Raw genomic sequence first — 56,586 nt, forward strand, 5'->3', positions numbered from 1 at the left:
CGCTGGCGACGAGTGGCGGCGGCTGGGATAGAACGCATGCAGGCCCGGCCAGGTGGGCGACCAATCCTTCATGATCCAGCGCAGGCGTCCGGCCTTGATATGTGCGCGGGCAAGATCTTCCTGCACGAACGCGATGCCGAAACCATCGACGGCCGCGTCCACCGCTTCATAGGTGCCGTTGAAGGTCAGCTGGCCCTGCACGCGCACGATGACTTCGCGGCCGTCCTTCTCCAGCTCCCAGGCATAGATGCCACCGGCGGTTTTCATCCGCAGGTTGATGCAGCGATGCGCAGTGAGGTCCTGCGGCGTCTTTGGCAGCGGCCGGCGCGCCAGGTACGACGGCGATGCAACAAGCGCCATGCGCATGTCGGGCGCGATGCGCGCGGCGATCATGTCCTTTTCGACCTGGTCGCCCAGGCGCACGCCCAAATCGTAGCGATCGGCAACGATGTCGGTCAGTCCATTGTCGATGACTATCTCGACGTTGATGTCGGGGTATTGCTGCAGCAGCTTGGACAGCTTGGGCCACAGGATCGCGCGCGCGGCATAGTCGGTGGCGGTGATGCGCACGTTGCCTGCAGGGGTATCGCGCATTTCGCTCAGCGCCGACAGCGCGTCTTCGATCTCCGTAAATCGCGGCGCCACCGTCTGAATCAGACGCTCGCCCGCCTCGGTGGGCGCCACGCTGCGGGTGGTGCGCGTCAGCAGGCGCAAGCCCAGCGTGGCTTCGAGCCCACGGATGGTATGGCTCAACGCCGACTGCGAGACGCCCAGCGTGGCTGCGGCCCGGGTGAAGCTGCCTTCGCGGACGATGGCGATCAGCGCCAACAAATCCTTGAAATTGTCGCGCGCCATTGGTGAATCTCTTTCATGGAATGCGCCGACTGTAGCAGCCGTTTGGATTCGAGGCGGCGCCGTTGTCGCCACTCTCCTGCGGGGCTCCAAGGCACGGCGTGCGTGCATTGGTGCGCCCGCGCCGCAAGCGTGGGCCGGGGCGCGGAGCGGGGGCTGGGGAGGGAGGGATTGGCGAAGCAGGCGTTGCCTCGCTTCTATAGGCGCGTGGCGAGGCGTTTGTCTTTGCAGGGACTGACAGCGCTCTGCGACGCCGCCTCATCCGCCCTTCGGGTCCCTTCTCCCGATAGGAGAGGGGACGCATGGCCACGGCGCCTGTCGCATTTTTTGCAACGCGTGACCCTAAAAAAACCGCTTTGGGGTGACGGGGGTGGTTCGTATAGTCGATCTCAAGGCGCTGCCCGCTCGGTTAAGCGCCTGTCGCCACGCCATCGTCCGGGCACTCCATCGCCCGGCGATGCCTCGCCCTTCCCCACCGCCTGCGGAGGCTCCATGCATCAGTCGCTATCGCATCGCGGTCCGCACAGCGCCGGTGGATCGGCTCACCCGCACGGCGCCCTATGCTGAGCACCCAGCGCCTCTCACCGGACAACGGCTCCGGCGCACGTGCGGTGGCGCGTTGCGACGCATTGGGCGTCGCGCCCTACAGCGACACACCCGAGGGACTGTTCCGCGCCTGGCTCAGCCCGGCGCACCGCGCTGCCATCGCGCAGGTGAGCACGTGGATGCGCCAGGCCGGCATGCAGGTGCGCCTGGACGCAGCGGCAAACCTGATCGGCCGCTACGAGGGCACGCAGGCCGACGCACCCGCGCTGCTGATCGGCAGCCACCTGGACAGCGTGCGCGATGCCGGCCGCTATGACGGCCCGCTCGGCATCCTGCTCGGCATCGAATGCGTCGCCGCACTGCACGCGCAAGCGCGCCGCCTACCATTCGCCATCGAAGTGATCGCGTTCGGCGACGAAGAAGGCTCGCGCTTTCCGGCTTCGATGTTCTGCAGCCGTGCGGTGGCCGGCACGCTCGACCCGACCACGTTGGCGGTGACCGACGCCGCCGGCATCGACGTCGCCAGCGCGTTGGCAGACTGGGATCTGGATATCGCGCACATCCACCACGCCGCACGCACGCCGGGCAGCGTGCTGGCGTATCTGGAAACCCATATCGAACAAGGCCCGGTGCTCGAAGCCGACGGCCTGCCGGTGGGCATCGTCACCGCGATCGCCGCGCAACGCCGCTTCGCGCTGCGCTTCGACGGCCGCGCCGGGCATGCCGGCACCACCACGATGGCGCTGCGTCGCGATGCCTTGAGCGCAGCGGCCGAGGCGCTGCTGGCAATCGAACGCATCGCGCGCGATGGCAGCAATGATCTGGTCGCCACCGTCGGCAAGCTGCAGCTCGCACCCGGCGCCGTCAACGTGGTGCCCGGCCGCGTGGAGTGCACGCTGGACGTACGCGCCGGCGACGACGCCACCCGCGACGCCGCGGTGCGCGCCATCGAACAGGCACTGGCGCGCATCGGTGCAGCGCGCGGTATCGCCATTGCCATCAACCCGCTGCAAACCCTCGCCGCCAGCCCATGCGCACCGACGCTGATGACCCGGCTCGACCACGCGGTCGCCGCGCAAGGTATCGCCCCGCGGCGGTTGGTCTCCGGTGCCGGCCACGATGCGATGACGATGGCCGCGCTCTGCCCAACCGCGATGCTGTTCGTGCGCTGCGCCGGCGGCATCAGCCATCATCCGGACGAACACGTCGACCCGGCCGATGCCGAGGTCGCCCTGGCGGTCATGCGCCATTTCATCGAACACCTGGGAGACCCCCTTGTCACCTGATCTGCGCCACCTGCATACCTTTGGCGAACTCGATCCGCCACAACGCCTGTTGATGGGCCCCGGCCCGGTCAATGCGCATCCGCGCGTGCTGCGCGCGATGGCGGCCGATCTGCTGGGCCAGTTCGACCCGGAAATGACCACCTATATGAACGAGGTGATGGCGCTGTATCGGCCATTGTTCGGCACCGAAAATCGCTGGACGTTTTTGGTCGACGGCACCGCGCGTGCCGGCATCGAAGCGGCGCTGATATCGCTGGTGCAACCGGGCGACCGCGTGCTGGTGATCAACTTCGGCCGCTTCGGCTTGTTGCTTACCGAAATCCTGCAGCGCCTGGGCGCCGACGTGCACAGCGTGGATGCACCATGGGGCGAGGTGGTGCCGCTGGCCGCCATTGCCGAGGCGATCGAACGGGTGGCGCCCAAACTGGTGGCCACCGTGCACGGCGACACCTCCACCACCATGGCGCAGCCGCTCGATGGCCTGGGCGCACTGTGCCGCGCGGCCGGCGCGCTGAGTTACGTGGATGCCACCGCCACCATCGGCGGCATGGAGATCGCCAGCGACCGCTGGGGCGTGGACGTGGTCACCGGCGGCCTGCAGAAATGCCTGGGCGGGCCGTCTGGCTCGGCACCGATCACCGTGTCCGAGCGCGCGGCCGAGGCGATCTTTGCGCGCCGGCATGTCGAACGCGGCATCGTGCGCACAGACATCGTCAACGGAACCGGGCCACGCATCGCGTCGAATTATTTCGACCTGGCGATGATCATGGATTACTGGTCGGACAAGCGCCTCAACCACCACACCGAAGCCACCACCATGTTGTATGGCGCACGCGAATGCGCACGCGTCGCGCTGCAGGAAGGCCTGCACGCACGGTTCGCGCGCCACACCGCCGCCGGCCGTGCGGTGAGCGCAGGCATCACCGCGATGGGTCTGGAGGTGTTCGGCGACGCGGCGCATCGCATGACCAACGTGACCGGTGTGGTGATCCCGGCGGGCATCGACAACGACGCGGTGCGGCGGCGCATGCGCGAGGATTTCGAGATCGAGATCGGCACCGCCTTCGGCCCGCTGCAAGGCAAGATCTGGCGCATCGGCGCGATGGGCTACAACGCGATGAAGCACAAGGTGCTGCTCACCCTGGCCGCGCTGGAAGCGGTGCTGCGTGCCGAAGGCTACACCTGCACGCCCGGCCTGGCAGTGGAAGCCGCCCTGGCGGCCTGGCATGCGGAGCCGGCTGCATGAGCGCGGCGCGCGACATGGTCGGCTACGGCGCCACCCCGCCGGCGGCGCAGTGGCCGGGTGGCGCGCGCATCGCAGTGCAGTTCGTCATCAATTACGAAGAAGGCGCAGAAAACTGCGTGCTCAACGGCGATGCGGCATCCGAAGCATTTCTGTCGGAAATGGTCGGCGCACACGCCCAGGCCGGCGCACGCGCCATGGCCATGGAAAGCCTGTACGAATACGGCAGCCGCGCCGGGTTCTGGCGGCTGCATCGGCTGTTCACTGCACGCGCGGTGCCGGTGACCGTGTTCGGCGTGGCGAACGCACTGGCCGCCAATCCTGACGCAGTGGCCGCGATGCAGGCCGCCGAGTGGGAAATCGCCAGCCACGGGCTGCGCTGGATCGACTACCAACATATCGACGAGGCCACCGAGCGCGCGCATATCGCACAGGCGATTGCGGTGCACACCCGCGTCACCGGCAGCCGCCCGCTGGGCTGGTACCAGGGCCGCACCAGCCCCAACACCGCACGCCTGGTTGCCGAAGAAGGCGGCTTTGTCTACGACGCCGACAGCTATGCCGACGATGTGCCGTATTACGACACCCGCCACGGGCGCGCGCAGTTGATCGTGCCGTACACGCTGGATGCCAACGACATGAAGTTCGTCGCCTACAACGGGTTTGCCGATGGCGAACCGTTCTTTCGCTATCTGCGCGACAGCTTCGAGCAGTTGCGCAGCGAAGGCGGGCGCATGCTCTCGATCGGCCTGCACGGGCGCCTCGTCGGCAAGCCCGCACGCGCGGCCGCACTGGCGCGCTTTGTCGATCACGTGCTGGCCAGCGGCGATGCCTGGGTGGCGCGACGCATCGATATCGCGCGCCACTGGCTGCAGGTGCATCCGGCATGAGCATTGTCACTGCCGACATCGATCTGCCCGAGGTGATCGCCCAGGTGACTGCCGCCTTCCACGCCTACGAAAGTGCATTGATGCGCGATGACATCGCCGCGATGGATGCACTGTTTCATGCAGCGCCCAGCACCGTGCGGTATGGCGTGGGTGAGGTGCTGTACGGCATCGACGCGATCCGCGCGTTTCGCATCGGCCGCGGCGGCTCGCCACAACGCCAGCTTGCGCATGTGGAAGTGCACAGCTATGGCCAGGACTGCGCAACCGCCCATGCGGAATTCGTCCGCGAAGGCAGCAGCGCGCGCGGCCGCCAAAGCCAGAGCTGGGTGCGCTTTGCCGATGGCTGGAAAGTGGTGGCCGCGCACGTGTCGCTGCAAGGGACTCACGCATGAGCGTGACCGACGACCGTGTGCTGGACGATGCCGCCTTCGTGGCGCGCTATCGCGAGGTGTTCGAACATTCGCCGTGGGTGGTGGAGCGCGCCGCGCGTCGCCGCCCGTTCGAGGATGTGTATCGCGGCTTGATGCAGGTGGTGTTCGATGCATCGCCGCAAGATCAGGTGGCGTTGATTCGCGCGCACCCGGAGCTGGCCGGCAAGGCAGCGATCGATCGCACGCTCACCGCCGCCTCGGCGGCCGAGCAGGCCTCGGCCGGTCTTGATCGGTTGGGCGAGGACGAATTCACCCGCTTCCATGCGCTCAATCAGGCCTATCGCCAGCGCTTCGGTTTCCCGTTCGTGATCTGCGTGCGGCTGCATGACAAGGCCGGCATTCTGGCCGCGCTGGAGCAGCGCATGGATGCCTCGCGCGACGCCGAGATCGCCACCGCCCTCGCCGAGATCGGCAAGATCGTCCACTTGCGCCTGGAGGCACTGCCATGAGCCTGGCCCAACTCGAACGCGAGCTCGCCCGCGACCTGCAACGCCTGGCCCATGGCGGCGATGCCTGGGTGCAACCGCGCGTACATCCGGCCGGGCATGTCTACGACGTGGTGATCGTCGGCGCCGGCCAGAGCGGACTGGGCGCGGCGTTCGCACTGCAACGCGAGCGCGTGCACAACGTGCTGGTCATCGACGAAAACCCGGCCGGCCAGGAAGGTCCCTGGGTCACCTACGCACGGATGCAGACACTGCGCACGCCCAAGCAGATCACCTCGATCGACCTGGGCGTGCCCTCGCTGACCTTTCGCGCCTGGTGGGAAGCGCAACACGGCAGCGCGGCCTGGGACACGCTGGACAAGATTCCACGCGCCCGCTGGATGGACTACCTACGCTGGTACCGCGCGGCGCTGCGGCTGCCGGTGCGCAACGCCACGCAGCTGGCACGCGTCGAACCCGAGGTCGCACCCGGCATCCACCGCTTGCATCTGACAATGGGCGCGCCGCTGCTGACGCGCAAGCTGATCCTGGCCACCGGCATCCAGGGCGGTGGCCAGTGGGTGGTGCCGGACTGGATCGGCCGTGCCCTGCCCAGCCACCGCTACGCACATACCTCCAGCCACATCGACTTCGCCGCGCTTGCCGGCAAGCGCGTGGGCATTCTCGGCGGCGGCGCATCGGCGTTCGACAACGCCTGTTTTGCGCTGGATCAGGGCGTCGCTACGGCCGAAGTGTTCGTGCGCCGCAGTGAATTGCCGCGCATCAACCCGTTCCGCCACATGGAGCAGGCCGGCATCATTCCGCGGTTTCTGGCCCTGCCCGATGCGGACAAGTACCGGATGATGGCCAGCTTCTTCGCACACAACCAACCGCCTACCAACGACACCTTCCAGCGCGCCTGCGCGCACCCAGGCTTTGCGCTGCACCTGGGCGCGCCATGGCTGGAGGTGGCCGAGCGCGATGGCGCGGTGGTGGTGCGCACCCCGCACGGCGAACACCGCTTCGATTTCCTGGCCGTGGCCACCGGCCTGGTCACCGACCCGCAGCTGCGCCCGGAGCTGGCCGCGCTATCCGGGCGCATCGCCTGTTGGGCAGACCGCTACCAACCACCGCCGGGCCAGGCCAACCCGGTGCTCGATGCACACCCGTATCTGGGGCCGGGCTTCGAACTGTTACCACGCACGCCGGACGACGCCGCACTGCTGCACGGGCTGTTCGCCTTCAACTATTCGGCGCTGATCAACCACGGCCCGTCGGCCGCCGCGCTATCCGGGCTCAAGGTTGCGTTGCCGCGGCTGGCCCGCGCGGTGGCCGACCAGCTGTTCCTGGACGAACGCCAGGCCATCGTCGACAGCTATCTGGCCTACGACCAACCCGAATTCGTCGGCCAATGGCCACAACCGACCCAGGCGGTCGCATGAGCACCCTGTCCACTCATGTGCTGGATACCGCCGCCGGCCGCCCTGCTGCCGGGGTGCCGCTGCGCCTGTTCGCCGGCGACACATTGCAGCTGGAGGCGGTCACCGACCAGGACGGGCGCTGCCCGGCGCTGGCTACCCTCACCCTGCAGCCCGGCCGCTACCGGCTGGAATTCGACGTGGCAGGCTACTGGCGCGCCACCGGCACCGCACTGGCCGACCCTCCGTTTCTGGAACAGGTGCCCATCGCCTTCGGCATTGCCGACGACGGCCATTACCATGTGCCGCTGCTGCTGTCGCCGTACGGGTATTCCACTTATCGCGGCAGCTGAGTGGCGCTCAGACCGACTGCGCTCGCCCGCAAGGCCGGCGCGGTCGATACCGTGGGCCGGCGCATACCACTCGACCTTCAACTCCCACGCACCGGCCGCATGCACCCGACAGCGGCTCACGACGGCTGCCCACAACGCCTTATCAGCCGCTTCCGGGCGGCTTCAGATCGGTAACGGATCGGCGCGACACACGCCGCATTCCACCCCGGCCCCGTAGAATGACGCCTTTCCGGCGACAGGCCGGGGCCCCGGAATTGTCATGATCCACAACGATGTACTGCGCAGCATCCGCTACATGCTCGACCTCAGCGACGACAAGGTGGTGGAAATCACTCACCTGGCCGACCCCGAGTTCGCGCTCGACAAGCCGCAGGTACAGGCCTGGCTGAAGAAGGAAGACGAGCCCGGTTTCGAGCCCTGCACCGATGCGATGCTGGCGCGCTTTCTCGATGGCCTGGTGCTGCGCTTCCGCGGCCGCGACGAAAGTCAGCCGGCCCGCCCGCTGGAAACCCGCGTCGGCAACAACCTGGTGCTGAAAAAACTGCGCGTGGCCTTCGAACTCAAGGACGTGGACATGCACGCCATCTTCGCTGGCGCCGGCTTCCCCCTGTCCAAGCCGGAACTGTCGGCCCTGTTCCGCCAGCCCGGCCACAAGAACTTCCGCCCTTGCGGCGACCAACTGCTGCGCGCCTTCCTCAAAGGCCTCACCGCCCGGGTGCGCGAAGCGGGGTGATGGTTTCAATGCCGATGCGTTCGACGCTCAGTCGATCAGCGTCGCAGCACTGCATCCCTACGCGATGACCGATCGCATACACACGCACACATCATGCGTGTGCGTGCAGACGGCGGACTGCCGCCTCTCGCATGAGAGCACTCCCACGCGAGAGGCGTTCATCCAGCTATCTTGCCCGTCTGCAGACTCACGCAGCCGCCACCAAGCGCGGCTTGCGTGCATCTAGTCGGAACACCGACACCGCTTCGCTCAGCTCCACTGCCTGTTCTTCCATCGCACGTGCGGCGGCCGAGGCTTCTTCCACCAACGCAGCATTGCGCTGGGTGGTTTCGTCCATGTCGTTGACGGTGCGCGCGACCTGTTCGATGCCCGACGATTGCTCGCGCGAGGCAGCGGAGATCTCGGCGATCAGCGTGGTGACCTGCTGCACCGATTGCACGATGTCCTGCATCGTGCGTCCGGCCTGATCCACGCGTGCGCTCCCGCGCGCCACGCTCTCCACCGATGCATCGATCAACTGCTTGACCTCCTTGGCGGCACCGGCCGAGCGCTGTGCCAGCGCGCGCACCTCGGAGGCCACCACCGCAAAGCCGCGGCCCTGTTCGCCGGCGCGCGCGGCTTCCACCGCCGCGTTCAACGCCAGGATATTGGTCTGGAACGCGATGCCGTCGATGACGCTGATGATCTCGGCGATCTTCTTCGACGACACTTCGATCTCGCCCATGGTATCGACCACGCTGGCGACCATCTCGCCGCCACGGCCGGCGATGTCGGCAGCGGCCTGCGCACCACGGCTTGCCTGCTGCGCGGTGTCGGAGTTCTGCCGCACGGTAGAGGTGAGTTCTTCCATCGAGGCTGCGGTTTCTTCAAGATTCGCGGCCTGTTGTTCGGTGCGTTGCGCCAGATCGCTGTTGCCGGCGGCAATTTCTGCCGAGGCGGTGCGGATGGTCTGCGCGGCCAGCGTGATATCGCCAACGATATCGGTGAGGCGCTGCACGGTGGCGTTGGCATCGTCGCGCATCCGCGCGAACACGCCCTGCTGATTACCGCGCATGCGCGCGGTCAGATCGCCATCGGCGATCGCCTTGAGCAGCTGCGACAACTCGCCCAGATTCTGGTCCACGTTCTGCATCAGGCCATTGAGGCCCTCGACCATGCCGCGGAATTCGAACTTGTAGGCATCGGCATTGCCGCGGGTGGCAAAGTCGCCGGCCGCAGCCGCTTCCACCAGGCCGCGAATTTCGCCATTGATGGCCGCCAGGTTGCGCTTGGTGGTGTCCATCGCATCGGTAATCTGCGCCTTTTCGCCCGGCAGGCGCGGCATGTCCACCGACATGTCGCCCACCGCGTAATGCTGCATCACCTGCAGCATGGTACCGATCAGGCCCACCTGCGCGCCGATCAATCCGTTGGTGTCATCGACCATCCGGCCGTAAGCGCCGGGAAACGCTTGCGCGTCCATGCGGTAGCTCATCTGCCCGGCTTCGTGGCGCTGCGCCATGTCCGCCTGCGCGCTGGAGACATCGGTAAGCGTGTTGACCACCTGCCCCATTGCCTGGCCAAGCAGGCCGATTTCATCGCGGTTGCTGACCGCAGCCCGCGCGGACAGATCGCCGGCCGCCACCAGGCGTGCCGCACGCGCGACGTTTTCGATGGGCCGCACGATCGAGCGTCGAATCCACCACCCCAACACCACCACCAGACATAACGCCGCAGCAATGGTGGCCAGCGCCGAATACACCAGCATGTGCTGCGCCGATTGCGAACTTGCCAGCACGGCCGCATCGGCCAACGCCTTGTTGCGCGCGACCAACGCCTCCAACGTCTGGCTGGGCGCGCGGTCCTTGCCCTTGACCAGCTGATCGCCCACCTGGGTGTCGTAGCCGGATTCGGCAAACTTGCCCAGCGCCGCTTCGTAGCTGACCTGCAGTGCCAGATGCGCCTTGGCAAAGTCCTGCGCCAACGTGCGCGCCTGCGGATCGGCCAGCGCGCCTGCCAGTGAGGTGACCGTGCCCTGCACGCTCTTGCCCTTGTCGCGGAAGGCAGTCAGATGTTTTTCGAGCTGTGCAGGGTCGCGGCCCCGGATCAGCACGTTCTTCCATTCCTGCACCTGCAGGCGGAAATCGCGGGTGAGTTCTTCGCTGGCCGAAGCCTGCGCCACTTCCACCGGCACCTTGCCGGACAGACTCAACCAGGCAGAGCCCAGACCGCCAAGTGCGCACAACAGGATGATCGACAGACCAAGCGCAAGGGCGCCCAGCAGCTTGCTTTGCAGACTGACAAAACGCGGGGACGGGGTGGACATGGTCAATCCAGTGACGGGTTCAACCGGGTTATCGACGCCAGCCATGCACTCTGAAGCATGCAAGCCTCCTGCATTTGCACTCGTCGGATCCGCCACGCAGCAACCGAGCGGACGCTGCCGGAGCGGCTGTGGGGCGCATATCTTTGTGCACGCAGGCTCTTGGCCCGCAGCACGTCGCCGGGCAGCAAGCGCTGGCGGCAAGCCCAAGCGGTTGCGTTGCCGACAGGCCATACGCCATTCCCTGACAGGCTCCACCTCGATCCCCGACCATCGCACCGGCGCGAGCAGGCCCGTATCCTTGCCGCGCATGACCGAACCTGCATTCCCCATCGCCCCACTGCTGCCGCAGATCCGCGACAGCCTTGCCGCCCACCCGCGTCTGGTGCTCGAAGCCCCGCCCGGTGCCGGCAAGACCACTCAGGTGCCGCTGGCGTTACTGGATGCGCCGTGGCTGGCCGGCCGCAGCATCGTGATGCTGGAACCGCGCCGGGTGGCCGCGCGTAGCGCTGCGCTGTTCATGGCGCGCCAGTTGGGCGAGCCGGTCGGCGAAACGGTGGGCTACCGCATCCGCTTCGAAAACAAGACCTCTGCGCGCACCCGGATCGAAGTGGTCACCGAAGGCATCCTGACCCGGATGATCCAGGACGACCCGATGCTGGAACGCGTGGGCGCGCTGCTGTTCGACGAATTCCACGAACGCCATCTGGCCGGCGACCTCGGCCTGGCATTGGCGCTGGACGTGCAGGCACAGGTGCGCGAGGACCTGCGCATCGTGGCGATGTCGGCCACGTTGGATGGCGAGCGGCTGGCTGGTTTTCTGGATGCGCCGCGCCTGAGCAGTGCCGGGCGCAGTTTCCCGGTGGAGATCGCACATTTCCCCGCGCGCCGCGACGAAGCGCTGGAACCACAGACGCGGCGCGCAGTGGAGCATGCCCTGCTCACCCATCCCGGCGATGTGCTGGTGTTTCTGCCAGGCCAACGCGAGATCGCGCGCGTGCAAGGCGCCTTGCAGGACGCGCTGGACACGGCCATCCAGGTATTGCCGCTGCACGGCGAGTTGTCGGTGGACGCGCAAAGCCAGGTGCTGCAGCCGGATGCGCAGGGCCGCCGCCGCGTGGTGCTGGCCACCAACGTGGCAGAGTCCTCGGTGACCTTGCCCGGCGTGCGCGCGGTGATCGACAGCGGCCAGGCGCGCGAGCCGCACTACGACCCCAACAGCGGCTTTTCGCGGCTGGATGTAGCCACCATTTCGCAGGCGTCGGCCGACCAGCGCGCCGGCCGTGCCGGACGCGTGGCCAGCGGCTGGGCGTACCGGCTGTGGCCGCAATCGCAGCGCCTGGAGCCGCAACGGCGTGCCGAAATCGCCCAGGTGGAACTGGCCGGCCTGGCACTGGAACTGGCGGCATGGGGCAGCGATGCGCTGCGCTTTGTCGATGCCCCGCCCACCGGCGCGCTGGCGGCCGCGCGCGAATTGCTGCAACGGCTGGGCGCGCTCAGCGACAGCGGCAGCATCACCGCGCTGGGCCGCCGCATGCTGGCGCTGGGCACGCATCCGCGTCTGGCCGCGATGCTGGCGCAGGCCGGCGCTGCATCGCGCCTGGCATTGGCCTGCGACCTGGCCGCGTTGCTGGAAGCGCGCGACCCGCTGCGGCAGGGCGGCGATGGATTGGCCGCACGCTGGCGCGCGTTGGCGGCATTTCGCCAGGGCCGCAGCGCGCCCGATGCCAACCGCGGCGGCCTGGCCGCGATCGACAGTGCCGCCAAACAATGGCGCCGCCGACTGCGCTGCGACACCGCCCCACCCAGCAGCGTGGAGGCGCACGCGCTGGGCGACCTGCTCGCGCATGCCTTCCCCGACCGCATCGCCGCACGCCACCCCACCGACCCGTTGCGCTATCTGCTCGCCAACGGCCGCAGCGCGCGTCTGTTCGACCACAGCGACCTGCGCGGCGAACCGTGGCTGGTCGCCAGCGAGCTGCGCTACGAAGCCAAGGACGCCCTGCTGCTGCGCGCAGCGCCCGTGGACGAGGCTTATCTGCGCCGCAGCCTGCCCGAGCGTTTCGTGCAGCAGGACGTGGTGCAGTGGGACGCCGACAAACGCGCCTTGGTCGCGCGCCGGCAATCCAGCTTCGACCGCATCGTGCTCGACAGCCGCCCCGCCGGCCGCGTCGATCCCGCGCAGGCCGCTGGCGCCCTGACCGAGGCGGTGCGCCAGCTCGGCCTGGACGCCCTGCCCTGGACCGAGACCCTGCAGCAATGGCGCGCGCGCGTGCTGTCGCTGCGGGTGTGGATGCCCGAGCTGGAGCTGCCCGATCTCTCCGATGCCGCATTGCTTGCCTCGTTGGACCGTTGGCTGCGCCCGGCCTTCGCCGGCAAGACCCGGCTCGACGCGCTGGATGAGTCCAGCCTGGGCGAGGCGCTCAAGGCCGCACTGCCGTGGGAACGCCGCCAGGCCATCGACCGCCACGCTCCCACCCGCATCAGCGTGCCGTCGGGCATGGAACGCCAGATCAGCTACGCACTCGACCACACCCAGCAACCGCTGCCGCCGGTGCTAGCGGTCAAGCTGCAGGAATTGTTCGGCCTGGCCGAAACCCCGCGCATTGCCGATGGACGCATCCCGCTGACCCTGCACCTGCTCTCGCCCGGCGGCCGCCCACTGCAGGTCACGCAGGATCTGAAAAGCTTCTGGGCCAACACCTATCCGGACGTCAAAAAAGAAATGAAGGGCCGGTATCCCAGACACCCATGGCCAGACGACCCCTGGACAGCTGCCGCAACCCATCGCGCAAAACCGCGCGGCACCTGACCCACCATGCTTTAGACCCTCTCCCGCCCGGAGAGCGGTTGGGGTGAGGGGACGGCCGCGCGTTGGTCATGCAATGCAAAGCGACATCTCACTTGCACGCAGGCAACAGCGCTTTTTAACCGTTAGCCAAACGGCGCCCACTTCCGCTAACGCCGCCTATACGCCATTGGCCACAGACTGCAGGCCACGTACTCGGAAAGGAAACGCCTTCAATGAGCAAGCTGACTGTGATCACCGAACGCGCCCTGGAGCGTGCCCTGGAACTGGCCGGCACCGCCGGCGACCAACTGCGTCATGCCGCATCCACTGCGGGCGACCAGGCACGTAGCGCCGGCAGCAGCCTGCGTCATTTCGGTCCGGGTGCCAGCGAATGGCTGAAGACCGGCGTGGCCCTGGGCGCAGTGCGCAGCGGCGGCAAGGCGGCCAGCAAGCTGGTCAAGCGCAACCCGGCCATCACCGTGGCAGCGGCCGTCGCCGGCCTTGGCCTGATCGGCTATGCGGTGTATCGCAAGCGCCAGCGCGATCAGCAGGTGCTGGGTGGCAACGTGCACCGTCTGGATCGCGAACACGCCAGCAATGCCAACGCACGTCGCGCCGCCTATCAGCGCCGCGCTGCAGTGACCCCGAGCGACGGCGTCGAATAAGACACCGAGTCCGCCGAACAGGCGGATTGCACGCCGCAACGCCACGGCCTCGCGCCGTGGCGTTGTCGTTTGTGGGCAGGCATTGCACAGCGCTGTGTGGCACGCAGCCGCACAGCACCCACTGCGTTGCCGGGTCCCTATGCCGCTTTAGAGCAGCTAAGGAACCTCTGAATAACTCATGGGCCAGCGAGAGAGAGTTGCAATCTAGCCTAATCACGACAATCGCCGGCGCTTAAAATCAAACACTTGCGCGTGATTTAGTCTGTCCAATGCATCGATCGGAAGCCTATGAAAGAGTTGTTCAGAGCTTCCCTAAGAAAACGACTTCGCTCACCGTCAGGCGGGCGCGGCCTGTGCTCGGTGCTCGGTGCTCGGTGCAGCATGGAATACCCGTACACGTACACGCCGGATCCGAGTGCGGCATCCACACCCAGGTAAGAGCTGCTCGCTACGTGTCGTCAGCCGCTCGTTGAAAGACGCATGCAATCGCCGCAGTTCGATCGCATCACTGGCGATTGCAGCCATCGCGCCATCGAGGTGATCGCAACACCCCAGCGCTATCTGCGCGACCCACGCCCCTGTCGCGGGCCAGGCGTGTCATCCACACGCCACTGGCCAGGCGCGAGCGCATCCAGTCTCCAGTCGCCGATCGCTACCCGCACCAGACGCAAGGTGGGCAGACCGACCGATGCGGTCATCCGACGCACCTGACGGTTACGGCCTTCGGTGATCTGCAGTTCCAGCCAGGCATCGGGCACGGTCTTGCGCACACGCACCGGCGGATTGCGCGGCCACAGCTCCGGCGCGGGGTCGAGCGTGCGCACCGCTGCCGGCCGGGTCGGGCCATCGTTGAGCAGCACGCCATCGCGCAAGGCCTGCAGCTGTGCGTCCTGCGGCTCGCCTTCTACCTGCACCCAGTACGTTTTGGGCTGTTTGTGCCGTGGGTCAGTGAGCCGATGCGCCAGTGCGCCATCGTCGGTGAGTAACAACAGCCCTTCGCTGTCGTGATCCAGGCGGCCCGCCGCGTACACGTCCGGCGGCAGGCCGAACTCGGCCAATGTGCGCTTGGGCGGCTGCGAGCGGTCGCTGAATTGCGACAGCACGCCATAGGGTTTGTTCAACAGCACCAACATGGACAGACCTGTTGCAGAAGAGCGCTGCGCGCAGCGATCGCCGCGCGTGGCTGTATGACGTAAGCAAGATGCGCGCCGCCAGCAGCGCGGTCGCTGGCATGCGGCATCCCGTGAGAACAACGGAAACTTCGGGTGCGCAGGTCACACCATGGTCAGACGCCGCTGTCCGCCACGCATCGCAGATCCCGTCTCTACGCACTCGCAACGCACATGCACTGCGTTCTTGCGCCGGCTGTCATACACACCCAACCGCACGCCACATGACAGCCGTTATGCGCAGCAACCACTGCATGCCGGCCGCATCTGCGCCGGCATGCAGACACGTGCTTACTGTTTGACGAACTTCAAGGTCATGCGGTCGCTCTCGCCGATGGCCTTGTACTTGGCATCGTCGGCCTTGTCGTGGCTGTTGCTCGGCGGCAACGTCCACACGCCACCCGGGTAATCCTTGGTATCGCGCGGATTGGCGTTGAGCTCGCTTTTGCCTGCCAGCTTGAAGCCCGCCGCTTCGGCCATCGCAATCACCTGCGCCTGACCGACATAGCCGCTCTTGTCGTCGGCCGGCACATCGGTCTTGGCGCGGTGCTCGACCACGCCCAGCACGCCGCCGGGCTTGAGCACTTTGTAGAAGCCGGCGAACATCGCCTCGGCACTGCCGGCCATGCGCCAGTTGTGCACGTTACGGAAGGTCAGCACCAGGTCGGCCGAGTTGTCCACGCCGAACGACGGCGACTTGGGCACATACGACACGAACGACGGCTTGCCATACACCTCGGGCTTGGCCTTGAACTTCTTTTCCAGCTCGTCGCGCGCACGCTGAGCGTAATCGCGGTTACGGCCTTCGGATGCCGACGCCGGGTCGACCACCGCTGCCACGTACTTGCCCTTCTCGCGCAAGTAAGGCGACAGGATTTCCGAATACCAGCCGCCGCCGGGCGTGATCTCGATAACGGTCTGGGTCGGCTTGATACCGAAGAACGCCAGCGTCTGGCCCGGGTGGCGGTACTGATCGCGCTGCACGTACACACGGTCGCGCCAGTTGCCATTGATGGCCGCCTGCAACGCGGCATCGGGCGCCGGCAGGCTCGCGCTGTCGGCCGGCTTCATGGCCATCGCCAGGGGCGCACTCATCGCCACCATGACACTCATCACACACGCACAAGCCAGCTTGTTGCGGATCATCGCAGCGCCCTCTTCCGGGTAAAAGTAGCGCGAGCCTAGCACGCGGCCTGGGGCCTGCCATGTGCCCGAATCGCAATGCTCAGCGGTGGTTCGCATCGCCGTGCATCCGCGAGATGTTCATATCCTGTGAGCCGATGCGCACGATCGGCGGAACGCTGAATCCACATCGATGTCACACGCATGATCGGTGCGCATGACTATCCTGTCGGCAGTTCGCATCAGGAGCTTCCACGATGACTCACCCCCGCGCACTGGGCCGCTCCGGCCTGCAGGTTCAACCGATCGTCTTCGGCGGCAATGTGTTCGGCTGGAGCGCCGATGAGGCGACCTCGTTCGCCTTGCTGGATGCATTCGTCGATGCCGGCTTCAATCTGATCGACACCGCCGATGCGTATTCGGGCTGGGTGCCGGGCAATCGCGGCGGCGAATCGGAAACCATCATCGGGCGTTGGCTTGCACGCAGCGGCAAGCGCGACAAGGTGCTGATCGCGACCAAGGTCGCCAAGTGGAGCGAGCATCCCGGCCTGTCGCCGGAGAACATCGCAGCGGCGGTGGAAGATTCGCTGACGCGTCTGCAGACCGATGTGATCGACCTGTACCAGGCGCATGAAGACGATGAGTCGATTCCGCTGGAAGCCACGCTGGCCGCGTTCGGCCGCTTGATCGAACAAGGCAAGGTGCGCGCGATCGGCGCGTCCAATTACAGCGCGTCGCGCCTGCGCGATGCACTGGATATTTCCGAGCAATACACGCTGCCGCGCTACGAAAGCCTGCAGCCCGAATACAACCTCTACGACCGCGCCGGCTATGAAGCCGAGCTGGAACCGCTGGTGCGCGAGCACGAGCTGGGCGTGATCAGTTACTACTCGCTGGCCAGCGGCTTTCTGACCGGTAAGTACCGCAGCAATGAGGATGCCGGCAAGAGCAGCGCGCGTGGCGCCTCGGTGGTCAAGCAATACGTCAACCCGCGTGGCCTGCGCATTCTGCAGGCGCTGGACGACCTGGCCGCAACCCACAACGCCACGCCGGCACAGATCGCGCTGGCCTGGTTGATCGCACGCCCCGGCCTCACCGCGCCGATCGTCAGCGCCACCAGCGTGACCCAGCTGCACGATGTGCTGGCTGCGGCGCAGCTGTCGCTGAGCGCCGAGCAGATTGCGCAACTGGATGGCGCAAGCGCGCCGGAACCGGCTGCAGCGTAACGCCGCAACAGCGCAGCATCGGCCTGTTCATTCACTCGCACGGCGACTTCTGTCGCTGTGTTCCCTCGGCCGCGCACGCGCGGCTCCCCTGCGAGGATCTTCCGCATGACATCGATCACCAACCGCCGCATCGTGCTGGCGTCGCGCCCGCACGGCGAACCCAACGCAGACAACTTCCGCATCGAAGAAGTCGCCCTGCCGCCCACCGGACACGACCAGATTCTGGTGCGCAACCGCTTCCTGTCGCTCGACCCGTACATGCGTGGCCGCATGGACGATGGCCCGTCGTATGCGGCGCCCGTGGCCATTGATGCGGTGATGGAAGGCGGCACAATCGGCGAAGTCGTCGAGTCGCATCATGCCGACTATCAGCCCGGCGATCTGCTGGTGCTGCACGGCGGTTGGCAGACCTATAGCCTGCTCACCCCGACAACACCGCTGCGCAAACTGCCCAAGGACGACAGCCTGCCGCTGAGCACCGCGCTAGGCGTCTACGGCATGCCCGGCTTTACCGCCTACGCCGGCCTGCACGAGATCGGCAAGCCGCAGCCCGGCGAAACGCTGGTGGTGGCCGCCGCCAGTGGGCCGGTCGGCGCCACCGTGGCGCAGTTGGCGCGCCTGCAAGGTTTGCGCGTGGTGGGCATTGCCGGCGGCGCAGAAAAAGTGCGCTACCTGCGTGAGTCGTTGCAGGTGGATGTGGCGCTGGACCATCGCGCCGACGACTTTGCTGCGCAGTTGCGCGCCGCCACGCCCGACGGCATCGATATCTATTTCGAAAATGTCGGCGGCAAGGTGTTCGATGCGGTGCTGCCGCAACTCAACGACTTTGCACGCATTCCGGTGTGCGGCGTGATCGCGACGTACAACAGCCGTGGGCAGGCACTGCCTGGACCCGATCGCCTGCCGGACTTCATGGGCCATGTACTGCGCAAGCGACTGACCCTCCGCGGTTTCATCCAGCACGATTTCATCCGCCTAATGCCGGCATTTTTGCGCGAAATGGGCCAGTGGCTGCGCGAAGAGCGCATCCAGTATCGCGAGCATGTGCTGCATGGCCTGGATGCCGCACCGCAGGGGCTGATCAGCCTGTTGCGCGGCGAAAACTTCGGCAAAGCGGTCGTCGCACTCGACTGATCAATGCGCAGCGCTCTACCGGCTCTTACGATTCCCCATTTCCCATTCCCAAAAGGAACACAATGACTGTCCCCGCATTCGGCCTCGGCACTTTCCGTCTCAAAGATCAGGTCGTCATCGACTCGGTACGCAACGCGTTGGCGTTGGGATATCGCGCCGTCGATACCGCACAGATCTACGACAACGAAGCGCAGGTTGGCCAGGCGATCACCGCTTCCGGCGTGCCGCGCGACCAACTGTATGTGACCACTAAAATCTGGGTCGACAAGTTCGGCCGCGATGCGCTGCTGCCGAGTCTGCAGGAGAGCCTGCGCAAACTCGGCACCGAGTATGTCGACCTCACCCTGATCCATTGGCCGTCGCCGAAGGATCAGGTACCGATGCGCGAGTATCTGGAAGCCTTGGCGGATGCCAAACAGCAGGGCCTGACGCGTGCGATTGGCGTGTCCAACTTCACCATTGCCCTGGTCAAGCAGGCGATCGAGATCCTGGGCGCCGAGGCGATTGCCACCAACCAGATCGAGGTGCATCCGTACCTGCAAAATCGCGCGTTGATTGCATTCCTGCGCGAACAGGGGATCCACGTGACGTCCTACATGACGCTGGCGGTGGGCGAGGTGCTCAAGGATCCGGTGATCCTGGCCATTGCCGCGCGCCACGAGGCCACCCCGGCGCAAGTCACGCTGGCCTGGGCACTGCAGCAGGGATATTCGGTGATTCCATCGTCGACCAAACGGGCGAATCTGGAAAGCAATCTCAAGGCACAGGACCTGCGCCTGAGCGAGCAGGACATGGGCGAAATCGCCGCACTCGACCGCGGGCAGCGGCTGGCCAACCCGCACGCCATCGCGCCCGACTGGGACTGATGGTGCACCGACGCATGCAGCGGGCTGAGAGCGGCTGACAAAACGACTGCGCTCACCGCCAGGCGGGCACAGTCGGCATGCGGTGCGGCATACACCACTCAGACACTCCGGTTCTGAGTGCGCCGCGCGCACCCATCTGACGACTGCTCGCTACGGTGTTAGCCGCGCTTGGCGCTGCATGCGACGACAGCGGTGGCGACCGCTCGTCGTCGCGGGCTGGTGAGCCGCCACCGGCGCTGCTACGGTGCGCGCACAGGGGGGTAGCCCGGTCACGGAGTCCTACCCATGCACAGCGCAGCCGTTCTGACCCGCAATACCGTCAATGTCGACGCAGAAATCGCCTACTGGCGGGATGTCCATGCCGAAGGGCATCTGGGCGGTTACGCGTTTGCCGATTACGCCCGCCTGCTGATGCTGGGCTACGACATCTACCTCGCGTATCCGCGCGCCACCGAAGCGCAGCTGTACCGGGTACTGCAGGATGCGTACTACCAGGACCAACCGCTGCTGTCGGTGCCGTGGGACCAGGCGCGCTGGATCGTGCGCCATGCCTGGCAGCATCTGCAGGATGCAAGCGTGCGGCACTGAAGGCGCCTGCGTTTGGGCACAACGCAAGAATTTTGCAGGATGGACGGCAGCGTAGTTCGATCAAGAAGCGCGTGCTGCGTGTTGTGCTGAGCGCCCTATGCTCGCGATGACTGCACACCGCCAGGTTGTTTGAGTTGGGAAGGGATATCTTTCGCGAACCGCATCAAATCAGGTCGGGCCGCAAGCGCGAATCAGCCGCCGTTTTTAAGCGCGCTGACGCTACAAACATCGAACACACGCTGGCGCGATAAGGCAGCTGGCAACACCAATCGCCTGCACCACACGATGACATAAACGGGCGGCATTGCGACCGCTCTACTCCGCGACGCATCACCCCGGTGACAGCTGGCCGCGCAGCAGTGCGCGGCATCGTGGACAGCAATCAGTTCAACTGACCCATCGCCATCGCCTGCCGATCGATACGGTGCTTTTCGGCCAGCGCCTGCATGCCTTGCAGCGTCGAGGCGATCAGGCTCGCGTAACGCAGCCGCCACAGGTTGGCGCGGTCGTCGTCGTCCTGTGTGCTGCCCAGCCCATCCAGCACCTGCGGCAGGCGGCGATCTGCCAGGGCGGACGCGGCCAGGTAAGGCTTCGGCGGTGCGATCACGTCGACCGGCGCGCGCCAGTCGTTGGCGACGTGACGGGCAATGCCGGCCAGGTGCGACAACTGATGCATGCCGATCAGGGTTTCGTGCAGCATTTCGCGGCACGCCCATTGCCACAGCGCCACCTTTTCCGATGGGTCCTGGGCGATTTCGGTCAGCGCCAGGTCAACCTTTTCGATACGTGTGTCGAGCATTGCTGAGCTCCGATGCTGCTATGCAACATAATTCACACCATACGCCGTGAGAATCAAGTGAGCCAGTCGTTTGGATACCGTCATCGCGTCGATGCTCGACCCGGTTCACGCTTTACGACGACCGCCGGTCGGAGCGGCACGGCCGGCACCCTGACTTCCTGCCCATGCAGCCCAAGCGCCGCTGCGTGATGCTGCAGTCCCCCGCCCGCGGTCACTCCCATGCGCCTTGCCGTCCTTGTGCCGCTGCTTGTGTTGGCAACCTGCACTGCGCAGGCAGAGACCGCCAAGCCGCAGCTGTCGTCGCGGCAATGCGAGGTCAGCACCTCCTACGACGTACTGGCCGATAGCGGCGGCATCTGGCTGCGTCGCAAGCAGGGCGCGCCACGCGAGATTTTCTTCCACGGTGGCGAGCTCAACGTGGACCGTCAGGCGCAACCGGTCAGCGCAGCCGATGCGCAACGGCTGCGCGAGCTCGAACAACGCACCCGCGCAATGATGCCGGCGGTGACCTCCATCGCCCACTCGGTCGTCGACATCACCTTCGATGCGCTCGGCGGTGTGGTGCATGTGCTGTCCGGAAGCGCACGTCAGCAACGCAAGGTCGAGCAACTGCGCACCGGCGCGCTGGCGCAGGTGGATGGCAGCCTGGGGCGTGGGCGCTGGGAGCAGCAACTGTTCGACGAGCGCTTCGAGGCCAGCGTCGAGGACGCGGCCGAGGATCTGGCCGGCAGCCTCACCCGCAGCGTGATGTGGACGGTGATGACCGGCCGTGCCGGGCAGCTGGAACGCCGTGGCGCGGAGCTGGATGCGCGGCTGGAACAAACCATGCAGCAGCGCAATCAGGTGCTGGAAACACAGGCGCAGGCGGTGTGCGTGCATGCGCAGGCGCTGTATGCCATCCAGCAGGCGCTGGAATACCGCTTCCAGGGCGAACAGTTGCAGATGCTGGAACTCAACACGCCCGTGCAGAAGGACGACGCGCCGGTGTCTGCCAGCGTGGTTGCCGCCGCGGCACATTGAGCGCGTCGCCCGCGTGCTGGCTTTGCTAATCCAGGACCATTGCCTGATGCGCCGCGTCTTCTTCGGAAGAGCCACGCGCTAGCGGAAAGTCGCGTCGTGATCGACCGCGTTTGACCCATTGCTGCCTGGCGCAGCAGCCAGTTGCGTCACGCATCCGACACCGCCTGCCGCTGTTCCAGCTCCAGCACGATGCACAAAACGACGCACACACATACGCCCGATGCGGCCGCACCGAGCGTATCTGCTGTGGCAATCCACACTCACACGATGGCACCGAGCAGCGGGCACACACCTCCATCCGGCGCACCGTGAAGTGACCGCGGCAGTTCTATTGAAGGGTGTGCACCACACTTACTTTCTGCTGCCGAACGCGCCGTCAACAGGGGCTGACGAACACCGACCGGTCAACGGCCGCGGTTACTTGGCCAGATGCTGCTGCAACTCATCGCCCGCCTGACGGATGGCGGTGCGGACTGCCGGCACGTCGCTGAGCGCGTTGAGCAGGCCGTAATCGTGAATCAAGCCGTTGTAGCGGGTCACGGTGACGTCTACACCGGCCTGGTCCAGCTTGCGGCCGTAGGCTTCGCCTTCGTCGCGCAACACATCCAGCTCGGCGGTCTGGATCAAGGTCGGCGGCAAGCCTTTGAGCTGCTCCACGCTGGCTTGCAACGGCGAGGCATAGATCTCGCGGCGCTGCTTCGGGTCGGTGGTGTAGCTGTCCCAGAACCAACGCATCATGTTGCGGCTGAGGAAATAGCCCTGCTGATACTGCTGGTAGGAGCCGTTGTCGAACGCGGCATCGGTCACTGGCCACAACAGCACTTGGTAGCGCAGTGCCGGCGTGCCGGCCGCCTTGGCCTGCAGGGCCACCGAGGTCGCCATGTTGCCACCCACGCTGTTGCCGACCACCGCCAGGCGCGTGCCGTCCACGCCAAGCTCGGCGCCGTGCTCGGCGACCCACTTGGTGGCCGCATAGGCTTGGTGGATGGCAACCGGATAACGCGCTTCCGGCGACGGGCTGTAGTCCACGTACACCGCTGCCGCGCCCGAGGCGCGCGCCAGATCGCGGATCAGCCGCTCATGGGTGGGGAAATCCCCCAATACCCAGCCGCCGCCGTGGAAGAACATGAATACCGGCAAGGTTTTGCCGGCGCTGCCCGGCGGCTTGACCACCACCAGGCCGAGCGGCTTGCCGTCAACGGTGATGGTCTTGCGGGTAACCTCGGCGGCCGGCAGTGTGGCGCCGGCCTGCGCGTCCACCAGTATCTTGCGGGCCTGCTGCGGGGTGAGCTGCTCCATCGGCTTGCCGCCGGAGGAGTTGAGCGCGTCCAGGAAGGCCTGGACCTTGGGTGAGGCGGCCGGTGCGCTGGAATCGGTCGGCGCGGCAAGCGCGCCGCCGATTGCCGACGCCAACGTGCCAACCAACAGCAACGATGCGTAGGGTTTCATGGGGATGTCCGGGTGGGATCAGGCCAACGTCAGGGTGACGTCGATGTTGCCGCGGGTGGCATTGGAGTACGGGCAGACCTGGTGGGCCTTGTCGACCAACGCCTGCAGTTCGGCCTTGTCCATGCCCGGCACGGCGACGCGCAGTTCGACCGCGATGCCGAAGCCGCCCGGAATCTGGCCGATGCCGACGCTGCTGTCGATGCTGACTTCGCCTGGCAGCTTGAGCTTGTCCTGCGCGGCCACGGCCTTCATCGCACCGATGAAGCAGGCCGCGTAACCGGCAGCGAACAGCTGCTCCGGGTTGGTGCCGTCGCCGCCAGCGCCGCCGAGTTCGCGCGGGGTGGACAGCTTGGCGTCCAGTGCATTGTCCGAAGACACGGCACGGCCTTCGCGGCCGCCGGTGGCAGTGGCGTGGGCGGTGTAGAGGATCTTTTCGGGTGAGGCCATGGTGGTTCTCCTGAGTGAGCGCAGTGCGCGTTGAATAAATTGTTAGCGATTAAATAGCGTGCTACTTAGTGGATAGAGCGATTGGATGCGATGACCGACTTATCCCGCACCCAGGCTGGAGCGTAGCTTTTCCAGTTCCTGCTTGAGTTGACGCAGTTCGTCCAACGAGCAGGCCGAGGCGCAAAACACCTGTTCCGGCACGCGACCGGCCTTGCTGCGCAGCGCGCGCCCGGCATCGGTCAGCGCAATGATGACCTGGCGCTCGTCGCTGACGGCGCGCGTACGGCTGACCAGGCCCGCGCTCTGCAGCCGCTTGAGCAGCGGCGTCAGCGTGGCCGAATCCAGATACAGCCGCTCGCCGATCTCCGACACGCTGCGGCTATCGGTCTCCCACAGCACCAGCATCACCAGGTACTGCGGATAGGTCAGGTCCAGATCCTTCAACAGACCGCGGTAGAGCTTGTGCATCGCCAGGTTGGCCGAATACAGCGCAAAGCACAGCTGGTTATCCAGTTGCAGCAAGGCGTTGGTGCGGTCGTTGGTGGCGGTGACAGTGTCCATGGGCTGCAATTTACATAGCGCGCTATTTAATTGCAAGCGATTTTTTGAACATGTTTGTCATGGACTGCCGCGGCCATGTCGCCGGGAGTCCATCGGCCCCTACCGGAGCTATCGGTATCGGTATCGGTATCGCAGGCTAAGTCTTGGCATCGTTCGACACGATGTTGTCGGGTTGGTTTTGCGGAGGGAGGCGACCTTGCACAACGCAGCCCGGCGGTCGCCGTCGCCTCGCCGTTCGATCGCTGCAAACACCGTCGCTGCCATGCCATCGGCCAGCCAGGGGCTGGGCAGGCACAGGTCGGTCAGCATGACGCTCGGCAGCATCGGCTGACGGGTCGACGGGGCGCTAGGCAACCACGGCATCTCGTTCAACCACGCGCCGCCGCCAAACTGGCTTTACCCGCACTCTTCTTCGATGGCGCCGATCTTGTAGCGCACCAGCGCAGGACGCGCGTGCGCGCTCACGCCCGATGCGCAGTCGCCAGATACTCCGCGCTCTGCATTTCGATCAAACGCGAGGCAGTACGTTCGAAGGCGCCGGCCAGGCGCTGGCCGCTGTACAACGCTGGCGGTGCGTCCTGCGCGGTGCAGACCAGATTGACGTGACGGTCGTACAGTTCGTCGATCAGGTTGACGAAGCGCCGCGCGGCGTCCTCGTTCATGCGATCGAAATGCGGAATGCCACCGAGCAGCACGGTGGTGAATTCACGTGCGATCTCGATGTAATCGGCCGGACCGCGCGGGCCTTCGCACAGCGCAGCAAAATCGAACCAGGCAATGCTCTTGCCGCGCGCGCGCACCGCGATCTTGCGCGCTTCGATTTCGATATTGCCGCCGCGTGCCTCGGCATTGCCGCTCAGTTCGCTCCAGCGCTGCAGCAGCCAGTCATCGGCCTGCGCATCCAGCGGCGCGCGATACACCGGCGAGCGCGTCAACGCACGCATGCGGTAATCCTCGGTGCCTTCGGCATAGAGCTCGACGCAGAATTTCTGCAGCAGCCCGATCGCCGGCATGAAGCTGTCGCGCTGCAAGCCGTTGGCGTAGAGGTTGGCCGGCGCGGTGTTGGAGGTGGTCACCAGGGTCACGCCTTCGGCGAACAGGCGCTCCAGCAGGCGCGCCAGCAACATCGCATCGCCGATGTCGGTGACGAAAAATTCGTCCAGCACCAGCACGCGCAGATTTTCACGCCACTGCTGGGCGATCTTGGCCAACGGATCGCTTTGCCCGGCGTGTTCGCGCAACTGCTCGTGCACGCCGCGCATGAAACGATGGAAGTGCGTGCGGTACTTCTGTTTGATCGGCAAGCCGTCGTAGAACAGATCGACCAGAAAGGTCTTGCCACGCCCCACGCCACCCCAGAAATACAGGCCGCGCACCGGCTCGGGCTTTTTCCAGAACGCCGACAGCCGATCCAGCCAGCCGTCCTGCGCGCTGTCCACCAAGGCCTCGTGGATACGGTCCAGTTCCGCCAGCGCCGCCTGCTGCGCAGGATCGGCGCGCCAGTCGCCGCGTTGTACGCCGGCGGCGTAGCGCTGCGACGGGGTCATCTCACTCATTCTGTTCTCCGCGGGCCGGCTGCTGCCCTGCCCGCTCAACGGCGCATCGCCAGGCGATACGCGTGGTCCATGCCGCGGTCAGACAGCGGCCGGCAACCAGCGCCGGACACCATGCTGGATCGCACCGCGCAGGTCGATCAATTTGCGGTGGAAGAAGTGGCTGGTGTCGGGCATGCGCACCAACTCGGGCTGCTGCTCCAGCGTGTCCAGCCAGGCGTACACCGCCTGCGGGTCGACGATTTCGTCGGCATCGCCCTGGATCACCAGCCACTGCTCCGGCGGCTGCATGTCGCTGAAATCCCAGCGCCCGGCCGGTGGCGCGATCGAGATCAGCACCTGCGGCGCGAGCGCACCGGCAGCCCGCAACGACACATACGCACCGAAGCTGAAACCGCCCAGCCAGAGCGTGTCGCCCGGCCGCTGCGCGCGCACCCAATCGGCGACCGCGCGCAGATCGTCCTGCTCGCCGTCGCCATGATCGAAGCTGCCGGCCGAGGTCCCCACGCTGCGAAAATTGAAACGCACCACGGTGATACCGAGCTCGCGCAGCGCGCGCGCGGCCATGGTGACGACCTTGTTGTGCATGCTGCCGCCCTCGGTAGAGAGCGGGTGGCAGAGAATGGCCGTGAGCGGTTGCGCGGCAACGTCCGGCTCGGGCAGATCGACCGCGACATCGAGCGGACCGACCGGCCCATCCAGCGTCAACGTGGCGGATTCGGTAGGAAATGGGGGATTGGACATGGCTGCATAATAGCCGCCCCGCCGGCCGCGTTCATCGCCCTGCCTGCACACTTCGTTGCGTTGCCCATGCATTTTCTGCTGTTTGCCGTTGTCTGCAGCGTGTTGGTGTCGGTGTTGTTGAAGCTGGCACCGCGTCGCGAGATCGACGTGTTTCAGGCCATTACCTGGAATTACGCCACCGCCTGCGTGCTGGCCGTGGCACTGCTCAACCCCGCATTTTCCAGCCTGAGCGCGGCGACCACGCCGTGGCTGGCACTGCTGGGCCTGGCGGTTGCATTGCCAGGTATTTTCCTGGTGCTGGCGCGCTCGGTGCGCGTGGCCGGCATCGTGCGCACCGACGTGGCGCAACGGCTGTCGCTGCTGTTGTCGCTGGCGGCGGCGTTTACCGTCTTCGGCGAAGCCGCCGGGCCCTGGAAGCTGGCAGGGCTGGGCGTCGGATTGCTGGCGATGGTCGGCATCGTGCAGCGCGCACATGCACCGGCGACGGTCGAGCCTGCATCTACCACCGGCGCGCAGGCACGTGCGTGGCCCTGGCTGCTGGGCGTATGGGTAGGCTTTGCGCTGATCGATATCCTGCTCAAGACGATTGCGCTTTCGGGCACGACCTCACTCACTGCGCTGACGCTGTGCTTTGCAATCGCGTTCGGGTTACTGCTGTGCGTACAGCTGGTGCGCATGCGCCGCGGCCATCGGCTGCATCCGCGCAGCATGGCCGCCGGGTTGCTGCTGGGCGTGCTCAATTTCGGCAACATCCTGTTTTACGTGCGCGCCCACCAACAGCTGCCGCACAGCCCCGCCACGGTCTTTGCGACGATGAACATCGGGGTGGTGGCGCTCGGTGCGTTGGCCGGTATCGCAGTGTTCGGCGAGCGCACCACGCGCTGGACGCGCGTGGGTCTGGGATTGGCGGTGCTGGCGATTGCGCTGATTGCCTGGGGCTCGCGCTGAGGGGCCAGTTGCCTAGTCACCTCGCGGCTGTCATCCGTACGCCACCGGCGCCCGCATGACAGCGTGCAAGGACTTCAACGCTCCCACTGCGGGAACGGATCCTCCAGCAGTTGCCACTGCGCCGGACCCTGGCGCAGTTCTTGATCGCTGAGCAGACAGGCATCCAGTGCGGCGCGCGTGTGCGTCGTATCCATCTCCACACCGATCACGGCAAGCTCCTGGCGACGATCCCCCCATAACGGGTGCCAGAGCCGCTGCATGGCGGCGTACTCGGTGGCATCGCCCACTTCATGCAGCTGCGGTAGCGGCGCGGTCCAGCATTGGGTCTGCTGCCGCTGCCAACCGATGTCGGTGTACGGCAGCGGCGTGATGCTGGTCTGCAGCCGCTCGCCGATCGATTGCGCATCCACACGATGGCGTGCGGCAAACCAGAAGCCGGCGGCATTGGTCTGGGTGGCGCCACCCACGCTGGACAACTCGCCCACCCAATCCATGCGGCTGGCCAGCCAGAAAAATCCCTTGCTGCGGATCACCTGCGGCAGCCCGTTGTGCACCATGCGCGCAAACCGCTGCGGGTGAAACGGCCGACGTGCGCGATACACGAAACTGCTGATGCCGTATTCCTCGGTCTCCGGCGTGTGCTCACCGCGCAGTTCCTGCATCCAGCCTGGCGCCAGCTGCGCACGGGTGAAATCGAACCGATTGGTATCGAGCAGCTGATGCAATGGCACATCCCCGTGGGTCGCATCCACAATCGTCGCCTCGCGATTGAGCGCACGCAGCACCGCGCGCAAACGTTGCAGCTGCGCTGCATCGATACGGTCGCACTTGCTGATCACCAGCACATCGGCGAACTCGACTTGTTCGCCCAGCAATTGCACCAACCCGCGCGTATCGTCCGGCCCGGCTTGCTGACCAAGCTCGGCCAGCGTCGTGGCCGAACCGAAATCCTCGAGAAAACGGCTGCCGTCCACCACCGTCACCATGGTGTCCAGGCGCGCAATATCCGACAGGCTGAAGCCATCTGCATCGCGCACTGCGAAGGTCGCCGCGACCGGCATCGGTTCGGCGATGCCGGTCGATTCGATCAGCAGATAGTCATAGCGGCGCTGCTCGGCCAGCCTGCGCACCTCCTGCAGCAAGTCGTCGCGCAGCGTGCAGCAGATGCAGCCGTTGCTGAATTCCACCAGCGTCTCTTCGGTCCGCCGCAATGCCGCGCCGCCGTCGCGCACCAACTGCGCATCGATGTTGATCTCGCTCATGTCGTTGACGATCACCGCCACACGCAGGCCCTCTCGGTTGTGCAGGATGCGGTTGAGCAAGGTGGTCTTGCCGGCACCCAGAAAACCGGACAACACGGTGACGGGAAGACGCGGATCGCGGGTGGGGGACAGGGACATCCGGACAACCTCGGGGGAGTGAAGTGTTACTATATAACACTTACTCAACGAGACCGCGTCCATGCGTGCAACCGCTTCGTTACTGGATACCTCGGCCATCGCCTTGTCCGGCCTGTGTCTGCTGCATTGCCTGGCACTGCCTCTGCTGGCCGTTGCGCTGCCACTGCTGGGTGCCTGGAGCCGGGCCGAATGGGTGCACGTCGTGTTTGCCGCTGCGGCGGTGCCGCTGAGCGGTTTCGCGCTGTGGAGCACGCATCGACGCCACGCGCTACCGGCGCCGGTGTGGGCGTTGGCGGGTTTTGGACTGGCCGGCCTGGCATTGGGCGCCAGCGGCATTGCAGGCGGCACCCTGGACACACCCATCACGGTCACAGGCAGCTTGCTCCTGGCCAGCGCGCATCTGCTCAATCTGCGGCTGCGCCGCAGCGCTGGGCAGTGTGAGAGCTAAACCTGCTGCGGCCCGGCCTAGACGGCGTTGTGGACGATGGCGTTCAAGGCGCGAGCGGGTGGTGCAATCACACGCGTTGATGGCCGTTTCGGCGGAGACTCGCCGCTGCAATCGCTGTACTGGCTATCGGAACGATGGCGTTTGCCGACGGCACTGCTGCACGCGCGCCTGACCGCAGGCATCGGCGACAACATGCCTTCGTGATCCGGCAACACGGCAACGTATGTAGGTGGTCGCTGCATGCGCGCACCAGCACCGCCGCGACGACCGCGCCTCGGCGTCACCTACAACGAAAAGCCCAACAACACCGGGTCGTGATCGGAGCTGCGCCACGGGCCGGGCAGGTTGCGCTTGGCATAGCCAGCGTCGTCCATCGCATCGGCATTGACGTGCCATTCCACTGCGCCGCGCAGTTGCTTGGCCATCGCCGGGCTGAGCAGCGCATGGTCCAGGCGCCCGCTCATGCCGTCGTAGACGTAGCTGTAGGGCTGCTTCACGCCAGCCACCGCAAAGGCGTCCTGCCAGCCGCTGGCGCGCAGGCTGCGCATCGGCGTTTCCATCGCGTAGGCGTTGAAGTCGCCCAGCAGCACGGCCAGCTTGGTCTGCGCGCCGGTGGGGTCGGTCTGCAGCCATTGGTGCAGGCGCTTGGCGGATTCGGTGCGCGTGGCATTCCAGCACGCTTGGCCGTCCTGCTGGTCGGCATCGGCGCCGCTGGCGTTGCCGCAACCCTTGGACTTGAAGTGGTTAGCGACGACCACGAAGGTGGCGCCGCGGCTGCTGCGGAAAGCCTGCGCCAACGGCACGCGGCTGTGGTTGTCGAACGGCCCGCCGGTCAGCATGGCCGGCTTGCCTACCGGGGTGACCTGCGAGCTGCGATAGAGCATGCCGACCCGGATCGCGTCCTCGCCCGGGCCGCTGGCGGTATCGACGAACTGCCAGTCCTTGTCCTTGCCGGCGGCGTTGAGCGCGGCCACCAGCTGCGCGACGGCCGCATCGGCGCCGTTGCCGTCGTTTTCCAGCTCCATCAGCGCGGCCACGTCGGCCTGCAACGGCAGGATGGTGGCAACCAGCTTGGCCAGTTGGGCCTGGAATTGCTCGTGCGTACGTGCGCCGCGCTTGGTCGGGAAACCACCGCCGCGGCCATTGCCGTTGAAGAAGTTCTCCAGATTGAACGAGGCAATGCGCAGATCGCCACCGACCTGCGGCGCCACCGCCGTCGGCATGGCCGGCAGAGTGAGCGGAGTCAGCACCTGGATGCGGTACTGGCCGTCATAGCGCTGGTCGACGATGCCATCGACCGACTTGAGCAGGCTGCCGCTGCGCAGCACCGCCTCGGGTTGCAGATACGCCACGGTCTTGGGGTTGCGTCCGTTGCGCGCATCGTCCAGCAGCACGCGGCGGCGCGCGTTCTCGGTGTCGACCTGGGCAAAGGCCGGGGTGCCAGCGGCGGCCACTTCGCTCGGCTGCCACAGCCGCCCACCGAATGCGGCGACCAGCTCGCCGTAGGTATCCAGGCGGTCGCTGCCGTTGAGGGTCAGCGCGGCGATGCGCACATGCTCGCCTTCCAGCGCTTCCCAGTTGGCCGGCGGCCCGCTGAGCATGCGCACCGGCACCGGCTGGCCGCTGGCGAGCCGTTCGATGCTGCTGGCATCCACCGAGGTCAGACTCGCCTCGCCGCCTGCCGACACCTCGCGCACCGTGCCGATGATGCGGACGCGATCGCCCACCGCCACCTCGGCATTGCCCGCACCGGTGACGAACAGGCCATGCGAGCGCCGCGGCTCGAAGCCGGGCTGCTGCACGAACAGGCCGGCCAGCCCGGCACGCGTATCGGCAGTGACGATGCCTTCCACGTCGACCACACGGCCGTCGTAGGGGCTGCGGGTGTCCTCGCCCTGCACGTCGGCAATCGACAGACGCTGCGGCGCGCTGTCGGCCGCGCTGCACAGCAACGGCGCCAGCAAACCGATCACACCGAGCACAAGCAGCGGGCAACGCGACATCGAAACACTCCAGAAGATAGGTCAAACGCAAACGCCGCCCGGAAGGCGGCGCGTGAGGACGGGGCGCAGGAGCAGGCTAACAAAACGCTGGGAAGTGCAGCCAGATCCTGCGTCAACAGGTCCGTGGCGGACCGGCGGCACCGGGTGTGCACGTCGCCACATTGGCAGACCCGTGCAATGAAACGCGCACCGACCCGGCGAGCGAGCTCATCAGACGCACCCGCTACACACGCGCCGCCACAGTGGACGCGGGCCTGTCGACGTCGACGACGCCGCAAAAGGTTATTTCAGATTGCCCAGCATCCAGTCGACCGTGGCACGCACCTGTTCTTCGGTCAGCCCCGGGTTGCCACCCTTGGGCGGCATGATGCCGCCGTCCGGGCCGGTGTAGCCCTCGATCGCGTGCTTGTACAAGGTGTCCTTGCCCTGGGCGATACGCGCGTCCCAATGCGAGTGGTCCAGCGTCGGCGCCTTGCCCACGCCGGTGGTATGGCAGGCGGTGCACAGGTTGTCGAAGATGGTCTTGCCGTCGGTGGTGCCACCGTAGGCGGACTGCGAGGACGCCTTGGCCAGCGCTGCCGCCTGGGCCGCAGCCTGTGCGGCTGCACCGGTGGTGCCGGCATAGACCGCGCCCGCCGGTGCGATGCGCTGCTGCACGCGCTTGACGGCCGTCGGCGACACCTCATCTGGGATGGCACGCTGCAAATAGGCTGCCAGGGCGATCAGGCCCAGGGTGATGACTACAAGTAATCCGATCACCATCGAGAATTTTTTCAGGAACTCGAGGTCGTAATTCCGCACGCGCTCACCCCTGGCTGTTGGTCGAAGACCTCTGCTAACGCCGGAGTATAGAGCACAGTTCATGCCCGTCTGACCAGCGTGCATGACAGTTTTTGCCGCGATGTGCGCTGCGCCCTGACCGGCTGTAGCCCCTGTGCGCGGGCACGCTCGCGCCCGCCGACAAATTGCCGCAGTGCCGCATGGCATGTTGGTCTCTGCGAAGGGAATTGCGTATCATTCCCATCAACCCACGGTGACGCGCCCGCTGCCTCGCCCGGTCCCGTCAACGAGGAGTCGCCGCGATGAAGTCTTTCCTGCTGTCCTGCCTGGCCTTGGCCAGCATCAGTCTGTCCGCCCAGGCCCACGAAATCTGGATCGAACGCGATGGCAGCGGCCCGGTACGCATCTTCTTCGGCGAGCCAGCGCAGGAGACCCTCGACCACGGCCAGGACGAGATCAAGCGCGTGGTGAAGCCGAGTGTGTTCGGTACCGCCGGCAAGGCCGGCGCCCTGACGCATGGCGACGACTTCCTGACCGCGCCGCTCTCCGGTGCCGGCGATGCGTGGCTGAGCGATGACAGCGTGTTCGAGCCGTGGAAGGGTGAAGCCGGCGGGTTCGAGACGGTGAGCTATTACGCCCGTGCCGGGCGCAGCACGCCAGCGGCCAAGCTCGATCTGGAGCTGGTGCCCACCACCGCCAACGGCAGCACGCTCACCGTGCTCTATCGCAACAAGCCGCTGCCCAAGGCTGAGGTCACCGTGATCGACCCGCAGAAGTGGCAAAAGACGCTGACCTCCGACGACAAGGGCCAGGTCACCCTGCCCAAACTGCGCGCCGGTCGCCACATTCTGGTGGTGAACAACAAGGAGCCGGTGACGCGTGAGATCGCCGGCAAGCAGGTGTCGATGGTGCATCACATCAGCACCCTGACCTTCGTCGCCGAATAAGCATCGCTTCAGCTCAGCCACGCCTGTCGCCCGCCTGATGTCCAGTGCATCGCCCCTGTCGCTTCCGTGGTTCCGGCGCCCGTGGCTGGGCGTGCTTGCGCGCACGCTGGCGGCGATTTTCGGCGGCTACGCGCTGGCCAGCGCGACCAATCTCTTGCTTGCACTGGTCTTGCCGTTGCCGCGTAGCGAAGCGGTCTTGACCAGCATGCTGGTCGGCATCGTGGTGTGCGCATGTGCGCCGCTGTGGGCATTCGCCACCGCCAGCGTGTGGCGTGCCTGGGCCGGCATTACGGTGCCGGCGGCACTGATGTTTGCGCTGGCCACCTGGCTGCAACGGGGTATGGCATGAAGCAGGGATTCCGCCAGTCGATGGCCTGGCTGCACACCTGGACCGGGCTGCTGGTCGGCTGGGTGTTGCTGCTGATCTTCATGGGCGGCACGGCCAGTTATTACCGCGACGAAATCAGCCGCTGGATGCGCCCGGAGCTGCCCACCACCACGGTGAGCAAAGAGGTCGCACTGCGCAGCGCCGAACGCTATCTGCAAACGCATGCAGCCGATGCGCTGAGCTGGAACATCACCTTGCCGGAGACGCGCAACCCGGTGGTGAGCATGTACTGGCAAAACCCTGCGCCCGCCGACGGCAAACCGGCAAGCCGCCGGCAACTGTATGGCAATGCCATCATCGACCCGGCCACCGGCAAGGAGATCGCCGCGCGCGACACGCTGGGCGGCGAGTTCTTTTACCGGCTGCATTTCGATCTGCATTATCTGCCGGTACTGTGGGCGCGCTATATCGTGGGGTTCTGCGCGATGTTCATGCTGGTGGCGATCATCAGCGGCGTGATCACGCACAAGAAGATCTTCAAGGACTTCTTTACCTTCCGCCCGGGCAAAGGCCTGCGGTCGTGGCTGGATTTCCATAACGTCAGTGCGGTGACCGCGTTGCCGTACCACGCGATGATCACCTATACCGGCATCGTGACCTTGATGTTCATGTACCTGCCATGGGGCATCAAGGCACGCTACGCCGACGACGAGATGCGCTTCTACGACGAGTCGGCCAACCGCGTAGCAGACACGCGGCAAGCGGCGGGTACGCGGGCGCCGATGCTGCCGTTGGAGCAGTTTGTGGAGCGTGCGCGCCGCGATCTGCATGGGGCCGATATCGGCAACGTGGCGGTGTCGCTGCCCAACGATGCGCATGCCGCCGTTGGCGTGAGCCAGTTGGCAGCCAAGCTGTCCACCACCGCGCCGTCCATGCTGTACGACGCGGTCAGCGGCGAGCGCCTGCAAGGCAGTAGCGCGCCCGGCGGCGCGAGCGAAACACGCGGCGTGATGGTCGGCCTGCATATCGCGCACTTCGCCGGCCCCTGGTTACGCGTGCTGTTTTTCGGTTCCGGATTGCTGGGCTGTTTGATGGTGGCCAGCGGCGTGGTGATGTGGGCGGTGAAAGAACGGCCCAAGCATCTGAAAGCAGGCCGCATCGGGTTTGGATTGCGCCTGGTGGACGCACTCAATATCGGCACGGTGGCCGGCTTGCCGATCGCCTTTGCCAGTTTCTTCTGGGCCAACCGGCTGTTGCCGGTGACGCTGGAATCGCGCGCGGCGATGGAAGCGAACCTGTTCTTTGCCGCCTGGGGTGTTGCGTTGCTGGCCGCGTTCGTGTGGCCGCGTCGCGCGATGTGGAGCTGGCAGCTGTACATAGGCGCCGCCTTGTTCGCGCTGGTGCCGCTCGTCAACGCACTGACCACCGACGTGCATCTGGGCGTCACGCTGCCGGCCGGGCAATGGGCGTTGGCCGGTGTCGATCTGGTGTGCCTGGGCTTGGGCGTGTGCCTGGGCATTGCCGGCTGGCGCCTGCAGCACTGGAAGGCGCCGCAATCGGCAGCCGCGCGCCGTGCACGCGCCACCACGACTGCGACAGCGACAGCGGTGCAAAACAACGTCCCCGTGCAGGAAGGCGCATGAGCGTGCTGCTGTTGCTGGCGCTGAATTTTTCCGGATTCGCCGCGCTGTGTCTGGCAATGGAAAAACATCAGCACGAGGTCCGTGGCCGCAGTCTCGGCACTGCCCGCACGCAGCAGCTGCGCATCGTCGGCTGGTTGCTGCTGTCGCTCACCTTCGGCATCGCCGTCCATGCACAAGGCTGGGGTATCGGCCCGGTGCTATGGCTGGGGACAGTGACCGCTGCAGCGGCACTGTTATCGCTATGGCTGCTGCCGTACCGGCGTGCACTGATCCTGCCGGCCGCGATGGCCGCCCCGGTGCTGGCCGGCATGGCGCAGCTGCTGGCCGGTTGAATCCGGTCGCGCTGTTTTCGCGGCGGCGGTGCCCTGGGTTGCGGCGGTTTCTGGTGTGCTGCGATTTCCGCTGCTTTCGCGCACGCGGCGTTGCTGGGCACGTGGACGCGCCAGGCAATCTTCAGGATATTGGTCACGCGCGTCTTCGTCGCATCGCAGCCGCAATGACATCCGTGCGTTCGATGCAGGATCCGCAACTGCCGCGCGTCTGGCCGCTACACCGCTGTCGGCGGGTCGCCCCAACTGCGGCCATCGCGCGGCAGGCGTCCATCGTCGAGCACGCGCAGCACCTGATCGGGCTGCAGCATGTCCAGGAACACCACTACGTTGACGCCATTGGGCGCGGCCATGCTGGGGAAGATCACGCCGGGAATCAGCGCCTCGCGCAGCATGTCGCCAAGCACCCAGCTGACCGGCTCGACCTTGTTGACCAGGGCCTTGCGCCAGTCGTCGGTCCAGTCGGCCCATAGCGCGTCCCAGCTTGCGTCGAGCAGGCGCAGGTCGGCCAGCGCAGGCAACGCGGCCGCATAACTGACCAGCGTAAACGGCGGCAGGAACGGCGCCGCCTGCGCATATTCGGCGGCGGCGGTGTCCAGTTCCATCGCCAGATACAGCGCCGGCTGACCGAAGCGGTTGAAGCGCCCGCCCGATCGCGCGGCGCCCGCGCCACTCAGCGGTTCGGCGGCCCAGCGCGGAGTGAAGGCGCGATACAGCGTGCAGTGCGCCGGGGCGCTCAGCCTCAACCTGCGGCCCCGGCGGCGACGGTGCGCAGATACGTCAGCGCGTCGTCGGTGCGGCCCTGCTTGACCACTTCCAGCAGCGTGGCGAATTCGAACGCAGGAATCGGCGTGTTTTTGAGATGGAACACCAGTTGGCGCTCGTCCGGCTGGATCTGCGCTATCGCCACCAACAGGCGCGACAGGTTGCGCAGCAGATCCTGCACGCGCGGACTCTCCGGGTGCACGCGCAGACTGTTGCGATGCACGCCGGCAAGCTCGGCCAGCTCCTGCTGCGACAACTCCAGCAGGCCCGCCATGGCCGACGGCGAGAGGATGGTGCGATCGGGCGCGCGCAGCCGCTCGGTCAGGGACAGCGGATTGAGGACGGCGACCATGGCATGTGCTTCGATACGGAGTGCGCACAGTATATGCACAGTAATCCGCCTCCATCCAGCACAGCCAGATGCATGGTCAGTGCATCCTCAGGCGGGCGCGGCTGCGCCCACGGCGCGCAGGCAGAAGCCGCAGATCGCCTCCACCAGGTGCTCGCCCTGCTGCGGGTCGCCCCGGCTGGGGGCAATCGGCCCGACCAGGGCTTCGGTAAAGGCGCCGACGATGCAGGCCGCGGCCGCATCCAGCGACTGCTCGGGGAACTCTCCGGCCGCCACGCCTTCGGCCAGCAACTGACGAAACACCTCGCCAAACAGGCGACGGCCACGGATACGTTCGGCATCCACCTCGCTTTCCACTGGCTCGGCGATGAAGGCGTAGGCGAGCGCCGGGCCAGCCAGCGCACGTCGCACGAAGGTGGCGATGGCGCTGCGCAGGCGCTCGGCCGCGCTGGCATCGGTGGTGGCGATGGCGCGCAGGATGGCCATCTCGCGCTGCACAGCCGCGTCGAGAACTTCGACGAAAAGCTCGGCCTTGGAGGGGAAATGCCGATAAATCTGCCCGGTCGAGACTCCGGCGGCGGCTGCGACGGCGGTGATCGGGGCATTGCGATAGCCGCCTTCGGCGATCAGGGCGCGGGCCGCGTGCAGGATGCGTTCGCGATTGCCGGCCAGGCGTTCTTCCATCAGGGCGGAGCGTCGATAAGCCATGGTGTGATTCTGGGTTCAATAGTTGAATTTTAGTTCACTTTTTTGTCGCGGACCGCTAGGCTGCCCCACATACGCCGTGCGGCCCGCCCGCTCCCACCCGGCACGCCCCGATCCTTGCGGAGTCGCTCCATGCATGTGCCGTCCTTGAACTTCGAGCTTGGCGAAGAGATCGATCTGCTGCGCGAAAGCGTCGCGGCATTCGCCAGCCACCATATCGCCCCGCTCGCCGCCGCGGCCGATCACGACAATGTGTTTCCGTCGCAGCTGTGGCGCCTGTTCGGCGAACAGGGCCTGCTCGGGCTGACCGTGGAAGAAGAATACGGCGGCAGCGGCATGGGCTACCTGGCGCATGTGGTGGCAATGGAAGAAATCTCGCGCGCCGGCGGCGCGATCGGGTTGTCGTACGGCGCGCATTCCAACCTGTGCCTCAACCAGCTGCGCAAGAACGCCACACCCGAGCAGAAGCAGCGCTACCTGCCCAAGCTGTGCACCGGCGAGCATGTCGGCGCGCTGGCGATGAGCGAGGCCGGCTCCGGCTCGGACGTGGTGTCGATGAAGCTGCGCGCCGACGCGCGCGGCGACCGCTTCGTGCTCAACGGCAGCAAGATGTGGATCACCAACGGCCCCGATGCCGACGTGCTGGTGGTGTACGCCAAGACCGACCCGGATGCCGGCGCACGCGGCATCACCGCGTTCATCGTCGAAAAGGGCATGCCCGGGTTTTCGACCGCGCAGAAACTCGACAAGTTGGGCATGCGTGGCTCCAACACTTGCGAATTGGTGTTCACCGACTGCGAGGTGCCTGCCGAAAACGTGCTGGGCACGCTCAACGGTGGCGTGCGCGTGCTGATGTCCGGGCTGGATTTCGAACGCGTGGTGCTGGCCGGTGGCCCGCTTGGACTGATGGCCGCCGCTATGGATGTGGTGTTTCCGTATGTGCATGAGCGCAAGCAGTTCGGCGAGCCGATCGGTACCTTTCAGCTGATGCAGGCCAAGCTGGCCGACATGTACGTCGGGCTCAATGCCTGCCGCGCGTACGTGTATGCGGTGGCACGCGCCTGCGATGCGGGGCGCACCACGCGCCAGGATGCAGCCGGGGCGATCTTGTACGCTGCCGAAAAGGCGACCTGGCTCACCGGCCAGGCGATCCAGGTGCTGGGCGGCAACGGCTACATCAACGACTACCCCACCGGGCGCTTGTGGCGCGATGCGAAGCTGTACGAGATCGGCGCGGGCACTTCGGAGATCCGCCGTATGTTGATCGGCCGCGAGCTGTTCGAACGCACCGCCTGACGGAGCCACTATGAGCGTGATCACCAGCAAGCTGCAGATCAGCAGCGACAGCTTTCAGGCCAACGCCGCTGCGATGCGCGTCGTGGTCGACGATTTACGCCGCACCTTGGCGCACACAGCGCTCGGCGGCAGCGAGGCCGCGCGTGAAAAGCACGTCGCACGCGGCAAGCTGCTGGTGCGCGCACGCATCGACGCACTGCTCGACCCCGGCAGCGCCCTGCTGGAAATCGCGCCGTTGGCGGCGCATGGTCTGTACGACGATCAGGTGCCGTGTGCGGGCGTGGTGGCCGGCATTGGCCGCGTGTCCGGCGTGGAATGCGTGATCGTGGCCAACGATGCCACCGTCAAGGGCGGCACGTATTACCCAATGACGGTAAAAAAGCATCTGCGCGCGCAGGAAATTGCGCAACAGAATCGCCTACCGTGCATCTATCTGGTCGATTCCGGCGGCGCATTCTTGCCATTGCAGGACGAAGTCTTCCCCGATCGCGATCACTTCGGGCGCATCTTCTACAACCAGGCCAACCTGTCGGCGCAAGGTATCCCGCAGATCGCCTGCGTGATGGGGTCGTGCACTGCCGGCGGTGCCTATGTGCCGGCAATGAGCGATGAAACGGTGATCGTGCGCGAACAGGGCACGATCTTTCTCGGCGGCCCGCCGTTGGTCAAAGCCGCCACCGGTGAAGAAGTCAGCGCCGAAGAGTTGGGCGGCGCCGATGTGCACACGCGCATCTCCGGGGTGGCCGATCATTTTGCCGACAACGATCTACAGGCGCTGGCACGCGTGCGCGCGATCATTGCGCAGCTCAACTGGCGCAAGCCGGCTGCATCGTTGGCGCTGCAGGCGCCGTTGCCGCCGCGGCATGCCGCCGACGAGCTGTATGGGGTGATCCCTGCCGATACGCGCAAACCGTTCGATGTGCGCGAAGTGATCGCGCGCATCGTCGATGATTCGCAACTGGACGAATTCAAGCCGCGCTATGGCAGCACCCTGGTCACCGGCTTTGCGCATCTGCACGGCTACCCGGTGGGCATCATCGCCAACAACGGCATCCTGTTTTCCGAGTCCGCGCTGAAGGGCGCACACTTCATCGAGTTGTGCACGCAGCGCGGCATTCCGCTGGTATTCCTGCAGAACATCACCGGCTTCATGGTGGGACGCAAATACGAACATGGCGGCATCGCCAAAGACGGCGCCAAGCTGGTGATGGCGGTGGCCTGCGCCAAAGTGCCCAAGTTCACCGTGGTGATCGGCGGCTCGTTCGGTGCCGGCAATTACGGCATGTGCGGCCGCGCGTATTCGCCTAATTTCCTGTGGATGTGGCCGAACGCGCGCATTGGCGTGATGGGTGGCGAGCAGGCCGCCAGCGTCTTGGCCACCGTGCGCCGCGACGGCATCGAAGCCAAGGGCGGCGCGTGGTCGGGCGACGAGGAAGATGCCTTCAAGGCGCCGATCCGCGCGCAGTTCGAGCAGCAGGGCCATCCGTACTACGCCAGCGCACGGCTGTGGGACGACGGCATCATCGACCCGGCCGATACCCGTCGTGTGCTGGGCCTGGGCTTGTCAGCGGCGTTGAATGCGCCGATCGAGCCAACCCGTTTTGGCGTATTTCGCATGTAAGCGGCAGCGTGTGCTGGCAGGCACTGCAGGTGTTGCCGGCTGCGCGCTGCGGTTGCTCCATCGACAGACAGATAGCGTATTCGACCAGATATCAGCGTCACCCGTCCGTCTCCAACGCATGCATCGCACCTGCTGTCTTCGCACAACGACACATCCGCGCTTTTAATCGCAAGACTTTAATCGCACGACCGCCGGCCACGCTGGCGATGTGCAGAGACCGACCCGATGACACAGCACGACTCCATTGCCACAGCACCGCAGCGGCCGTTCGACAAGATCCTGATCGCCAATCGCGGCGAGATCGCGTGCCGGATCATGGCAACCTGCCGCAAGCTCGGTATTGCCACGGTGGCGGTGTATTCGGATGCCGACCGCGATGCGCGGCATGTGCGTCTGGCCGACGAAGCGATCCATCTCGGCCCGGCACCGGCGCAACAGAGCTATCTGCGCGGCGATGCGATTATCGATGCGGCACGTGTCAGCGGCGCCCAGGCGATTCACCCCGGTTATGGATTTCTCTCTGAAAACGCCGCGTTTGCCGATGCCTGCGCGCAAGCAGGTATTGTGTTTATCGGCCCGCCTGCAAGCGCGATCCGCGCGATGGGCGACAAGAGCGCGGCCAAGGCGTTGATGGAACGTGCGGGCGTGCCGTTGACGCCGGGCTATCACGGCGACGAACAGGCCCCTGCGTTTTTGCGTGCGCAAGCCGATGCCATCGGCTACCCGGTGTTGATCAAGGCCAGCGCCGGCGGTGGCGGCAAGGGCATGCGGCGGGTCGATACCAGCGCCGCGTTCGACGAGGCATTGGCCAGCTGCCAGCGCGAGGCGCAATCGGCATTCGGCAATGCGCACGTGCTGGTGGAGAAATATGTCGAGCGTCCGCGGCATATCGAGATCCAGGTGTTCGGCGATACGCATGGCGAGGTGGTGTATCTGTTCGAACGCGATTGCTCGGTGCAGCGCCGGCACCAGAAGGTGCTGGAAGAAGCGCCCGCACCCGGCATGACCGAACAACGCCGCGCGGCGATGGGCAAGGCAGCCGTGGATGCAGCGCGCGCGGTGGGATACGTCGGCGCAGGCACGGTGGAATTCATCGCCGGGCCGGATGGCGATTTTTATTTCATGGAAATGAATACCCGGCTGCAGGTAGAGCACCCGGTAACCGAGTTGATCACCGGCACCGATCTGGTCGAGTGGCAACTGCGCGTGGCCGCAGGCGGGCCACTACCGCAACGCCAGGATGCACTGCGTATCCACGGCCATGCACTGGAAGCGCGCCTGTATGCCGAAGATGCCGACCGCGGTTTTCTGCCTTCGACCGGCACCTTGCGCCAGCTGCAGTTGCCGGCTGCCAGCGCGCATGTGCGCATCGACGCAGGCGTGGAGCAAGGCGACACCATCAGCCCGTATTACGACCCGATGATCGCCAAACTCATCGTCTGGGATGTCGACCGCCCCGCCGCCCTGGCGCGTATGCGCGAGGCGCTGGCGCAGGTGCATGCAGTGGGCGTCACCACCAACAGCGCCTTCCTTGCGCGGCTGGTCGGCACCCACGCATTTGCGACTGCCGATCTGGATACCGCGCTGATCGAACGCGAACATGCAGCGCTGTTCGCCGATGCGGTGGTCCCGGACACCGCCTGGTGGTGTCTGGCGGCGGTGTTGATGACACACGCGTTGCCCAAGGCGACGCCGGACCCGGCCGACCCCTTTTCGCCGTGGCAGGATAGCGATGGCTGGCGCATCGGCGCGCATGCAGCGCACACCGTGCGATTGGAAGCCGCTGGCGAGCATCGCGAACTGGGCGTGCGTCGCCTCGCCGATGCCTGGCAGGTCACGCACGCAGGCACCACACACACCCTGCGCTACCACGCACACGACAACGCACTGCGCGTGGAATTGGATGGTCGCCAGTGGCGTGCGCACGCCTTGCGTGATGGCACCGCGCTGATCGTCAGTGATTCCACCCAACGCGCGATCTTCCATCACCACGACGCGTTGCTGGAGGCGGACCAGCCAGCGCACGACGTCGGCGGACTCACTGCACCGATGCCCGGCCGCATCGTGGCGTTGGTCGCGACAGCGGGGCAACCGGTCACTCGCGGACAGGCGTTGGTCGTGCTGGAGGCGATGAAGATGGAACACACCCTGCACGCCCCCAGCGACGGCACGGTACAGGCGTATCTGGTGGCCGAAGGCGATCTGGTCGCCGACGCCGCCTTACTGGTGGAATTCGTGTCCGCGAAAGCGTAGACCCGCCCGGCAGGGTGACCAACGGCACGTCCGCGCGCGTCGGTCCTGGTCGTAGCGTGGCAGTATCGGCTGGATTGGCCGCGACCCCCAACCGGAGACTTTCATGCAACGCCTGCTTCTCGTTTCCAGCATGCTGCTGGCCTTGTCCGCCTGCAGCGACAAGACCGCACCGGCCGACAGCACTGCGGCAACCCCGACGCCGGCTGCCACGCCTGCACCGGCGGCAGCGCCGGAACTGATCACCCGCGACGCGCTGTTCGGCAATCCCGAGCGGGCGAACGTCAGCATCAGTCCGGACGGCAAGTACCTGAGTTGGGTGGCCCCGCTGGACGGCGTGCTCAACGTCTGGGTCGCGCCGGTGGATGCACCGGATCAGGCACGCGCGATCACCAAGGACACCGCACGCGGCATCCGCAGCTATTTCTGGACCCATCACACCGACACCTTGTTGTACCTGCGCGATAACGGCGGCGACGAGGATTTCCATCTGTTCTCGGTCAACCTGAGCGATGGCAGCAGCAAGGACCTCACCCCGTTCCAGAAAACCAATGCCGAGGTGGTCAGGATCAGCGCACACCACCCGGAGTCGATCATGGTCGGCATGAACGACCGCGACGCCAAGTGGCACGACCTGTATCGGGTCGATCTGGCATCGGGTAAACGCACCCTGGTGCAGAAGAACACCGACAGCCTCGGCACCTATCTGCTCGACGGCGACTACCAGCTGCGCTATGCCACCCGTGCCACCGACGATGCCGGCAGTGAGTTGCTGGTGCCCGATGGCAAGGCGTGGAAGAGCGTGGATCGCATTCCGTTCGAGGATGTCACCAATACCTCGCCGCAAGGACTGACCGACGACGGCAAGACGCTGTACATGCAGGATTCGCGCAGCCGCGATACCGCTGCGCTGTATGCCATCGACACCGCCAGCAATGCACGCACGCTGCTGTTCGAAAACCCGAAGGTCGACGTCGGCAAAACCTTGAGCGACCCCAAGACCGGCGTGGTACAGGCGGTCTCCACCGATTATCTACGCGAAGAATGGAAGGCGCTGGATACCGGGATCGCTGCCGACCTGCAGAAACTCAAGTCGCTCGGCACCGGCGATGCCGAGGTCTCCGCACGCACGCTCGATGACCGCAACTGGATCGTGGCCTACTCGGCTGCGGAAACGCCGACCACGTACTACCGCTACGATCGCGCCGACGGCGGCAAGCTGAGCAAACTGTTCTCCGCCCGCCCCGCACTCGACGGCAAGCCGCTGGTGCCGATGTGGCCGCAGGCACTGACCGCGCGCGATGGCCTCACCCTGGTCAGCTACCTCACTCTCCCCGCCGAGGCCGACGCCAACCACGACGGCAAGGCCGACAAGCCGGTGCCGTTGGTGCTGTTCGTGCATGGCGGCCCGTGGGCGCGCGACAGCTATGGCTACGGCCCTTACGAACAATGGCTGGCCAATCGCGGCTACGCGGTGCTGTCGGTGAACTTCCGCGGCTCTACCGGCTTCGGCAAGGCCTTCACCAATGCCGGTAACGGCGAGTGGGCCGCCAAGATGCACGACGATCTACTCGATGCGGTGCAGTGGGCGGTCAAGCAGGGCGTCACCAAGCCCGACCAGGTCGCCATCATGGGCGGCAGCTACGGTGGATACGCCACGCTGGTGGGCATGACCTTCACTCCGGACGCATTCAAGTGCGGCGTGGACATCGTCGGCCCGGCCAACCTCAATACGCTGCTCGGCACCGTGCCACCGTACTGGGCCAGCCTCTACAAGCAGCTGACCAAGCGCATGGGCGACCCCGCCACCGAAGCCGGCAAGCAATGGTTGACCGAACGCTCACCGCTGACCCATGTCGACAAGATCAGCAAACCGCTGTTGATCGGCCAGGGCGCCAATGACCCACGCGTCAAACAGGCCGAGAGCGACCAGATCGTCAACGCGATGAAGGCCAAGAACATCCCGGTGACCTACGTGCTGTTCCCCGACGAAGGCCACGGCTTCAGGCGCCCGGAAAACAGCAAGGCCTTCAACGCGGTGACCGAAGGGTTCCTGAGCCAATGCCTGGGCGGCCGCGCGCAACCGATCGGCGCGGACTTCGAAGGCTCCAGCCTCACCGTCCCGGAAGGTGCCGACAAGGTCACCGGCCTGAGCGATGCGCTGAAGACGCATACGCAGGCGATTCGGAAGTAGGTATCCGGTGGTGCAGCCGGAGTCGGCTGAATGTATCTGCGGATACTGACAGCATTGCGCTCGGCGGCTATCCACCGAGCGCAATGCGGAGTGCGGCACATCGACCGAACGCCATCACTCCATAACAGATGCCGTGATCCCACGATGGAGCCACCCGCGCAGTGCGCGGGATGGTCCACCGTTTTCGGCATCGACATGTACGCGCGCTTGGCATGACGGCGGCGCCCAACGCGGCAGCCGATCACGCAAGAATTGTCGGCTAGCTGGACGCCCAGACTTCGTTGTTGGGATCAAGCTCCATGGTTTGCATGCTATCGCCGCGCACACCGAAGCCGCACAGCGCCACAACACCTTCCATGATCGGCTTCAGGCCGAGCAATGCTTCGATCTGGACTTCATTGATCGCGCAGGTGACGAATGCACCCAAGCCCACATCTGTGGCTGCCATGTACAGCGTTTGCGAAAAATGGCCTGCTTCCAGCGCAAGCGCGCGATACGCCTTTGCATGCATGCGGTACTTCCAGAAATTGCGGTAGTAACGCGGACAGAGCGCCACGATCACCTGCGCATTGGCGAACCAGTCCTGCCCTGCCAGTAAACTCAGCGCGACATCCTGCAGATTGTCCACCTCCACACCAAGCGGCTCCAGGGCATGATCGACGGGAAGATAATGGTAAATCCCATCCGCGATACCCGACACGTTGCGGATCAATAGATACGCGTCCAAAGGATGCAGTCCGCCACCCGACGGACTTGAGCGCTTGAGAAACACGGTTTCCGGATCGGCCTCCAGCACTGCATTTGCAGCGAAGGTTCGCTCGATGATCCGCGCAAACACCGCAGCATCCATGTGCGCATCGGTTTCGAAATTTCTGCAGGTGGTACGACGTCGGAGCACTGTGTCCAGGTAGCCGTGGTCATGGGCGCGTGCGAGGCAGATTGCATCGGTCGTTCCCCGTCGCACCTGCTCGGGCGGCGGCGGGCCGAAGGTCCGCAGCAATGCGCTTGCAGTGTCCGCGCCTGCGTCCTTGGCTGCCCGTGCTGAGTCGACATCGTTCCAACGGGTAAAGGCGTGATAGGTCGCTGCGAGTGGATGCCACTGGCTGTGGCGCTGTACGGTATCGCGCTGTTGTGCCGGATGCGTCTGTTCGCTGTCTTCTAGCAGCAGACCCTTGTCCAACAGCGATCGCACAACAGATGGGTCTTTAATGGTCGTGGCGTCTTGCCATTTGCTCGGACTCATCCGGCCCAACACAAGCGCTTCCGTTTCGGTCAGGACACACTCCGCATCCAGATGCGGCGCAAGCGCCACCCAGCGTAATGCGCGCGAGGCACCGGCACCTCCTGCGCACAAATCGACAAGATCAATTGCAACAGACTCTCTAGGCTCGAGATAGACAACCGCACAACGCCTTACCCGCATGTTCTTGAACTCATCTTTAGATTGATCTTCTAGCGGTCTGGACTTAGATTTCTTGAAGACCTCCCTACCATTGAAGAGCATGAACGAGAACGAGAAAGGCCCTGCCCCGCTACAACCGGACACCGCGCACAGGCTGCTGGATCTTCTGGCAACCGATGATGGATTCCGCGATCTGTTCAAGAACGACCCGAAGGCCGCACTGGTGCAGGTCGGTCACCCCCCCGAGGATGCCGCACTGCTCGCCGCTCAACTCAAGGTAGAAACCCTGGCCGACAAGGCTTCCATCGCACAGGCACGCGACGACATCCACGTCAGCCTGACGTCGTCGGTCAATATGCAGCCGATTCGACTCAATGTTCCCTCGGGATCGACGCCCCAGCTCAAGAAGTAATCGTGCTGCGGCAAATGACATCCTGGTTCATTTGCCGCCAGCCTTCATGGCATCGAAGACATTCATCGGCTGCTGGCACCACCCACAGCCGCCGAACTCGGCATAAGCGCGCCCATGCGCGTTTTTCAGCCATCTGGATTCGTCTGCCGCAGAACGTTGATCGTTCAAAGACGTGTACGCCTCTTTCAAGACGACGTGATACTGGTACGCCTCAGTACCATCCAGACGCGGCTTGAGCAGCTGGACGGCCTCGCTGGCGCGCCCCTCAAGGAGCGCCGTCCGTGCCTGCAGCAGCAAGACCAGCTCGGCCACAGAGGGCATCTTGGCCAACTCCGGCTTGGCCATGAGGGTCTGCAAGACCGCCTTGGCCGTTGCCGCGTGCCCCAGGCGTTGCCCTAACAATGCCAAGGAAGCGGCGACCACGGCATTGGAGCGCTGGCTGAAACCATCCGCGCTTGTTGAGATACTCGCCAACGCCTCAGGAACCGTCGCCTTGATCGTCGCCAAGACCTCGGCATGCTGTCCCTGCGCATATTGGGCTGCGGCCATGGCGACGACCGATTGGCGATAGCGTGTCGACGTGTGCTCTATCCCGTTGGAAAGACGCTGTATTTCTGGAAGCGCCTTGTCGCTGCGCCCTTCATCGATATAGATGGAGACCTGATCGAAATAGGCGACATCCAGGCGTTTCTCGTCCGGCCAGATGGCATGCGCAGCCGGAAAATCTCCCATCACCGCCAGGGTGACCGCTTCCCAGACTGCAGCCGATGCCAGACCTGACGCTCTTGCCGAGCGAAATGCTGCCAGTGCTTCCTTCTTTTTTCCCAACGCCAACTGCATCCGACCGAGAAGCTCTAATGCCAACGGATCATATTCGTAGCGCGACGATGCCGCACTCTTGGCATAGACAAGCGCCTCGCTGTAGCGATTGCGCGCTTCCAGCGCGTACGCCGTATTTTCGGCCGCAGCGAAATCATCCGGATACAGATTGGCCATCTGCATCCATTTCTCGTATGCGTTTATTGGATCCTTGATCTGTGCGTACCACGCGTCCAGGTAGACCTGCTCGCGCGGAGGAAGCTTTTCTCGGAAGCTGAGGGCTTTTTCCAGATAAGGCAATCCGAGGAGTGGCTCTTCCAAGTAATAATTACAGCGCGCGACGCCGACATTGGCCAGTGCAAATGTCGGATCAAGCTCCACGGCCCTCATGTAATAATCGCGTGCACGCCGATAATGCCCGGTGCCAAATTCGCGCTGCGCCAGTGCGTACGCGTTCAATGCATCCATGTTTGCAGTGGACACGCGCGGCAGCGGTGCAGAATTCACCTTGATCGACGCTAGCGTTTCGCCAAGTCCTGCGCGCAGATTGGAGCTGACTGCGTCAATCGAAGACAGCAGGGAGCGCTGGCCGCGGCCCTCCGAGTGATACATGTAGATCGTCGCCTGCGTGACAGGATCGATCACTTCGACGGTGACCCGGAGGTTTCCGCCGACATCCGCCACGCTGGGCAATATCAGAGCTTTGGCGCCCGAGCGCAGGGCGATTTGCGCACCCAACGCACGATCGATCTTGGCACGATCACTCTGCTTCATCAGTTCCAGCATGTCGTGCGCGCGTTTCTCGGACACGAGGTTGACGTGCTTGGACTGCTGGAGACTGAGCCGTAACGCCTGCTGCAACGGGTCATCCAGTACGGCGCTGTCGGTGAGGTTATGCAGATCGCCGACCACCACCCAATCACGTTCGGCAAAAGCGATGGCAGGCTCCGGACGACCGATGACCCACAAGATGCCGGCGGTCAGCACGATCAATGCGACCTCCGTCGCCAACGCCGCCGGCCGGCGCCACAACGGCACATCGCGCCACGCCTTGGCGGAGTTTTTCGGGGTGCGCAGTGGGGTCAGGCCGACTTCGCCGACCTCGTAGATTTCCATCGGCGTGGGCACGCCTTTGAAGCGCCAGCGGCCGTGGGATTTCCACAGGATGCGCTCGACCCGCTCGCCCAGTTCGCGCGCGGCGCGGTGTGTCAGCGATTCGGCCACGGCCGAGATCAGGATCTGCCCAGGCCGCGCCATCGACATCAGGCGTGCGGCGGTCGGTTTGGCCAGGCCTTCGACTTCCAGCGGTTTGGCGCCGATGCTCACCGCCTCGTCGCTGTTACGCCAGGTCAGCACTTCGCCGACATGCAGACCTTGGCGTGCGCACAGAATGAGCGCGTGGGCATCGCTCATCGCCTTGAGCCCACGCGCGTAATCCAGCGCAAAGCCCAACCCGTCGATCGGGCGGTCGAACAACAGCAGCAAGCCGTCGGAGCGGTCGATCAGGCGGCCGCGCCACTGCTGCTGCAGCTTGACCACCAACCGATCGTGTTCGCGAAACAGCGCGGCGGCGGCGTTGTCGCCGATGCGTTCGACCAGTGCGGTCGAATCGCACAGGTCGGTGAGCAACAGGGTCCGCAGACGCGGCGCCTGCATCGCCTCCGACGACGCGTCCTTGCGTGCGTGGGTGCGGGCGCTCATGCCTTAGCGATGCCCCGGTGCATGCGTGGTGCCAGATGGCAGCGGTGCAAGCGCTTCGTGCATGGCCAACACATTGCCGCCCTGGCGCTTGGCTTCGTACAGCGCGCTGTCGGCGAGCGTGTACCAGTCGTTCCAGGCCGCATCGGCATCGATCATGCACAGGCCGACGCTCACCGAGCAGCCCTGCTCGCTCTGGCCGTTGCACAGGCGCGCCTCCACCGCGCGCACGATGCACTCGCCGATGTGGTGCACCAGTTCCGGGGTGCCTTGCGCGACCAGCACGCAGAATTCGTCACCGCCAAGACGGCAGGCAAGGTCGCCTTCGGCGATGACCGAACGCAACGCATGCGCCACGTTCTGCAACACGCGGTCGCCGGCAAGATGACCGAACTCGTCGTTGATGCGCTTGAAGCGGTCGCAGTCGATCAGAATCAGGCCGACGCCCGGCACGTTGCCGGCGCGTCGGCATTCCTGCAGATACAGCGCCAGACCGCGCCGGTTGTGCAACCCGGTCAGCTCGTCGGTACGGCTGAGTTCTTCGGTGTGGTTGAGCTGATGCGAGGTGACGTAGAGATTATCCAGCGCCGCTTCCAGATCGTGGTTGCGACGGCGCAGCTGGCGGATCAGCAACTGCTCGTTGTTGACCACGCGCACGATAGAGCGACGCAGGAAATGCGCCACCATCGAAGGGTCGTGGTCGACCAGACGCTGAAAATCGTCGTGCGCAAGTTCGATCAGGCGGCTGTCCATGGATGCGCTGGCACCGGCACTGCGCGCGTGATCGCCGATCAGCAGGCCGAGTTCGCCAAAAAATTCGCCCGGGCCCAGATGCTTGAGCATCAGATCCTCGCCAAAATCCAGGTCGATCTGGCCACTCACCACGATGAACATCTGCGTGCCGATCGCACCGCGCTCGAACAGCGCCTGGCCTGCGGCAAGCTCACGGGTACGGCCGAAACGGGCGAAAAACGCCAGTTCGTCAGCGGTCATCAACGCATGCAGCCCGTCCGAGAGCGTCTTGGCGACGCTCCCCGTCGGCTCGACTGCGCCTGCGGTGTTGTGGCAAGTCATCCTGTTTCCTTAGGCCGGCCTGCAACGTTAGCCCATGGACAAATCCTACAGGACCCCCTTGTTCAGCACCAGATCACACTTGTTCTCATTACAAAAGAGACGAATTGTCGGGTACTGCTTAAAAAAAAAGGGCCCGGTTTCCCGAGCCCTTCCCCCTCCCGGGGTGGCGAAACGTGGGCAGCCCGCTGCAGGCTAGGCCGCCTTCTCGCCGTGAAACTGTTCTTCTTCGGTAGAGCCGCGCAGCGCGGTGGTGGACGACTGCCCCTGCTGGATCGCCTGCGTCACCGCATCGAAGTAGCCGGTGCCCACTTCGCGTTGATGCTTGACCGCAGTGAAGCCCATTTCCGCCGCATCGAATTCGGCTTGTTGCAACTCGACGAAGGCGCTCATCTGGCGACGCGCATAGCCGTGCGCCAGGTGGAACATGCCGTAGTTGAGTGCATGGAAACCAGCCAGGGTGATGAACTGGAATTTATAGCCATAGCTCGCCAGCTCGGTCTGGAATTTGGCAATGGTGGCATCGTCGAGATTCTTCTTCCAGTTGAAGCTGGGCGAGCAGTTATAGGCCAACAACTTGCCTGGAAACTTGGCATGGATGGCCTGTGCAAATGCACGCGCGAATTCCAGATCCGGCTTGCCGGTCTCGCACCAGATCAGATCCGCATACGGTGCGTACGCCAACCCGCGGCTGATGGCTTGATCCAGCCCGTTGCGGGTTTTGAAGAAACCTTCGACGGTGCGCTCACCGGTAGTGAACGGCTGATCGTTGGCATCCACGTCGCTGGTGATCAGATCGGCCGCTTCTGCGTCGGTGCGTGCAATCAGCAGCGTCGGCACACCCAAGACATCGGCGGCCAGGCGTGCGGCGTTCAATTTTTCGATGGCTTCGCGCGTGGGCACCAGCACCTTGCCACCCATGTGGCCGCACTTCTTGACCGATGCCAGCTGATCTTCGAAATGCACGCCGGCAGCGCCGGCTTCGATCATCGCCTTCATCAGTTCGAAGGCGTTGAGCACGCCGCCAAAACCGGCTTCGGCATCGGCCACGATGGGCTGCAGGAAGTCGATAGTGTCGTTACCTTCGGCATGATGCAGTTGATCCGCGCGCAGCAAGGTGTTGTTGATGCGCTTGACCACCGCCGGCACCGAATCAGCCGGGTACAACGACTGATCCGGATACATCTGCCCGGCCAGGTTGGCATCGGCTGCCACTTGCCAGCCGCTCAGATAGATCGCCTTCAAGCCGGCCTTGACCTGCTGCATCGCCTGGTTGCCGGTCAGCGCACCCAGGGCGTTGACGAACGGGGTGGCGTGCAACGAAGTCCACAACTTGTCCGCGCCCAAGCGCGCCAACGAATGCTCCACATGCACGGTGCCGCGCAGGCGCACCACATCGGCGGCGGTGTAGTTGCGGGTGATGCCGGTCCAGCGCGGGTTGGTGGTCCAGTCCTGCTGCAGTTGTTCGGCGTTTTGCAGTGCGGTGCTCATCTTGCGTTCTCCTGAAGAGGGACGACGGATGGAACGAGGAAGAAACGGCGTGCATGACACGGCATGCGGCATGGCGAGGCCGTCGTTGCGCATGCGCGCAACGGGCGGTGTACTGCGTGGAGGTGAGGAGTGCAGCGATAGCGTGCGAGGTGTCGCTGCAGCGATGTGCTTAGTCGATCAAGCGGTACGCCGGCACGGTGAGAAAGTCCGCGAGTTCATCGGCGCGGCTGAGTTCTTCCAGCAACGCAATGGCTTCATCGATTCGCGCTGCGCCGGGGAGTGCCGTGGTTGTGCCCAAGCGTGCCGGCAATGCGCGCAAGGTTGCCTGCAGCAGCTGTTGATCGATGGCGGTGCCGTCGTCCAGATGCTGGCCGTGATGCAGCCACTGCCACAGCTGCGCGCGGCTGATTTCGGCGGTGGCGGCGTCTTCCATCAGGTTGTGGATCGGCACACAACCGTTGCCATCCAGCCAGGCCGCCAGATACCGCACGCAGACTTCGACATTGCCTTCGAAACCGGCGCGGGTGACGCTGCCGGCAGACGGTGCGATCAACATGTCGCGCGTCACCTGTACATCGTTGCGCAACACATGCTGCTGATGCGCGGTGGGCATGTGTTCGTCGAACAGTTTCATCGCCACCGGAATCAAGGCCGGATGCGCCACCCAGGTGCCATCGTGGCCGGCGGTGACCTCGCGCAGCTTGTCGGCGCGCACGCGGGCCATGGCCTGCTCGTTGGCGGCCTCGTCGTGGTTGATCGGAATCTGCGCGGCCATCCCGCCCATCGCATGCGCGCCGCGGCGGTGGCAGGTCTTGATCAGCAGTTCCGAATACGCCTTCAAAAACGGCTGGGTCATGGTGACCTGGCCACGCTCCGGCAACACGCGGTCGCGGTGCGCACGAAAGGTCTTGAGATACGAAAAGATGTAGTCCCAGCGCCCGCAATTGAGTCCGACGATGCGCTCGCGCAGCGCGTGCAAAATCTCGTCCATCTCAAACACCGCCGGCAGCGTTTCGATCAACACGGTGACCTTGATCTGCCCATGCGGCAGACCCAGCATCGCTTCGATATGCGCCAGCGCGGTGTCCCATAGCGCGGCTTCTTCCATGCTCTGCAACTTGGGCAGATACAGGTACGGGCCGCGGTCCTTGGCCAGCAGTGCGCGGCCGTTATGAAAGGCGAACAGAGCCGCATCGAACAGGCCGCCGGCCAGCGGCTGGCCATCGATGTGGACGTGTTTTTCGTCCAGGTGCCAGCCGCGCGGGCGCACGATCAGCACCGCGCGCTCGGCTTCGGGGCGCAACGCGTAGTGCTTGCCATTGGGCGCATCGAAGGTCAGCTCGCCGCGCACAGCGGCGGCCAGGGCGCGCTGGCCGGCCAGCAGGTTGCGCCAGGTCGGCGCGGTGGAATCCTCGAAGTCGGCCATGAACACCTTGGCACCGGAGTTCAGTGCGTTGATGACCATCTTCGGATCGGTCGGGCCGGTGATCTCGACGCGGCGGTCCTGCAACGCCGCCGGCAGCGCGGCAACGCGCCAGTCGCCCTCGCGGATGGCGCGGGTGTCGGCACGGAAGTCCGGTAGCTGGCCGGCGTCGAAGGCGGCCTGGAGGGCACGTCGCTGGGCCAACCGCTGCTGGCGGCCTGGCTCGATCGCCCGATGCAGCGACACCAGCAGCGCCAGCGCGGCCGGCGGCAGCAGCTCCGCCTGCCCTGCGACCTGGGTGGTCAGCGACAGACCGGGCGTGGCGTGGGCGGTGGGACGTGAAGCGAAAGCGGTGGCAGACATGTGGAGGTCCTTGTGCATCCGGACCTGCACCGTGAGCCCCCACCAATTATTTGACAAAGCAGTTTTATCAATGCTGTAAATAAGCTGGACTTATATTCATGCCGGAAGCCTGCTCGACATGGCGCCAACCCCTAGATTTTCCTACAAATCCGACCGCCTCAAGCCGCTGCGTGCGTTCTGTCAGACGGTTCGTCTGGGCTCGGTCTCACGGGCTGCTGAGGCGCTATACGTCAGCCAGCCGGCGGTGACGCTGCAATTGCAGGCGCTGGAGCGCGACCTGGGGGTGGCCTTGTTCGAGCGCTCCGGGCGACGCCTGGCGCCCAGCCGCGAGGGCCAGTTGCTCTACGACATGGCACTGCCGCTGGTGGAAAGCCTGGACGGCCTGGAAGCGAGCTTTCGCGAGAAGGTGCGCGGGCTGGATGCCGGCGAGCTCAACATCGCCGCCAACAGCTCCACCATCCTGTATCTGCTGCCGCGCATCGTGGCGAACTTTCGCGCCCGCCATCCGGACGTGCGGCTGACCCTGCACAACGCGATCAGCGCCGACGGCACCGACCTGTTGCGCGAGGATGCGGTGGACCTGGCGGTCGGCTCGATGCTGGATGTGCCAGCCGACCTCAACTACGCGCCGGTGTATCGCTTCGAGCAGCTGTTGATCACCCCGCCCGATCACCCGCTGGCGCACAAGGCCACGGTGTCGCTGCAGGATCTCTCGCCCTATCCGTTGATCCTGCCACCACGTCGGCAGGTGACCTATCGCCTGGTCGACCTGATTTTTCAGCAGGCGCGCGTGCCGTACACGGTGGCGCTGGAAGTGGGCGGCTGGGAAGTGATCAAGCAGTACGTGGCGATGGGCATGGGCATTTCCATCGTCACCGCGATCTGCGTGACCGATGCCGATCGCGACAAGCTGGCAACACGCTCGCTCAAGGAATACTTCCCCACCCGCAGCTATGGCGTGGTGGTGCGCAAGGGCAAGTATCTGTCGCCGCAGGCACGCGCGTTTATCGAACTGATCCAGCCGGATCTGTTTACGCCGCGCGGGTATGACGAGAGCGGCGATTCGGAGCGCTAGCAACATCGCTCTCGCAGCGAGCGACGCGGCCAGCGATAACTGATTTAACGCCCCCCTGCACACCGTCGCCGTCGCCGTCGCACCGTGCCGGGCGCTGATACTGCCCAACACCTTGGCACCGCATGCACGAAACCGTTACACAGGCGATGAGTTACGTGGCCTTACCAAGAGCCCCGTGTACATCGGCAGTACGCGCTCGCAAGCGTCACGTAGATGACAACAAGGCGCGCTTGGTAACGCCTGCCCGCGTGCACAGGCGCAGATGAAGACCAACAACTAGAGCGCGTTGGTCAGATGCCCGCGGATAGCGCGAATGTGCGGGTATCAGTGCCGATTGCAGGCACCGGCTGCGCCGCCCGCTGGACGCGAAGCCGTGTTGCCTGCGGCACTTACTCGCGCCCGTAAAGCCCTAGAAACATCTCCACCGCCGACTCGGCCACCTGCGCCTGCTGGGCGGGCGACAGCGGCGGCTGGCCCATCGCCAACTGCGGCCAGAACGCGAAGCCCTTCACCAGCGCCTGCAATTGCTGCGAGGCGAATTCCGCATCGACCGCTGCCAGGCGGCCATCGGCCAGCGCGGCGCGCAGCCAGGTGGTGGTGCCCTCTTCCTTGCTGCCCAGTTGCGCCAACAGGGCGCGCGCGCGTTCGGGCGAGTGGATGCATTCGGCAATCGCCACGCGCGACAGATCGATAAAGGCGGCATCGTCGAGCAGCCGCAGCTTTTGCTGCAGCAATTGCGTCAACTGCGTGCGCAATGATTGGTCGGGGCGATAAACCAGACTCACTGCCTCGGCACTGCGTTGCCACAGCCCGCGCAGGATCTCGCCGAACAACGCGTCCTTGCTGGAGAAATGGTTGTAGACGGTGCGCTTGGACACGCCCGCCGTCGCGGCCACGCGGTCCATGCTGGTGGCCTCGAACCCGTGCTGGCTGAATTCGGCGATGGCCGCTTCGAGAATGGCGTGGCGCTTGCGGTCGGTAAGCCGCTGCGGTGCCGGCGCTGCGTCGGATGAACTGGACATGGCGCAATGTTACACCGAGCAGTTTACATTCCCAAAATAAAACTACACTGTGTAGTGTAACTAAAGCGCCGGTACCGCCGGTTCGCCCGCCCCCAACGATGGATAGCGTCGTGCTCACCCAGTCCCGCCACCTGCCGCCTACCGCTTCGCATGCCGCCTCGCCGCAGTTCCGCAACGGCCGGTTCCGCAACGCACTGCCCACCCGCTTGAGTCAGCCCGGTGTGTTGGCTGGCCTGCGCCTGCTGTGGGAGGTGCTGTTCAACAAGCCCGCGCACACGGTGCCGTCGCAGGCGCTGCCGGTGCTGCCACTGAGCGCGGCGCAGCTGCGCGACGCGCCCGACCATAGCCTGTTCCGGCTGGGCCATTCCACGGTGCTGATGAAACTGCGTGGCGGCCTGTGGTTGACCGACCCGGTGTTCTCCAAGCGCGCCTCGCCGTTCGCGTTTGCCGGCCCCAAGCGCTTCCATGCGCCGCCGATCGCGCTGGACGACCTGCCGCCGCTGGCCGGCGTGCTGTTGTCGCACAACCACTACGACCATCTGGACCGCGCCACCATCCGCGCCCTGGCCGACCGCGTCGGCGTGTTCGTCGCGCCGCTGGGCGTGGGCGATCTGCTGGTGCGCTGGGGCGTGGACCCGGGCAAGGTGCGGCAGCTGGATTGGTGGCAATCGGTGGACGTGGGTGGCCTGACCCTCACCGCCACCCCGTCGCGGCATTTTTCCGGCCGCGGCCTGTTCGACCGCGACCGCACGCTGTGGTGCTCGTGGGCGATCCAGGACGCCGATCTGCGGGTGTTCTTCAGCGGCGACGGCGGCTATGGCCCGCACTTCAAGACGATCGGCCAGCGCCTGGGGCCGTTCGATGTGGCGCTCATCGAAAACGGCGCCTACGACCAGATGTGGCCGGACGTGCACATGCAACCGGAGCAGAGCCTGCAGGCGTTTATCGATATCGGCGGCCGTACCTTGCTGCCGATCCACAACGGCACCTTCGATCTGGCCATGCATGTCTGGTCCGAGCCGCTGGAACGCATCGTGGCGCTGGCAGCGGCCGCGAACGTCGCGCTGGCCACCCCGCACATGGGCGAACAGGTGGATTTACGCAGCCCGGCCACCGGCGAGCGCTGGTGGCGCACGCTGCCCGAAACGCTGGCGTTGGCGCAATGAGCGGCTGGACCCTGGCCGACCTGCC

Annotated in this window: 52 protein-coding genes and 1 other RNA gene (2 of these 53 running past the window's edge); 31 read left to right on the plus strand and 22 right to left on the minus strand. The window is 65.4% G+C overall.

Annotated elements, in window-relative coordinates; all coding sequences use genetic code 11:
* Positions 1–855, minus strand: the 5' portion of a protein-coding gene (locus VC212_RS20895) for a LysR family transcriptional regulator (RefSeq protein ID WP_055853559.1). The gene continues 39 nt to the left of window position 1, outside the view; the window shows 855 of its 894 coding nt (coding positions 1–855); its start codon is at positions 853–855; its stop codon lies off the left edge, out of view.
* 557 nt (positions 856–1,412) lie between these two features.
* Here VC212_RS20895 and VC212_RS20900 point away from each other — a divergent pair.
* The 8 genes from VC212_RS20900 (at position 1,413) to VC212_RS20935 (ending at position 8,177) form a co-directional block, all read left to right on the plus strand.
* Entirely contained in the window at positions 1,413–2,684 is a 1,272-nt protein-coding gene (locus VC212_RS20900; protein WP_323526829.1) for an allantoate amidohydrolase, read from the plus strand.
* Positions 2,674–3,930 carry an alanine--glyoxylate aminotransferase family protein gene (locus VC212_RS20905; RefSeq protein WP_323526830.1) on the plus strand — a complete coding sequence of 419 codons (1,257 nt, stop codon included), beginning with the start codon at positions 2,674–2,676 and terminating at the stop codon, positions 3,928–3,930. Before VC212_RS20900 ends, VC212_RS20905 begins: the two co-directional genes overlap by 11 nt.
* On the plus strand, positions 3,927–4,817 hold the full coding sequence (gene puuE / locus VC212_RS20910; RefSeq protein ID WP_323526831.1) for an allantoinase PuuE: 891 nt from the start codon (positions 3,927–3,929) through the stop codon (positions 4,815–4,817). The genes VC212_RS20905 and puuE overlap by 4 nt, the downstream gene beginning before the upstream one ends.
* Positions 4,814–5,209 carry an oxalurate catabolism protein HpxZ gene (gene hpxZ / locus VC212_RS20915; RefSeq protein WP_323517898.1) on the plus strand — a complete coding sequence of 132 codons (396 nt, stop codon included), beginning with the start codon at positions 4,814–4,816 and terminating at the stop codon, positions 5,207–5,209. The genes puuE and hpxZ overlap by 4 nt, the downstream gene beginning before the upstream one ends.
* Positions 5,206–5,697, plus strand: a complete 492-nt coding sequence (uraD, locus tag VC212_RS20920; protein ID WP_323526832.1) for a 2-oxo-4-hydroxy-4-carboxy-5-ureidoimidazoline decarboxylase — start codon at positions 5,206–5,208, stop codon at positions 5,695–5,697. Before hpxZ ends, uraD begins: the two co-directional genes overlap by 4 nt.
* A complete protein-coding gene (gene hpyO, locus VC212_RS20925; RefSeq protein ID WP_323526833.1) occupies positions 5,694–7,115 on the plus strand; it encodes an FAD-dependent urate hydroxylase HpyO in 1,422 nt (473 codons plus the stop codon). The genes uraD and hpyO overlap by 4 nt, the downstream gene beginning before the upstream one ends.
* Positions 7,085–7,444 (plus strand): hydroxyisourate hydrolase, encoded by a 360-nt coding sequence (uraH, locus tag VC212_RS20930; protein WP_323526834.1) that lies wholly within the window; start codon positions 7,085–7,087, stop codon positions 7,442–7,444. The genes hpyO and uraH overlap by 31 nt, the downstream gene beginning before the upstream one ends.
* 259 nt (positions 7,445–7,703) lie before the next feature.
* Positions 7,704–8,177 carry a DUF1456 family protein gene (locus VC212_RS20935; RefSeq protein ID WP_055853578.1) on the plus strand — a complete coding sequence of 158 codons (474 nt, stop codon included), beginning with the start codon at positions 7,704–7,706 and terminating at the stop codon, positions 8,175–8,177.
* 187 nt (positions 8,178–8,364) lie between these two features.
* Here VC212_RS20935 and VC212_RS20940 read toward each other — a convergent pair whose 3' ends face one another.
* Complete coding sequence (locus tag VC212_RS20940; protein ID WP_323526835.1) at positions 8,365–10,482, minus strand: methyl-accepting chemotaxis protein; 2,118 nt, start codon at positions 10,480–10,482, stop codon at positions 8,365–8,367.
* A 307-nt stretch (positions 10,483–10,789) separates the two neighbouring features.
* Between VC212_RS20940 and hrpB the strand changes: the two genes are divergently transcribed.
* Positions 10,790–13,291: an ATP-dependent helicase HrpB gene (hrpB, locus tag VC212_RS20945; RefSeq protein WP_323526836.1), complete on the plus strand. Its 2,502-nt coding sequence runs from the start codon at positions 10,790–10,792 to the stop codon at positions 13,289–13,291.
* A 212-nt stretch (positions 13,292–13,503) separates the two neighbouring features.
* On the plus strand, positions 13,504–13,935 hold the full coding sequence (locus VC212_RS20950) for a hypothetical protein (RefSeq protein WP_055853585.1): 432 nt from the start codon (positions 13,504–13,506) through the stop codon (positions 13,933–13,935).
* A 557-nt stretch (positions 13,936–14,492) separates the two neighbouring features.
* Here VC212_RS20950 and VC212_RS20955 read toward each other — a convergent pair.
* Positions 14,493–15,068 carry a pseudouridine synthase gene (locus tag VC212_RS20955; RefSeq protein ID WP_323526837.1) on the minus strand — a complete coding sequence of 192 codons (576 nt, stop codon included), beginning with the start codon at positions 15,066–15,068 and terminating at the stop codon, positions 14,493–14,495.
* Between the two features lie 327 nt (positions 15,069–15,395).
* Positions 15,396–16,250 carry a class I SAM-dependent methyltransferase gene (locus VC212_RS20960; RefSeq protein ID WP_055853969.1) on the minus strand — a complete coding sequence of 285 codons (855 nt, stop codon included), beginning with the start codon at positions 16,248–16,250 and terminating at the stop codon, positions 15,396–15,398.
* Between the two features lie 233 nt (positions 16,251–16,483).
* On the opposite strand from VC212_RS20960, the gene VC212_RS20965 reads away from it, so the two are divergent.
* From VC212_RS20965 to VC212_RS20985, 5 genes are all read left to right on the plus strand, one after another.
* The gene (locus VC212_RS20965) at positions 16,484–17,452 is read left to right on the plus strand and encodes an aldo/keto reductase (RefSeq protein WP_323526838.1); all 969 of its coding nucleotides are present in this window, start codon (positions 16,484–16,486) and stop codon (positions 17,450–17,452) included.
* A gap of 105 nt (positions 17,453–17,557) precedes the next feature.
* Complete coding sequence (locus VC212_RS20970) at positions 17,558–18,586, plus strand: NADP-dependent oxidoreductase (protein WP_323526839.1); 1,029 nt, start codon at positions 17,558–17,560, stop codon at positions 18,584–18,586.
* Positions 18,587–18,648: 62 nt separating this feature from the next.
* A complete protein-coding gene (dkgB, locus tag VC212_RS20975; RefSeq protein ID WP_323526840.1) occupies positions 18,649–19,452 on the plus strand; it encodes a 2,5-didehydrogluconate reductase DkgB in 804 nt (267 codons plus the stop codon).
* An 89-nt stretch (positions 19,453–19,541) separates the two neighbouring features.
* A non-coding RNA gene (locus VC212_RS20980) (sX9 sRNA) lies at positions 19,542–19,616 on the plus strand.
* 121 nt (positions 19,617–19,737) lie between these two features.
* On the plus strand, positions 19,738–20,040 hold the full coding sequence (locus tag VC212_RS20985; protein ID WP_055853597.1) for a hypothetical protein: 303 nt from the start codon (positions 19,738–19,740) through the stop codon (positions 20,038–20,040).
* A 382-nt stretch (positions 20,041–20,422) separates the two neighbouring features.
* On the opposite strand, the gene VC212_RS20990 is transcribed toward VC212_RS20985, so the two are convergent.
* Positions 20,423–20,839, minus strand: coding sequence for a hypothetical protein (locus tag VC212_RS20990; protein ID WP_055853599.1), 417 nt, complete (start codon positions 20,837–20,839; stop codon positions 20,423–20,425).
* 219 nt (positions 20,840–21,058) lie between these two features.
* Between VC212_RS20990 and VC212_RS20995 the strand changes: the two genes are divergently transcribed.
* Positions 21,059–21,859, plus strand: a complete 801-nt coding sequence (locus tag VC212_RS20995; RefSeq protein WP_323526841.1) for a DUF2884 family protein — start codon at positions 21,059–21,061, stop codon at positions 21,857–21,859.
* Positions 21,860–22,276: 417 nt separating this feature from the next.
* Here the strand turns inward: VC212_RS20995 and VC212_RS21000 are convergent, their stop codons facing one another.
* The 5 genes from VC212_RS21000 to VC212_RS21020 form a co-directional block, all read right to left on the minus strand.
* Complete coding sequence (locus VC212_RS21000) at positions 22,277–23,308, minus strand: alpha/beta hydrolase (protein ID WP_323526842.1); 1,032 nt, start codon at positions 23,306–23,308, stop codon at positions 22,277–22,279.
* A gap of 18 nt (positions 23,309–23,326) precedes the next feature.
* Complete coding sequence (locus VC212_RS21005) at positions 23,327–23,755, minus strand: organic hydroperoxide resistance protein (protein ID WP_055853607.1); 429 nt, start codon at positions 23,753–23,755, stop codon at positions 23,327–23,329.
* A 99-nt stretch (positions 23,756–23,854) separates the two neighbouring features.
* Positions 23,855–24,316, minus strand: a complete 462-nt coding sequence (locus VC212_RS21010; RefSeq protein ID WP_323526843.1) for a MarR family transcriptional regulator — start codon at positions 24,314–24,316, stop codon at positions 23,855–23,857.
* Between the two features lie 461 nt (positions 24,317–24,777).
* The gene (gene zapE, locus VC212_RS21015; protein ID WP_115526765.1) at positions 24,778–25,872 is read right to left on the minus strand and encodes a cell division protein ZapE; all 1,095 of its coding nucleotides are present in this window, start codon (positions 25,870–25,872) and stop codon (positions 24,778–24,780) included.
* 78 nt (positions 25,873–25,950) lie between these two features.
* Positions 25,951–26,613 (minus strand): alpha/beta hydrolase, encoded by a 663-nt coding sequence (locus VC212_RS21020; RefSeq protein ID WP_115552900.1) that lies wholly within the window; start codon positions 26,611–26,613, stop codon positions 25,951–25,953.
* A gap of 66 nt (positions 26,614–26,679) precedes the next feature.
* Between VC212_RS21020 and VC212_RS21025 the strand changes: the two genes are divergently transcribed.
* The gene (locus VC212_RS21025) at positions 26,680–27,561 is read left to right on the plus strand and encodes an EamA/RhaT family transporter (RefSeq protein ID WP_323526844.1); all 882 of its coding nucleotides are present in this window, start codon (positions 26,680–26,682) and stop codon (positions 27,559–27,561) included.
* 74 nt (positions 27,562–27,635) lie between these two features.
* Here the strand turns inward: VC212_RS21025 and VC212_RS21030 are convergent, their stop codons facing one another.
* Positions 27,636–28,961 (minus strand): GTP-binding protein, encoded by a 1,326-nt coding sequence (locus VC212_RS21030; RefSeq protein ID WP_323526845.1) that lies wholly within the window; start codon positions 28,959–28,961, stop codon positions 27,636–27,638.
* 61 nt (positions 28,962–29,022) lie between these two features.
* Between VC212_RS21030 and VC212_RS21035 the strand changes: the two genes are divergently transcribed.
* Positions 29,023–29,409, plus strand: a complete 387-nt coding sequence (locus tag VC212_RS21035; RefSeq protein ID WP_323526846.1) for a MerC family mercury resistance protein — start codon at positions 29,023–29,025, stop codon at positions 29,407–29,409.
* Between the two features lie 36 nt (positions 29,410–29,445).
* The gene (locus VC212_RS21040; RefSeq protein ID WP_323526847.1) at positions 29,446–29,613 is read left to right on the plus strand and encodes a hypothetical protein; all 168 of its coding nucleotides are present in this window, start codon (positions 29,446–29,448) and stop codon (positions 29,611–29,613) included.
* 80 nt (positions 29,614–29,693) lie between these two features.
* Here VC212_RS21040 and VC212_RS21045 read toward each other — a convergent pair whose 3' ends face one another.
* Positions 29,694–31,412: an ExeM/NucH family extracellular endonuclease gene (locus tag VC212_RS21045; RefSeq protein WP_323526848.1), complete on the minus strand. Its 1,719-nt coding sequence runs from the start codon at positions 31,410–31,412 to the stop codon at positions 29,694–29,696.
* 282 nt (positions 31,413–31,694) lie between these two features.
* On the minus strand, positions 31,695–32,213 hold the full coding sequence (locus VC212_RS21050) for a c-type cytochrome (RefSeq protein ID WP_055853623.1): 519 nt from the start codon (positions 32,211–32,213) through the stop codon (positions 31,695–31,697).
* 281 nt (positions 32,214–32,494) lie between these two features.
* Here VC212_RS21050 and VC212_RS21055 point away from each other — a divergent pair, with 281 nt between their 5' ends.
* Genes VC212_RS21055 through VC212_RS21070 form a run of 4 tightly spaced genes read left to right on the plus strand, consistent with a single transcriptional unit; the run spans position 32,495 to position 35,442 of the window.
* Positions 32,495–33,139 (plus strand): DUF4198 domain-containing protein, encoded by a 645-nt coding sequence (locus VC212_RS21055; RefSeq protein ID WP_323526849.1) that lies wholly within the window; start codon positions 32,495–32,497, stop codon positions 33,137–33,139.
* Positions 33,140–33,176: 37 nt separating this feature from the next.
* A complete protein-coding gene (locus tag VC212_RS21060) occupies positions 33,177–33,488 on the plus strand; it encodes a DUF3649 domain-containing protein (RefSeq protein ID WP_323521020.1) in 312 nt (103 codons plus the stop codon).
* Positions 33,485–35,110 (plus strand): PepSY-associated TM helix domain-containing protein, encoded by a 1,626-nt coding sequence (locus VC212_RS21065; RefSeq protein ID WP_323526850.1) that lies wholly within the window; start codon positions 33,485–33,487, stop codon positions 35,108–35,110. The genes VC212_RS21060 and VC212_RS21065 overlap by 4 nt, the downstream gene beginning before the upstream one ends.
* A complete protein-coding gene (locus VC212_RS21070; RefSeq protein WP_055853631.1) occupies positions 35,107–35,442 on the plus strand; it encodes a DUF3325 domain-containing protein in 336 nt (111 codons plus the stop codon). Before VC212_RS21065 ends, VC212_RS21070 begins: the two co-directional genes overlap by 4 nt.
* A 215-nt stretch (positions 35,443–35,657) precedes the next feature.
* Here VC212_RS21070 and VC212_RS21075 read toward each other — a convergent pair whose 3' ends face one another.
* The 3 genes from VC212_RS21075 to VC212_RS21085 form a co-directional block, all read right to left on the minus strand.
* Positions 35,658–36,185: an RES family NAD+ phosphorylase gene (locus VC212_RS21075; protein ID WP_115560962.1), complete on the minus strand. Its 528-nt coding sequence runs from the start codon at positions 36,183–36,185 to the stop codon at positions 35,658–35,660.
* The gene (locus VC212_RS21080; protein WP_323517877.1) at positions 36,182–36,556 is read right to left on the minus strand and encodes a DNA-binding protein; all 375 of its coding nucleotides are present in this window, start codon (positions 36,554–36,556) and stop codon (positions 36,182–36,184) included. Before VC212_RS21080 ends, VC212_RS21075 begins: the two co-directional genes overlap by 4 nt.
* A gap of 87 nt (positions 36,557–36,643) precedes the next feature.
* A complete protein-coding gene (locus VC212_RS21085) occupies positions 36,644–37,261 on the minus strand; it encodes a TetR/AcrR family transcriptional regulator (RefSeq protein WP_082473618.1) in 618 nt (205 codons plus the stop codon).
* Positions 37,262–37,390: 129 nt separating this feature from the next.
* On the opposite strand from VC212_RS21085, the gene VC212_RS21090 reads away from it, so the two are divergent.
* The 4 genes from VC212_RS21090 (at position 37,391) to VC212_RS21105 (ending at position 44,619) form a co-directional block, all read left to right on the plus strand.
* Entirely contained in the window at positions 37,391–38,554 is a 1,164-nt protein-coding gene (locus VC212_RS21090; RefSeq protein ID WP_055853639.1) for an isovaleryl-CoA dehydrogenase, read from the plus strand.
* A gap of 10 nt (positions 38,555–38,564) precedes the next feature.
* On the plus strand, positions 38,565–40,175 hold the full coding sequence (locus VC212_RS21095) for a carboxyl transferase domain-containing protein (protein WP_323526851.1): 1,611 nt from the start codon (positions 38,565–38,567) through the stop codon (positions 40,173–40,175).
* A 225-nt stretch (positions 40,176–40,400) separates the two neighbouring features.
* The gene (locus VC212_RS21100; RefSeq protein WP_323526852.1) at positions 40,401–42,428 is read left to right on the plus strand and encodes an acetyl/propionyl/methylcrotonyl-CoA carboxylase subunit alpha; all 2,028 of its coding nucleotides are present in this window, start codon (positions 40,401–40,403) and stop codon (positions 42,426–42,428) included.
* A gap of 103 nt (positions 42,429–42,531) precedes the next feature.
* Positions 42,532–44,619 carry a S9 family peptidase gene (locus VC212_RS21105; RefSeq protein WP_323526853.1) on the plus strand — a complete coding sequence of 696 codons (2,088 nt, stop codon included), beginning with the start codon at positions 42,532–42,534 and terminating at the stop codon, positions 44,617–44,619.
* 259 nt (positions 44,620–44,878) lie between these two features.
* On the opposite strand, the gene VC212_RS21110 is transcribed toward VC212_RS21105, so the two are convergent.
* A complete protein-coding gene (locus VC212_RS21110) occupies positions 44,879–46,123 on the minus strand; it encodes a putative peptide maturation dehydrogenase (protein WP_323526854.1) in 1,245 nt (414 codons plus the stop codon).
* Between VC212_RS21110 and VC212_RS21115 the strand changes: the two genes are divergently transcribed.
* Positions 46,122–46,433 (plus strand): NHLP-related RiPP peptide, encoded by a 312-nt coding sequence (locus VC212_RS21115; RefSeq protein WP_115526751.1) that lies wholly within the window; start codon positions 46,122–46,124, stop codon positions 46,431–46,433. The two genes, VC212_RS21110 and VC212_RS21115, sit on opposite strands and share 2 nt — an antisense overlap.
* Before the next feature lie 27 nt (positions 46,434–46,460).
* Here VC212_RS21115 and VC212_RS21120 read toward each other — a convergent pair whose 3' ends face one another.
* The 4 genes from VC212_RS21120 to aceB all read right to left on the minus strand — a co-directional run bounded on the left by VC212_RS21120 (position 46,461) and on the right by aceB (position 53,298).
* Positions 46,461–48,953 (minus strand): putative peptide modification system cyclase, encoded by a 2,493-nt coding sequence (locus tag VC212_RS21120; RefSeq protein ID WP_323526855.1) that lies wholly within the window; start codon positions 48,951–48,953, stop codon positions 46,461–46,463.
* A 3-nt stretch (positions 48,954–48,956) separates the two neighbouring features.
* Positions 48,957–50,024, minus strand: a complete 1,068-nt coding sequence (locus VC212_RS21125; protein WP_115526749.1) for a GGDEF domain-containing protein — start codon at positions 50,022–50,024, stop codon at positions 48,957–48,959.
* 192 nt (positions 50,025–50,216) lie between these two features.
* Positions 50,217–51,512 (minus strand): isocitrate lyase, encoded by a 1,296-nt coding sequence (gene aceA / locus VC212_RS21130; RefSeq protein ID WP_055853656.1) that lies wholly within the window; start codon positions 51,510–51,512, stop codon positions 50,217–50,219.
* A 169-nt stretch (positions 51,513–51,681) separates the two neighbouring features.
* Positions 51,682–53,298: a malate synthase A gene (aceB, locus tag VC212_RS21135; RefSeq protein ID WP_323526856.1), complete on the minus strand. Its 1,617-nt coding sequence runs from the start codon at positions 53,296–53,298 to the stop codon at positions 51,682–51,684.
* Positions 53,299–53,416: 118 nt separating this feature from the next.
* Here aceB and VC212_RS21140 point away from each other — a divergent pair, with 118 nt between their 5' ends.
* Complete coding sequence (locus VC212_RS21140; protein ID WP_055853659.1) at positions 53,417–54,373, plus strand: LysR family transcriptional regulator; 957 nt, start codon at positions 53,417–53,419, stop codon at positions 54,371–54,373.
* A gap of 389 nt (positions 54,374–54,762) precedes the next feature.
* Here the strand turns inward: VC212_RS21140 and VC212_RS21145 are convergent, their stop codons facing one another.
* On the minus strand, positions 54,763–55,395 hold the full coding sequence (locus VC212_RS21145; protein WP_055853661.1) for a TetR/AcrR family transcriptional regulator: 633 nt from the start codon (positions 55,393–55,395) through the stop codon (positions 54,763–54,765).
* A 98-nt stretch (positions 55,396–55,493) separates the two neighbouring features.
* On the opposite strand from VC212_RS21145, the gene VC212_RS21150 reads away from it, so the two are divergent.
* Together VC212_RS21150 and VC212_RS21155 are read left to right on the plus strand one after the other, a co-directional pair.
* Complete coding sequence (locus VC212_RS21150) at positions 55,494–56,561, plus strand: MBL fold metallo-hydrolase (protein WP_323526857.1); 1,068 nt, start codon at positions 55,494–55,496, stop codon at positions 56,559–56,561.
* A protein-coding gene (locus VC212_RS21155; RefSeq protein ID WP_323526858.1) for an oxidoreductase crosses the window boundary here: on the plus strand, positions 56,558–56,586 show its 5' end (the start). 901 nt of this gene lie beyond the right edge of the window; the window shows 29 of its 930 coding nt (coding positions 1–29); the start codon lies at positions 56,558–56,560; its stop codon lies off the right edge, out of view. The genes VC212_RS21150 and VC212_RS21155 overlap by 4 nt, the downstream gene beginning before the upstream one ends.

The organism is Xanthomonas sp. WHRI 8932A (assembly GCF_035012785.1).
In the GTDB taxonomy this organism is placed as follows: Bacteria; Pseudomonadota; Gammaproteobacteria; order Xanthomonadales; family Xanthomonadaceae; genus Xanthomonas.

Coding starts and splice junctions, on each gene's coding strand:
- VC212_RS20900 (WP_323526829.1), top strand. CDS start 1,413: ATGCTGAGCACCCAGCGCCTCTCACCGGACAACGGCTCCGGCGCACGT.
- puuE (WP_323526831.1), top strand. CDS start 3,927: ATGAGCGCGGCGCGCGACATGGTCGGCTACGGCGCCACCCCGCCGGCG.
- hpxZ (WP_323517898.1), top strand. CDS start 4,814: ATGAGCATTGTCACTGCCGACATCGATCTGCCCGAGGTGATCGCCCAG.
- uraD (WP_323526832.1), top strand. CDS start 5,206: ATGAGCGTGACCGACGACCGTGTGCTGGACGATGCCGCCTTCGTGGCG.
- hpyO (WP_323526833.1), top strand. CDS start 5,694: ATGAGCCTGGCCCAACTCGAACGCGAGCTCGCCCGCGACCTGCAACGC.
- uraH (WP_323526834.1), top strand. CDS start 7,085: ATGGCCACAACCGACCCAGGCGGTCGCATGAGCACCCTGTCCACTCAT.
- VC212_RS20935 (WP_055853578.1), top strand. CDS start 7,704: ATGATCCACAACGATGTACTGCGCAGCATCCGCTACATGCTCGACCTC.
- VC212_RS20940 (WP_323526835.1), bottom strand. CDS start 10,482: ATGTCCACCCCGTCCCCGCGTTTTGTCAGTCTGCAAAGCAAGCTGCTG.
- hrpB (WP_323526836.1), top strand. CDS start 10,790: ATGACCGAACCTGCATTCCCCATCGCCCCACTGCTGCCGCAGATCCGC.
- VC212_RS20950 (WP_055853585.1), top strand. CDS start 13,504: ATGAGCAAGCTGACTGTGATCACCGAACGCGCCCTGGAGCGTGCCCTG.
- VC212_RS20955 (WP_323526837.1), bottom strand. CDS start 15,068: ATGTTGGTGCTGTTGAACAAACCCTATGGCGTGCTGTCGCAATTCAGC.
- VC212_RS20960 (WP_055853969.1), bottom strand. CDS start 16,250: ATGATCCGCAACAAGCTGGCTTGTGCGTGTGTGATGAGTGTCATGGTG.
- VC212_RS20965 (WP_323526838.1), top strand. CDS start 16,484: ATGACTCACCCCCGCGCACTGGGCCGCTCCGGCCTGCAGGTTCAACCG.
- VC212_RS20970 (WP_323526839.1), top strand. CDS start 17,558: ATGACATCGATCACCAACCGCCGCATCGTGCTGGCGTCGCGCCCGCAC.
- dkgB (WP_323526840.1), top strand. CDS start 18,649: ATGACTGTCCCCGCATTCGGCCTCGGCACTTTCCGTCTCAAAGATCAG.
- VC212_RS20985 (WP_055853597.1), top strand. CDS start 19,738: ATGCACAGCGCAGCCGTTCTGACCCGCAATACCGTCAATGTCGACGCA.
- VC212_RS20990 (WP_055853599.1), bottom strand. CDS start 20,839: ATGCTCGACACACGTATCGAAAAGGTTGACCTGGCGCTGACCGAAATC.
- VC212_RS20995 (WP_323526841.1), top strand. CDS start 21,059: ATGCGCCTTGCCGTCCTTGTGCCGCTGCTTGTGTTGGCAACCTGCACT.
- VC212_RS21000 (WP_323526842.1), bottom strand. CDS start 23,308: ATGAAACCCTACGCATCGTTGCTGTTGGTTGGCACGTTGGCGTCGGCA.
- VC212_RS21005 (WP_055853607.1), bottom strand. CDS start 23,755: ATGGCCTCACCCGAAAAGATCCTCTACACCGCCCACGCCACTGCCACC.
- VC212_RS21010 (WP_323526843.1), bottom strand. CDS start 24,316: ATGGACACTGTCACCGCCACCAACGACCGCACCAACGCCTTGCTGCAA.
- zapE (WP_115526765.1), bottom strand. CDS start 25,872: ATGAGTGAGATGACCCCGTCGCAGCGCTACGCCGCCGGCGTACAACGC.
- VC212_RS21020 (WP_115552900.1), bottom strand. CDS start 26,613: ATGTCCAATCCCCCATTTCCTACCGAATCCGCCACGTTGACGCTGGAT.
- VC212_RS21025 (WP_323526844.1), top strand. CDS start 26,680: ATGCATTTTCTGCTGTTTGCCGTTGTCTGCAGCGTGTTGGTGTCGGTG.
- VC212_RS21030 (WP_323526845.1), bottom strand. CDS start 28,961: ATGTCCCTGTCCCCCACCCGCGATCCGCGTCTTCCCGTCACCGTGTTG.
- VC212_RS21035 (WP_323526846.1), top strand. CDS start 29,023: ATGCGTGCAACCGCTTCGTTACTGGATACCTCGGCCATCGCCTTGTCC.
- VC212_RS21040 (WP_323526847.1), top strand. CDS start 29,446: ATGGCGTTCAAGGCGCGAGCGGGTGGTGCAATCACACGCGTTGATGGC.
- VC212_RS21045 (WP_323526848.1), bottom strand. CDS start 31,412: ATGTCGCGTTGCCCGCTGCTTGTGCTCGGTGTGATCGGTTTGCTGGCG.
- VC212_RS21055 (WP_323526849.1), top strand. CDS start 32,495: ATGAAGTCTTTCCTGCTGTCCTGCCTGGCCTTGGCCAGCATCAGTCTG.
- VC212_RS21060 (WP_323521020.1), top strand. CDS start 33,177: ATGTCCAGTGCATCGCCCCTGTCGCTTCCGTGGTTCCGGCGCCCGTGG.
- VC212_RS21065 (WP_323526850.1), top strand. CDS start 33,485: ATGAAGCAGGGATTCCGCCAGTCGATGGCCTGGCTGCACACCTGGACC.
- VC212_RS21070 (WP_055853631.1), top strand. CDS start 35,107: ATGAGCGTGCTGCTGTTGCTGGCGCTGAATTTTTCCGGATTCGCCGCG.
- VC212_RS21080 (WP_323517877.1), bottom strand. CDS start 36,556: ATGGTCGCCGTCCTCAATCCGCTGTCCCTGACCGAGCGGCTGCGCGCG.
- VC212_RS21085 (WP_082473618.1), bottom strand. CDS start 37,261: ATGGCTTATCGACGCTCCGCCCTGATGGAAGAACGCCTGGCCGGCAAT.
- VC212_RS21090 (WP_055853639.1), top strand. CDS start 37,391: ATGCATGTGCCGTCCTTGAACTTCGAGCTTGGCGAAGAGATCGATCTG.
- VC212_RS21095 (WP_323526851.1), top strand. CDS start 38,565: ATGAGCGTGATCACCAGCAAGCTGCAGATCAGCAGCGACAGCTTTCAG.
- VC212_RS21100 (WP_323526852.1), top strand. CDS start 40,401: ATGACACAGCACGACTCCATTGCCACAGCACCGCAGCGGCCGTTCGAC.
- VC212_RS21105 (WP_323526853.1), top strand. CDS start 42,532: ATGCAACGCCTGCTTCTCGTTTCCAGCATGCTGCTGGCCTTGTCCGCC.
- VC212_RS21115 (WP_115526751.1), top strand. CDS start 46,122: ATGAACGAGAACGAGAAAGGCCCTGCCCCGCTACAACCGGACACCGCG.
- VC212_RS21110 (WP_323526854.1), bottom strand. CDS start 46,123: ATGCTCTTCAATGGTAGGGAGGTCTTCAAGAAATCTAAGTCCAGACCG.
- VC212_RS21120 (WP_323526855.1), bottom strand. CDS start 48,953: ATGAGCGCCCGCACCCACGCACGCAAGGACGCGTCGTCGGAGGCGATG.
- VC212_RS21125 (WP_115526749.1), bottom strand. CDS start 50,024: ATGACTTGCCACAACACCGCAGGCGCAGTCGAGCCGACGGGGAGCGTC.
- aceA (WP_055853656.1), bottom strand. CDS start 51,512: ATGAGCACCGCACTGCAAAACGCCGAACAACTGCAGCAGGACTGGACC.
- aceB (WP_323526856.1), bottom strand. CDS start 53,298: ATGTCTGCCACCGCTTTCGCTTCACGTCCCACCGCCCACGCCACGCCC.
- VC212_RS21140 (WP_055853659.1), top strand. CDS start 53,417: ATGGCGCCAACCCCTAGATTTTCCTACAAATCCGACCGCCTCAAGCCG.
- VC212_RS21145 (WP_055853661.1), bottom strand. CDS start 55,395: ATGTCCAGTTCATCCGACGCAGCGCCGGCACCGCAGCGGCTTACCGAC.
- VC212_RS21150 (WP_323526857.1), top strand. CDS start 55,494: ATGGATAGCGTCGTGCTCACCCAGTCCCGCCACCTGCCGCCTACCGCT.